This is a genomic window from Sphingomonas olei, from assembly GCF_045369765.1.
Lineage (GTDB): Bacteria > Pseudomonadota > Alphaproteobacteria > Sphingomonadales > Sphingomonadaceae > Sphingomonas > Sphingomonas panaciterrae.
The window spans coordinates 1-54,583 of the sequence record NZ_JBIQEU010000013.1; the positions used below are offsets into that span (position 1 = coordinate 1).

The window sequence follows — 54,583 nt, forward strand, 5'->3', positions numbered from 1 at the left end:
CGGCTAGCCCCGCCGCGACGCCGCGCCCGGCGCCGGCCGTCGCCGCGCCCCGGCCTGCACCCGCGCCCGCACCCGCTCCAGCCGCGAGCGGCGGGAATTGGCGTATCCAGCTCGGCGCGTTCCGCGACGAGTCCAACGCGCGCAACCTCTGGGCACAGGTCGGCAGCCGCACCGGCGGCAGCCCCAGCTACGTGAAGGCAGGCGCCGTCACGCGCTTGCAGGCGACGGGATTTGCCTCACGCAGCGCGGCGCAGGCGGCGTGCGCCAAGGCCCGCGTCAGCTGCGTCGTGGTCGCTCCCTGATGATCGCTGACGCGGCGGGGTTCAGATGATCCCGCCGCCCAGCATCAGGCGCAGCGCGAAGATCACGACCAGCACGACGTTCAGGTTGCGCCCGCCATTGGTGGACGACAAAGCGCCCACCGCGATGCCCACGATCCCGATCGGGATCACGAACCAGTTCAACCAGCCGAGCAGCGGCATGAACGCCACGATTCCCAGCAAGAGGGTGACGAGGCCGATCAGAATCGAAGCAATATTCAGCATCCGCAAGACATGGTGCCAGACGGGGTGTGTTGCAAGCATGGGACACATCATGGGCATCCTTCCTTAAGGATGCGGCGATAATCATGAGGCCGTTTTCGAGGGAGCGATGATGAAAACCAACGTCATGCTTGGGGTGGCAACAGCGTTGCTCGCACTCGCCTCCTGCGGATCTCCGCCCGCGGATCAAGCCGCGGTGGCTGATCTCGACAACAGCCTCGCGACGATGAACGACGCGGCAAGCGCAAATGACCCGGCGCTGCAAGGTGCGCTTCGCGATCCGATCATGGTCGATCCGAAGCTGGTGCAACAGGCGAACGCCAATACGGTGCGACCGCCGCTTCAGCCAGGTTCCGGCGCGCTACCGCCGGAAGGCATTGGCCAACGCGCTGACGCTCAGGTAGCCGGCGCGCTCCGCGCCGCGCCCGCACCGACCGGAACCTGCACGCAATGTGCCGCCGCCCGGCGCGCGCTGACGCTTGGGGCCTTGGCGCAGAGCCAGGGCGCCTCGGCGCAATGCGTGAACAACGTCGCCTATTCCGCGGATTGGGCCAACCGCCTTCCGCAAGGCGTGCCGCTTTATCCCGACGCCCAGATCAGCGAGGCGGCCGGCGCCGATCGCGACGGCTGCGCGCTGCGAGTCGTCAGCTTCATCAGCGCAGCGCCCGTCCAGCGCCTGCTCGACTGGTATTACACCCGCACCTCAGAGGCCGGTTTCCGATCCGAGCATCAGGCCGACAGCGGAGAGCATATCCTGGCAGGCACGAAGAAGAACGCCGCCTTCTTCCTGATCGTCAAGCCGCGCCCAAACGGCGGATCGCAGGTTGACCTGATGGCCGACGGCGGCGGCTGAGCAAGCCGACCGAACGGCACAGGGCACGCGTTCGGCGTTCCCCTTTGGGCGTTTTGGCTCTAGGGGCGCGGTAATGAACGGATTACTTCTGGTGATGGCCGGTGGGGCCGCCGGGGCGGGCCTGCGCCACCTCGTCGGGCGCGCCGCCCTGACCACCCTTGGCACAGGCTGGCCCTGGGGCACATTGATCGTCAACATCGCGGGCGGCTGCGCCATGGGCTTGCTGGCCGGAACGCTGGCGCGGCTCAGCAGCGGCGGCGAGGCTTGGCGCCTGCTGATCGGGGTGGGCGTACTCGGCGGGTTCACTACCTTCTCCGCCTTTTCACTCGAAACATTGCTGATGATCGAACGCGGCGCCTGGCTTCAGGCGTTCGCCTATATTCTTCTATCGACGATCGGTTCGATCGCGGCGCTGGCGGCCGGACTCGCCTTCACCCGGGTGGCAGCATGAACGACAGCGTCCGCCAGTTCACCGTCGCCGCCGATGACGACGGCATCCGCGTGGATCGCTGGTGCAAGCGGCATTTGCCCGACACCAGCTTCACCACTGTCGCGAAATGGGCGCGCACCGGCCAGTTACGCCTTGATGGCGCGCGCGTCGGCCCGGGCGACCGCGTGACCGCCGGCCAGGTCCTCCGCCTCCCGCCAGCGGAACCGGTGCGCACCGATGCCAAGCCAAAGCGCGAGCGTCCGCCGCTCAGCGAGGATGAGGTCGCCTTCGCGCGCGAAATGGTGATCCACCAGGATCCCGCCGCATTCGTCCTGAACAAGCCGCCGGGCCTCGCCACGCAGGGCGGAACGAAGACGACCGCCCATGTCGATGGCCTGCTCGACGCGCTTCAGTTCGATGCCGAGGGTCGGCCGAAACTGGTCCATCGCCTCGACAAGGATACGTCGGGCGCGCTGCTCGTCGCCCGCACCTCCCGCGCTGCCGCTTTCTTCTCCAAGGCGTTCTCCGGGCGGTCGGCGAAGAAGGTTTATTGGGCGCTCGTCGTCGGCGTTCCCTCGATTGACGACGGCACGATCAACCTGCCAATCGCCAAGCAGCCCGGCACCGGCGGTGAGAAGATGCACGTCGACGAGGAGAACGGCCAGCCCGCGCGCAGCCGCTATCGCGTCATCGAACGCGCCGGCAACCGCGCCTGCTGGGTCGAGCTACAGCCGTTCACCGGGCGCACGCATCAGCTGCGCGTCCACATGGCCGCGATTGGTCATCCGATTGTCGGGGACGGCAAATACGGTGGCCCGGCCGCGTTCCTGACCGGGGGCATCAGCCGCAAGATGCATCTGCACGCGCGCCGCATCCGGGTGGATCATCCCGATGGCGGGGCGATCGACGTCACCGCCGAACTGCCCACGCATTTTGCGGAAAGTCTGGCCGGCCTTGGCTTTGACGAGGCCGCTGGTGACGCGCTTCCGGCCGATACGCGGCTGCCGGTGACCCGCGAGGACCGCAAGGCGAAGGCACGCGCGCATGCCAAGCAGGTCCGCAAGGCGCGCCGGGGCGAACGCCGCGGTCGCGGCGCGCGGGGCGAGTGAATGGCACGCCGGGAGCCTGGCTCCCGGCGGCGCTCAGATGGTGAGGTTGAGCAGCGGCGCGCCCAGCGACAGGCTAACCACATGCGCTGACAGGATCAGCGATGCGCCTGCGGTGATGCCGCACATGACATAGCCGACATAGGTGAGGACCGGCGGATTGGGGCGGCGCAGCTTGGCGTTGCGCGATGCGCCCGAAAAAATGAAGCTGACCAACAAACCGTAGATAAAGACTGCCGCGCCGACCATCGTCGTTCCGTTTCCATAGGCTCAGAAAATGTGAGGCCTGCCCCCCCGGGCCCGCTCTCGCTATTGCTTCCATAGACCATAAAGCTGATACGTAACCAAGAGGTTGACTGCCAGTTGATCCCGTTGCGGAACCAACTGGTCGCGACTGGCGCCTCCACGAAGCATAGGCCATAGCGGCGACATGGCACGCGACCCCGCCCGAACACGCTGGCTGATTATTTCGCTGACCCGCATCGTCACGGCGATGGCTGCGGTGCTCGGCGTCATCCTGCTCGCAGAGGGGCCGGACACTGGCAGCAAGATACTGGGCGGCGCGATTGTGCTTGCCGCATTGTGGGCCATGGCGGTCGTACCGCGCGCGCTGGCGCGGCAATGGCGGAGCCCGAGTGAATGAAGCGTTTCTGGACTGACGTCACGATTGACGAGGAGCGGGTGGTGCGGCTGGACGGCCGCCCTGTTCGCACGCCGGGTCGAGCACCGCTCGCATTGCCAAGCACCGCCCTTGCAGAGGCAGTCGCGGACGAATGGCGCGGGGTCGGCGAGACGCTCGATCCACGGTCAATGCCGCTCACCGGGCTCACCAACGCTGCGATCGACCGTGTCGCCCCCTCCCCCCGCACCTTCGCCGCAGGCCTGGCGGCTTATGCCGAGACCGATCTGCTCTGCTATCGCGCCGAATCGCCGGTCGAACTGGTGCAGCGTGAGGCCGGAGCATGGGATCCGCTGCTGGAATGGGCGCGCGGCCGCTACGACGCGCATTTCGAGATCGTCAGTGGCCTCATGCACCAGCCACAGCCACCAGCGACTGTGACCCGGCTGGCAGAGGCTGTCGCGAGTCGCGACCCTTTCTGCCTCGCCGCGCTTCAGCCGATCGTCACGATCACGGGCACACTCGTCGGTGCTCTTGCGCTGGCCGAGGGGCAGATCGACGCCGACACCCTGTGGGCCGCCGCCACGGTCGATGAAACGTGGCAGGCCGAACAATGGGGCGTGGATGAGCAGGCGGCCGAAGCCAATGCCGCGCGCCGCCGCGATCTCGACGCGGCTGTACGCTTTCTCGCGCTACTCGAGTGAACCGCTTTTCTTGAGCAGACTGCGGATGAAGCCGATGATGCCGGTCTGGCGTGATCGCTTCAGCCGCTCGGCCGCCAGGATCATCCGGACACATTCGAAGCAATGTTCGAGGTCATCGTTGACCAGGACGTAGTCATAACCGTCCCAGTGGCTCACCTCGTTCGCGGCACGCGACATGCGCGCGTCGATCACCTCCTGGCTGTCGGTCGCGCGCTTCTGTAGCCGATCCTGAAGGATAGCCATCGACGGGGGCAGGATGAACACACGGACTACGTCGCCGCCGGCCAGCTGGTGCAGCTGCTGGGCGCCCTGCCAGTCGATGTCGAACAATATGTCCTTGCCCTCGCTCAACGTGTGAAACACGTCGGCCTTGGGCGTGCCGTAGCGATTGTCGAAGACATGCGCCCACTCGAGGAATTCATGGTTGTTCGCCATCTCGCGAAAGCGATCCAGCGTGACGAAGTGATAATCCTTGCCGTCGATCTCGCCGGGGCGCGGCGCACGCGTCGTATAGGATACGGACATCGACAGCTCCGGCTCAGCCGCCAGGAGCTTCTTGGCTATCGTCGACTTTCCTGCGCCCGAGGGTGATGACAAGACGAACAGGACGCCGCGACGGCGAAAGCCATGCGGATCGGTCGGGGAAGATGCGGCCATGCGCGCTCCTGCCGCGCGGAGGACATGAGCGTCAAGGTTCCGTCCGCGTCATTCCCGCAAAAGCCGCGCGGCTGAGCAGCTCGGCCGGTGCTCAGCCGCTCGTCACTGTGCCGGCAGATCCCATCATGGGCATCTGCCTGGCAGGATCAACGCACGGGGCGCCCGGACATGCCTTTGCCCGCCTTGCGCCGGTCGTACATCTTCTTCGCTACGTAGCCGCCACCGAGCAGCAGCCCAAGCGGGCCCGTTCGGGTCGCCATGCGTGCCGCCAGGGCGCCCACGGCCGCGCCCTTCAATCCACCGCGCCCATCCCGACGATCGATTTCCTTGCCGACGAGTGCGCCAACGATGGTGCGAAGCATGGATGTTCCTTTCTCTACTTGGCTCGCTAAGCGCTTCGGCGCGGTTCAGGTTCCCAGCATCCCCTCGGGGCGAACCACGCGGTCGAACGTTTCACCATCAACCAGCCCAAGCGCCAGACCTGCCTCACGCAGCGTCAGCCCTTCGGCATGGGCATGTTTGGCGATCTTCGCCGCATTGTCATAGCCGATCTCGGGAGCGAGCGCGGTGACCAGCATCAGCGATCGGCCGACCAGATCAGCAATCTGCCGCTCATTGGCGACCATCCCATCGACACAGCGCTCGGCAAAGCTGGTCATCCCCACTGCAAGCAGGTGGATCGATCGGAGCACGTTGGCCCCGATCAGGGGCATGAACACGTTGAGCTCGAAATGCCCCTGCATGCCCCCGACGGTCACCGCCTGATGATTACCGATCACCTGCGCTGCAACCATGGTCAGCGATTCGCACTGCGTGGGATTGACCTTGCCCGGCATGATCGAACTACCCGGCTCGTTCGCCGGCAGCGAAAGCTCGCCCAGGCCGGAGCGCGGACCGGAACCCAGCAGCCGGATGTCATTGGCGATCTTGTTGAGCGCCACCGCCAGCGTGTTGAGCGCGCCGGAAAAGAAGACCAGGCCATCCTTGGCGGCCAGCTGCTCGAACTTGTTCGGCGCCGGTTCGAACGGAAAGCCCGTGATGTCGCTGATCGCCGCGGTCATGTCGGATGCCCAGCCCTCGGGCGCGTTCAATCCCGTGCCAACCGCGGTACCGCCGATCGCGAGCTTGCGAATATCGCGGTGCAGCGCCTCCTCGATCCGCCCGCGGCAACTTGCGAGCTGCGCGGCATAGCCGGAAAATTCCTGCCCCAGTGTCAGCGGCGTCGCGTCCTGCGTATGCGTCCGCCCGATCTTGACGATGTCGCGCCATTGTTTCGCCTTGGCGTCCAGGGCAGCGTGAAGCCTGTCCAGCCCCGGGAGCAGCGCATCACGCGTCGCGAGCGCCGTCGCGACGTGCAGCGCCGTGGGAAAGCTGTCGTTGGACGATTGGCTCATGTTGACGTGATCGTTGGGGTGCACCGGCGCCTTGCCGCCGCGCTTGCCGGTCAGCACCTCGTTCGCGCGTCCGGCGATCACCTCGTTCACGTTCATGTTGGTCTGCGTACCGGAGCCGGTCTGCCAGATGACCAGCGGGAATTGCTCATCCAGGTTGCCTGACACGATCTCCTGCGCGGCATCCTCGATCGCCTTGACGACCGCTCCGTCCAGCCCATGGCGGGCGTTCACCCGAGCGGCGGCTTGTTTGACGATCGCCTGCGCGCGGACGATGCCGATTGGCATCCGCTCCATCGCCCCAAAGGGGAAGTTCTCGATCGAGCGCTGCGTCTGCGCGCCCCAGTAAGCGTCCGTTGGCACCTCGATGCTGCCAATCGAGTCGGTCTCGGTGCGCGTGTCGTTCATGCCTCAGCCTATCTGTCGTGACAGGCGGTATTTGGAGGCGAAGCAGTAAGGCGCAAGGGGACACGGCGGTCGGCCGCCGTGTCCCCTTGCGCCCATGTTCATGGTGCCGGCACGCTACCGGCCCGAAGCGAGGCTATTTCTTGCGCTTGAAGTCCACGGAGACGACGTTCGACCCGTCCTCGCTCGACGTGGATGGCGGGCCATCGTTTTCCGCCGGATCGTGCGGCTCGGGACCGTCACCGGGCCCTTCCTGCGCCTGGAAGCGCAGCTCGAAATTGACCGCCGGATCGTGGAACCCGGTGATCGCCGAATAGGGAATCATCAGCTTCGAGGGCACCTGGTTGAAACTCAGGCCGACAGAGAAGCGCTCCGCGTCGACGGTCAGGTCCCAGAAGCGGTTCTGCAGCACGATCGTCATTTCATCGGGGAAACGCTCGATCAGCCGCTGCGGGATATCGACCCCCGCCGCCTGCGTCTTGAAGGTGATGTAGAAATGATGGTCGCCCGGCAGCCCCCCGCCGGTCGCGACCGAGCCCAGCACGCGACCGACGACGGCGCGCAGGGCCTCCTGCACGATCTCGTCGTAGGGAATCAGGCTGTCAGGTGCTTGGTCGTCCATTTGCATCATCGGTAACGGCACGAACCGTTCGGTCAAGATTGCATGGCGCGTCGGCTCCGCTATGTGCGCGCTCATGCGCAGCGCGACGATCCGCCGTGACACCAGCGAAACCAAGATCGCGGTGACCGTTAACCTTGATGGCACGGGCGCGTACCGTGTGTCGACCGGAGTTGGCTTCTTCGACCATATGCTGGAGCAGCTCTCCCGCCACTCGCTGATCGACCTGGATGTCGAGACGAAGGGCGATCTGCATATCGACCAGCACCACACCGTCGAGGATACCGGGATCGCCATCGGCGAGGCGCTGGCCAAGGCGCTCGGCGATAAGCGCGGCATTCGTCGCTATGGCGATGCGCTGTCCCCGATGGACGAGACGCTGACCCGCGTCGCGCTCGACATTTCCGGGCGCCCCTGGCTCGTGTGGAAGACCGAGTTCAGCCAGAAGCGGCTTGGCGAAATGGACACCGAGATGTTCAAACACTGGTTCCACAGCTTCGCGCAGGCCGCGGGCATAACGCTGCACGTCGAGACGCTGCACGGCGAGAACAACCACCACATCGCCGAAAGCGCGTTCAAGGGCCTCGCCCGGGCGCTGCGTCAGGCGATTGAGATCGATCCGCGCAAGGCCGATTCGATCCCGTCGACCAAGGGCGTTCTGTGACGCTCGCATTGGTCGACATACAGTCGGGGAACCTGCTGTCGGTCGAAAACGCCCTGCGCGCCGCCGGCGCATCAGACGTGATCGTCACCGCCGATCCGGACGCGATTGCCCGCGCCGATCGCATCGTCCTTCCCGGCGTCGGCGCCTTCGGGGCCTGCGCGGCAAACCTGCGTGCGGTCGACGGGCTTGAGGCGGCGCTGCGCTCCCGCGTTCTCGACCAGGGCGCGCCGTTCCTTGGCATTTGCGTCGGCATGCAGCTGCTCGCGGAACAGGGCGAGGAACTCGGCCAGCATCGCGGGCTCGGCTGGCTGCCCGGCAATGTCCGGCGACTCGATCCCGCCGGTACCGATGCAAAGGTGCCGCACATGGGCTGGAACGATGTGGTGCCCACCGGCGATCACCCGCTCCTGCGGCCGGGCGAAGCCTATTTCCTGCACAGCTTCGCTTATGATGGCGACGGCGTGCTCGCACAGACCGACCATGCTGGCCCCGTCACTGCCGCGATCGGCCGCGACACGATCGTCGGCGTTCAATTTCACCCGGAGAAGAGCCAGCGCTACGGCCTCGATCTTCTTGCTCGCTTTCTGGAGTGGCGTCCTTGAGCCTCATCGTGTTTCCCGCCCTCGATCTAAAGGCGGGCCAGGTCGTTCGCCTCGCCGAGGGCGATATGGATCGTGCGACCGTTTATGGTGATGATCCCGCAGCCCAGGCGATGTTGTTCGCCGATGCGGGCGCAGGCCACCTCCATGTCGTCGATCTCGACGGGGCCTTTGCCGGTGAAAGCCGCAACGGGGAGGCCGTGCGCGCGATCGTCAGCCGCTTTCCCGGCCATGTGCAGCTCGGCGGCGGCATTCGCACGCCGGAGAGCGTGGAGGCCTGGTTCGACGCCGGCGTCGCCCGCGTCGTGATCGGTACCGCCGCGCTCGAAAATCCGCAGTTCGTTCGTGACATGGCCGCCGCCTTCCCCGGCGGCATCGTCGTCGCGGTCGACGCGCGCGACGGCATGGTCGCGACCAAGGGTTGGGCCGACGTATCCACCACCACCGCCACCGACCTCGCGCGCCAATTCGAGGATGCCGGCGTTGCGGCGCTCCTGTTCACCGACGTCGGCCGCGATGGCCTGTTGAAGGGCTGCAATGTCGAGGCGACGGTCGATCTGGCGCGGGCCGTGTCGATCCCGGTGATCGCCAGCGGCGGCGTTGCCGGCATCTCGGACATTCACGTGCTGGCGCTTCACGCCCGCGACGGGGTCGAAGGCGTCATTACCGGGCGCGCCCTATACGACGGCAGGCTTGATCTTGCCGCCGCGCTTACCGTTGCTGCGGCGGCCTGAACGATGACGGTTCGTGCCCGCGTCATTCCTTGCCTCGACGTCGCCAACGGCCGTGTCGTGAAAGGGGTCAACTTCGTCGATCTGATCGATGCCGGCGATCCGGTGGAACAGGCCCGCGCCTATGATGCGGCGGGGGCCGACGAATTGTGCTTCCTCGACATCACCGCCAGCCATGAGGGGCGCGACACGATCCTTGAAGTGGTGCGCCGCACGGCAGCGGTCTGCTTCATGCCGCTGACGGTGGGCGGCGGCGTGCGCAGCGCCGATGATGCGCGCGCGCTGCTGCTGGCCGGGGCAGACAAGGTGGCGGTCAATTCCGCCGCGGTGGCGAGGCCCGAAGTGGTCGCTGACATTGCCGAGCGATTTGGCAGCCAGTGCTGCGTCGCCAGCGTCGATGCGCGTCGAGTCGATGGCGGGTGGGAGGTATTCACCCACGGCGGCCGACGCGGAACGGGTATTGATGCCGTCGCTCATGCCTTGCGCCTGGCGGAGCTTGGCGCAGGCGAAATCCTGCTGACGTCGATGGACCGGGATGGAACCCGCGACGGCTATGACCTCGACCTGGTCCGCGCCGTTGCGGACAGGACGAGCGTGCCGGTGGTCGCCTCTGGGGGTGTCGGCACTCTCGACGATCTCGTCCGCGGGGTGACGGAGGGTCATGCCTCGGCGGTGCTTGCAGCCTCGATCTTCCACTTCGGTCAGGCGACCATCGCCGACGCTCATGCTGCCCTCGCCGCGGCGGGCGTGCCGGTACGGCGGCATTGACGCTTCGCTGCATGTCGGTGGCATAAGGGACGCCTCGTCCCTTCCGGAGCCGCTTGCGTCATGCCGCCTTCGCTGTTCACGCTGACCGCCGCCGCTCCGCCCGTCGGGGCTGCGGCGGTGTCCACGCCGCGTACCGGTCCCGAACTGTCCGATGCGGCGCTGTTCGTTGCCGCCGCCATCGCCGTCTGGCTGACCCGGCGTGCGCTGCGCAACCGTGGTCGGAAAGGTTGACCTGGATCGCCGCGCGCGGCACCTCGCGCGGCATGGCTGACGACACTCTCGACCGTCTCGAAGCAACGATCCGCGCGCGCAAGGATGCACCCGCGGTACGCTCCTATACCGCGAGCCTGTTCTTCCAGGGACGACATAAGATCGCGCAAAAGTTGGGCGAGGAAGCGGTCGAAACGGTCATCGCCGCCTGCTCCGGCGAGGATGCGGAGATCGTTCCTGAGGCGGCCGACCTGATTTTCCATCTGCTGGTGCTGCTCGCCGACGCCGGCCTCTCGCTCGACGACGTCCGACGCGAGCTCGACCGGCGTGAGGGCCAGTCGGGCCATGACGAAAAGGCTGGCCGCCCCCTCTCCTTCCGCCCTGAATAAGGCTTCGCTCATGCCCGTCGATGCAACGCTGCCCTATGACGATCAGAACATCTTCGCGCGGATCCTTCGCGGCGAGATACCGGCCCGCAAGGTGTACGAGGACGAATACGCGCTCGCGTTCCACGACATCGCGCCTTGGTCTCCGACGCACATTCTGGTGATCCCGAAGGGCGCCTACGTCAGCTGGGATGATTTCTCCGCCAGGGCCAGCGATGCGGAGATTGCCGGATTCGTCCGGGCGGTTGGCCACATCGCGCGGGAGGCTGGTTTGGTCACACCGGGCTACCGCCTCTTGGCCAATGCCGGTCCGCACAGCCATCAGGAAGTGCCCCATCTGCACGTCCATATCCTTGCTGGCCGGCCGCTAGGCCCTATGCTGGTTCAAAATGACAGCCATAAGTAGCAGAAAAGACGCAATCTTGCTTCCGAACGCCGTGAGGGATTGCGCGATGACGATCTCCCGCTAGTTTCGCGCGCTTTAATGCACATGCGGCCGCCAGTGCCGCGCTCCTGGGGGAAAAGGCCGCATGATCTTTGGCCGAGTAAAACCGCTCGACGCCATCTTGGCGACTGCCGAGAAAAAAGCGCTTCATCGCACCTTGGGCTGGTTCCAGCTCACCTTGTTCGGCATCGGTTGTGTGATCGGTACCGGTATTTTCGTTCTCACCTCCGCCGGCGCACAAAAGGCCGGCCCGGGCCTGATGCTCGCATTCGCGATCGCCGGCCTGATCTGCATTGTCGCCGCGCTTTGCTACGCGGAGATTGCAGCCATGATCCCCGTCGCGGGATCAGCATATACCTACAGCTACGCCACGATGGGCGAACTCGTCGGCTGGACCGTTGGCTGGGCCCTGATCCTCGAATATGCCGTGGCGGCCAGCGCCGTGTCCGTCGGGTGGTCGGGCTATTTCACCGGCACGATCCTCAATGAATTTCTCGGGATACACCTGCCGGCGTGGCTGTCGGGCGCACCGCTCGCACTAGGCGGTGTCGAAGGCGGCTTCATCAATCTGCCCGCCGTCGTCATCTCGCTCTTGATCACTTGGCTGCTGATGGTCGGCACCACTGAAAGCGCCCGCGTGAATGCGGTGCTGGTGGCGATCAAGGTGACGGCGCTGACCGCCTTCATCGCACTCACCATTCCTTCCGACGCGTTCGACTCCGATCGCTTCAACCCCTTCCTCCCGGCCGGCATCTTTGGTGGCTTCGGCACCGGCGTCGGTGCAGTCGGCGCCGCGGCGACGATCTTCTTTGCCTATGTGGGCTTCGACGCCGTGTCGACCGCGGCTGAGGAAACTAAGAATCCGCAGCGCAACGTCCCGATCGGTCTGGTCGGATCGCTGCTGTTCTGCACCGTCTTCTACATCCTGGTGGCTGCGGGTGCGATCGGCACCGTCGGTGGTCAGCCGATCATGGGGCCGAACGGCGTGCCGTTCCCGGCCGGCTCGGAAGAGCTTGCCCGCCAGTGCGCCACTTTCGCCGCCAACGACCTCCCGCTCGTCTGCTCGAACGAGGCGCTCGCCCATGTGCTGCGTCAGATCGGCTGGTCGGGCGTCGGCAACATGCTGGGCATCGCGGCATTCCTCGCGCTGCCGTCGGTCATCCTGATCCTGATGTTCGGCCAGACCCGCATCTTCTTCGTGATGAGCCGTGACGGCCTGCTGCCGGAGCGCCTGTCGGCAGTGCACCCGAAGTGGAAGACCCCGTATATCGTCACCGCGATCACCGGCGCAGCCGTGGCCTTTGCCGCTGCCTTCCTGCCGGTCGGCAAGCTCGCGGATATCGCCAATGCGGGTACGCTCTACGCGTTCATGATGGTGGCCATCGCGGTCATGATCCTGCGCCGTACCGAGGCGAATCGTCAGCGCAGCTTCCGCACCCCGGCGCTCTGGATCGTCGGCCCGCTGACGATCGCAGGCTGCATCTTCCTGTTCTTCAACCTGCCGCTAGACGCGATGCTGGTGCTGCCGCTCTGGGGCATCCTGGGCCTCGTGATCTACTATGGCTACGGCTACCGCGCGTCGCACCTTGGCCGCGGCCTGGTCGAAGTGCACGAGAGCGAAGCGGTGCATGAGGTCGATCCGTCGGTGCCGGGCACGCGCTAGGCACGGCGACGCACCTTAGTTACAGCAAGAGGGCCGGGGCATTGCTCCGGCCCTTTTCGCATCGGGCGCACTGGCTTGGCGGCGCGTCCCGGCTCGCCTAACCAGCCGGCATGACCGCGCTTCCCACCACCGAAACCGCCGGTGCTGCCGAGCTCGAGTATCTCGCCGGCGAGATCGCGCGCCACAACCGCCTCTACCACACCGACGATTCTCCGGAGATACCCGACGCGGACTATGATGCGCTCGTCCGCCGCAACAATGCGCTGGAGGCCGCCTTCCCGCACCTCGTCCGCGCCGATTCCCCCTCGCGGCAGATCGGTGCAGCGCCCGCGGGCCATCTCGCGAAGGTGACGCACGCACGCCCGATGACCAGCCTCGACAATGCGTTCAGCGACGAGGAGGTGGAGGAATTCGTCGCCCGGGTCCGCCGCTTCCTGCGCCTCGGTGATGACGAGGAGGTGGCGCTCACCGCAGAACCGAAGATCGACGGCCTGTCCTGCTCGCTCCGCTACGAACAGCGCCGGCTGGTCCAGGCGCTGACCCGCGGTGACGGTACCACGGGCGAGGACGTGACCGCCAATGTGCGCACCATCGCGGACATTCCCGCCAACCTCCCAGACGATGCGCCCGATATCTTCGAGGTCCGCGGCGAGGTTTATATGGCGAAGGCCGATTTCGCCGCCCTGAACCAGCGGCTGGCCGAGGAAGCGGCTGAGACGGGCAAGGAAGCACGCCAGTTCGCCAATCCGCGCAACGCCGCCGCCGGTTCGCTGCGGCAGAAGGACGCCGGTGTGACGGCGCGGCGCCCCTTGCGCTTTCTCGCGCATGGCTGGGGAGAGGCGACCGCCCTCCCCGGCACCACCCAATCGGCCGTGATCGCCGCCATTCGGCAATGGGGCTTTCCCGTCGCCGACGGCTTCACCACCGTTGCCACTACCAGCGACGCCCTCGCCCAATATAACCGCATCGAACGCGAGCGCGCCGACCTGCCCTTCGACATCGACGGCGTCGTGTACAAGGTCGATCGCCTTGACTGGCAGGAGCGTCTGGGCTTCGTCGCCCGCGCCCCTCGCTGGGCAATCGCACACAAGTTTCCGGCCGAACGCGCGCAGACGACCCTCAACGATATCGACATCCAGGTCGGCCGCACCGGCAAGCTGACGCCGGTGGCAAAGCTGGAGCCGGTGACGGTCGGCGGCGTCGTTGTCCGCAACGCCACCCTCCACAATGCGGATGAGGTCGCGCGGCTCGGCGTCCGCCCCGGCGACCGTATCGTGGTGCAACGCGCCGGAGACGTCATTCCGCAGATCGTCGAAAACCTCACCACCGATGAGGAGCGCCCCGCCTGGCACTTCCCCACCCACTGCCCCGAATGCGGCTCCGAAGCGGTGCGCGAGCCGGGCGAGGTCGACTGGCGCTGCTCCGGGGGGCTGGTCTGCCCGGCGCAGCAGGTGGAGCGCCTGCGCCACTTCGCCTCGCGCCACGCGCTCGATATCGAGGGCCTCGGCATCACCAATATCGAAAGCTTCTTCGCCGACGGCCTGATCGCCACCCCGGCCGACATCTTCCGCCTGACCGAGGAACAGCTGCTCGCGCGCGAACGCTGGGCCGCGGTTTCGGCGCGCAACCTGATCGCGGCGATCGACGCGAAGCGCCAGCCCCCGCTCGACCGCTTCCTCTTCGCGCTCGGCATTCGCCATATCGGCGAGGTGACCGCCCGCGACCTCGCGCGGCGCTGGCGCAGCTGGGCGGACTTCCGCGCCATGGTGCAGGCCGGGATCGAAAAGCGCGACACCATGCTGCAGGCCATCGGGGAGAGTGACGACAAGCTCCTCGCCCGCACCGCGAAGGAACTGGCCGCCATCGTCGACACGAAGCAGGTCGGGCCGGAGGTCGCGCTCGCGCTGATCGACTTCTTCGCCGAGGAACGCAACGACTCGGCGGTCGCGGACCTACTCGGCCAGCTGACACCCGCGGATGTGGTGCATGAGACTCGCGCCTCCGACGTGTCGGGAAAGACCGTGGTCTTCACCGGCACGCTCGAAACGATGAGCCGCGACGAGGCGAAGGCTCAGGCAGAGGCATTGGGCGCCAAGGTGTCCGGATCTGTATCCTCGAAAACGGATCTTTTGGTCGCTGGGCCGGGCGCTGGATCCAAGGCGAAGAAGGCCGCGGACCTGGGCATTAGGGTCGTCGATGAGGCAGGCTGGCAAGCCATCGTCGCAGCTGCCGGATAGCGCAAATACACCTGTCGCTTTTTTGCAACGCACCAAAATCAAAAATGGTTCCCTTTGGATTCTTCTCGCCCGCGTAACCGAACGGAAATATTGCGCGGGCACGGGCGCGGCAGCGGTTCAGGCACCGTTTGTCAGAGCACCTGCTCCAAGGGGAATTTGATTAAATGCGACATAACCTGTTTCTGGGCGTAGCTGCGGTTGCGCTCATCGCACCGGCCGGCGCGATGGCTCAGGAAACCACTTCCGCCATCCGTGGTACGGTGACGGCAGCAGGTGCGCCCGTCGCGGGCGCAACGGTTACCGCGCGGGAAACCGCGTCGGGCACGACGTCTTCGACCACCACCGATGCGAACGGCGGCTTCTCGCTGAGCGGTCTGCGTCCGGGTGGCACGTTCACCGTTGATGTCCAGTCGCCCCAGGGCGCCAAGCAGGTTACCGACATCTACACCGTCGTGGGTCAGACCTATTCGCTGCCGATCGACGTTGCGGCGGCTGACGAAGGCGACGGCGACATCGTCGTGACCGCCTCGTCGATCGCCGGCGCCGGCGTCACCTCGGACGGCCCGCAGACCGTTCTTAACGCGCGCGACATCTCGAAGGTCGCCTCGGTCAACCGCAACGTCCGCGATCTCGCCCGCCGCGACCCGTTCGCCGCGCTTGATCTCACCAACGGTCAGGGCGCCGTCAGCTTTGCCGGCGTCAACCCGCGCTTCAACCGCTTCACCATCGACGGTGTGCAGGTCGGCGACACCTTCGGCCTGAACTCGGATGCGAACCCGACCAACCGTGGCCCGGTCCCCTTCGACGCCATCGGTCAGTTCTCGGTCTCGATCGCGCCCTATGACATCCGTCAGGGCAACTTCCTCGGCGGCGTCATCGACACCACGCTGAAGTCGGGCACCAACACCTTCACCGGCACCGGCTTCTATTCGCAGTCGACCGATGGCCTGCAGGGCGACCGCATCGGTTCGAACCGCATCACCCTGCCGAAGTACAAGTCGGAAACCTACGGCGCGACGATCGCCGGTCCGCTGATCAAGGACAAGCTGTTCTTCATGGTCTCGGCGGAGCGCAACACTGATCCGCGCCCACTGTCGATCGCCACGCTGAACCAGATCCCCGGCTACAACCAGGGCGTGCTGGACGAGGTGATCAACATCGCCAACACGCAGCGCTACGGCGGCTATGCGACCGGCGATTTCGTGACGATCAACAATCAGAAGGACGAGAAGATCGTCGGTAAGATTGATTGGAACATCACCGACAATCACCGCCTCTCGCTGTCGTACATCAACGCGTACGAGGAAAGCACGGTCGCCAACGGCACCAGCGCCAACAACAACACCCCGGTCATCGGCCTGGCGTCCAACTATTATCAATCCTCGAACCTGCTGCGCGCCGGCATCGTGAAGCTGAACTCGGACTGGACCGATCAGCTGTCGACCGAAGCCCGCTTCCTCTATCGCAGCACGCGCCGCGGCCAGGATCCGCTGCTCGGCACCGGCTACCCGCAGATCCGCGTCTGCACCGACCCGACGAGCATCGTGAACGGCACCAACACCGCGTCGAGCTGCGGCGTCGGCACGCCGATCGTGGCCTTCGGCCCGGACAACAGCCGTCAGGCGAACGAGCTGTTCTTCGACACCTGGGGCGGTTCGTTCCTGACCCGCTACTCGGCCGGTTCGCACGAGCTGAAGTTCCTCGTTGAATATAACGAGAACCGCAGCCGTAACCTGTTCGTTCAGAACGCCACCGGCAGCCTGTACTTCGACTCGATTACGGATTTCCGCAACGGTCGCGCCAGCGCCTACAACCTGCAGGTCGCGCTCGACGGTGACATCAACAGCGCCGCAGCTGACTTCAAGTACGGCCAGTACACCTTCGGCTTCCAGGACGATTGGGCGATCACGGACCGCCTGACGCTGACCTACGGCGCCCGCTACGACCTGTACGGCATGCGCACCCAGGTGCCGCTGAACAGCTTCTACCTGGCGCGCTACGGCTTCCCGAACACCAAGACGTTCAAGGGAATGGACAATTTCCAGCCGCGCATCAGCGCGAACTGGCAGACGAACGACTGGCTCAGCCTGCGCGGCGGCGTGGGTGTGTTCGGTGGCGGTTCACCGGACGTGTACCTGTCGAACAGCTTCTCGACCACGGGCGTCCTGACCAACGCGCTGAACTCGTCGACCTCGGGCTTCGGCGTGATCCGTTCGAATACCGATCCGGCGGGCTGCAGCACCGGCGCAGCTTTGTGCGGCATCCTCGACAACGTCGTCGCGCCGGGCATCCCGCAGGCGGCCGTCGATTACCTGCGCAACAACACGCAGTCGCTGTCGCTCGCCCCGACCTCGTCGCTGGCGCAGGACCTGCGTCTGCCTTCGGTGCTGAAGGCGACCTTCTCGGCTGATGCGAAGGTTCGCGGCGTGAACCTGGGCGCCGACTTCCTGTACACCGACGTCCTCAGCGCTCCGTCGTTCACCGACCTGCGTGTCCGCCGCGTCGGCACGCTGCCGGATGGCCGCCCGCGCTATGCGCCGCGCACCACGCTGACCGATGGCAACAGCGACTTCCTGTTCTACAACGAGGATCGCGGTCGCAGCTTCATCTTCGTGGTTCGCGGTGACAAGCGGTTCGACTTCGGCCTGTCGGTCCACGGCAGCTACACCTGGCAGGACGTGAAGGACGTCAGCCCGGCCACCTCGTCGACCGCCAGCTCGCTGTACGGCAACGCCGCGATGATCGACCCGAACGTGCCGGCCTATGGCATCTCGAACGATCAGATTAAGTGGGCGTTCAAGTACGGTGTCGGCTTCGATCGTGCGCTGTTCGGTGACTATCGCACCGCGATCCAGCTGTTCGGCGAAACCCGCGCGGGACGTCCGTTCAGCTTCACGATGCAGGACAACAACAACGGCCGCTCGCCGGTGTTCGGAACGATCGGCAACAACGATCGCTACCTGATGTACGTGCCGACCAGCACCACCGACCCGCTCGTCAGCTACGACAGCGAAGCGACGCGTAACGGTCTGGAAGGGCTGATCAACCGCACCAGCCTGAAGGACTATCGCGGCCGCATCGCTGGCAAGAACATCGCCCGCAACCGCGCCTTCACCCGCATCGACCTCCACGTCGAGCAGGAAATCCCGACCTTCGTCGGCGGTTCGCGGATCACGCTGTTCGGCGACATCGAGAACCTGCCGAACCTGCTGAACAGCAACTGGGGCGGCCTGCGTCAGCTCGGCTTCCCGTACACCGCAGCGACGGTTCAGGTGCAGTGCCTGAACGCCACCGGTGGGGCGCTGACCGGCGCGATCGGATCGCCGTCCAACGGGGCGAACGCCTGCGCGCAGTACCGTTATTCGAACTTCCGTGAGCCGAACACGGCCAACCCGAGCATCAACAACTCGCTCTACCTGATCCGTCTCGGCGCGCGCTTCACCTTCTGATCGCGCTGACCTGAATGGGTCTTCGGGGCCGCCGCATCTTCGGGTGCGGCGGCCCTTCCTTTTTGCGCGACGGCGAATGGCGGTGTAAGGGGCGCGCAATGGCGACCTCGCTTCCTGCACCGTCCACTCCGCAAGCGCCGATCCGACCCAGCAATCTGGCGGTCCGGCCCTTCTTCGAGGACAAGGCCCGCGCCTTCTGGATCCTGCAGGCGGCCGGCTGGACCGGCTATCTCGTCCTGCGGACCGTTTCGGCCATATCCGGCGGCTTCACGATGCAAGGTGTGGTCAGCATCCTCGTGGAAACGATCGTCGGCTATTGCATCACGCTGCTGCTGTCGGTGCTGTACGGCGTCTATCGCGGCCTGCCGCGTATCACCGCGATCCTGCTGACGGTCTTCACGCTCGGCGCTGCGACCTTCATCTACGCGCTGCTCGACACTTTCTCCTTCAGCCTCATCAAGCTCTCGGCGCCCGGCGTCGACGTGAAGCTGCTGATCGGCTCGCTGTTCCTCAATTTCACCGTGCTCGCCGGTTGGTCGGCGCTCTACTTCGGGATCAATTTCTACCTTATCGTCGAGGAGCAGATCGATCAGCTCCAGCATCTGGAGACGCAGGCGTCCTCGGCGCAGCTGGCGATGCTGCGCTATCAGCTGAATCCACACTTCCTGTTCAACACGCTCAATTCAATCTCGACGCTCGTGCTGCTGAAACAGACCGAGCGGGCGAATGCGATGCTCAGCCGCCTCTCCAGCTTCCTGCGCTACACGCTCGCCAACGAGCCGACCGCGCATGTGACGCTCGCGCAGGAAATCGAGACGCTGAAGCTGTACCTCGAGATCGAGAAGATGCGCTTCGAGGATCGGCTCCGCCCGAAGTTCGAGATCGACCCCGCGGCCGAACGCGCACGCCTGCCCTCGCTCCTGCTGCAGCCGCTGGTCGAAAATGCGATCAAATATGCCGTCACGCCGAAGGAGGAAGGCGCCGAAATCCACGTCAGCGCGCGGTTGATCGGCGATCGCGTTCGGATCAGCGTATCTGACACTGGACCGGGCTTGCAGCCGACGCGGAACAAGCCAAGCCTTTCAACCGGCGTCGGGATCGCCAATATCAGGGAGCGACTGGCACAATCTTTCGGAACGGATCACCGGTTCGAGGTCCGCGCGATGCCGACGGGGGGGTTCGGCGTGGAGATCGAGATACCGTTCCAGCTTGAATAACGGGGAAGAGTTAAGGGGGCAGTGACGTACGATGACCGCCGGCGCCGATCGTCAGGGCTGGTGGCATCCGCTTGGAGAATGACTGTACCATGACCATCCGCACCATTCTCGTCGACGACGAGCCGCTCGCGATCCAGGGCCTAGAGCTCCGGCTGCAGGCGCACGCCGACGTCGAGATCGTCGCCAAGTGCCAGAACGGGCGCGAAGCGATCAGCGCGATCAAGACCCACAAGCCCGACCTCGTCTTTCTCGATATCCAGATGCCCGGCTTTGACGGCTTCTCCGTCGTCCAGGGCCTGATGGAGGTTGAACCTCCGCTCTTCGTGTTCGTCACCGCTTATTCGGATCACGCCCTGCGCGCGTTCGAGGCGCAGGCCGTCGACTATCTGATGAAGCCGGTGGAGGAATCGCGGCTCGCCGACACGCTCGATCGCGTGCGGCAGCGCCTGGCGGAAAAATCGAGCATCAACGAGGCGGAAAAGCTGAAGGAGGCGCTCGCCGAGCACGCGCCCGAGGCCGCGGCCGAGATCGTGGACGGCGGCGAAGGTCCCAATGCAAGCCGCTTCGAAAAGCTCATCAACGTCAAGGACCGCGGCCAGATCTTCCGCGTCGATGTCGACACGATCGAAATCGTCGAGGCCGCGGGCGACTATATGTGCATCAAGACGGCGGACAACACGCTTATCCTGCGCGAAACCATGAAGGACCTGGAAAAGCGCCTGGATCCGCGCCGCTTCCAGCGGGTCCACCGCTCGACGATCGTCAACCTCGATCAGGTGCGCCAGGTGAAGCCGCACACCAATGGCGAATGCTTCCTCGTGCTCGATTCGGGCGCGCAGGTGAAGGTGAGCCGCAGCTACCGCGACGTCGTCGCCCGCTTCGTCCACTGAGACGTTCGCACCGATGACCTGCCGGCTGGCGCATGCGCGCCGGCCGGTACCGACGTGCATTACGCAAGCGCAGCAAATCTGCTACGGCGCGCCAATGCTTACGATCAATGGTATCACGGTGCGCCTAGGTGGGCGCGCAATCCTCGACGGCGCCTCCGCCTCGCTGCCGCCCGGCAGCCGCGTTGGCCTGATCGGGCGCAACGGTGCCGGCAAGTCGACGATGGTGAAGGTGATCGCCGGCCAGATCGAGCCCGACGGCGGCTCGATCGACAAGCCGCGGGGCGCCCGCATCGGCTATATCGCGCAGGAAGCACCCGCCGGGGACGCCACGCCGTTCGAGACGGTGCTCGCCGCTGATACGGAGCGCGCGACGCTCATGGAGCAGAGCGAAACCGAAACCGATCCCGAAAAGCTCGGCGACATCTATGAGCGGCTGATCGCGATCGACGCGTACACCGCACCCGCCCGCGCCTCGCAGATCCTCCTCGGCCTCGGCTTCGACGAGGAAGCGCAGAACCAGCCGCTCGACAGCTTCTCCGGTGGGTGGAAGATGCGCGTCGCGCTCGCCGCCCTGCTGTTCTCGCAGCCCGACCTGCTGCTGCTCGACGAACCGTCGAACCACCTTGATCTCGAAGCAGTGATGTGGCTGGAGGATTTCCTACGCTCCTACAAGGCGACGATCGTCGTCGTCAGCCACGAGCGTGATTTCCTCAACAATGTCGTCGATCACATCCTGCACCTGCAGGGTGGAAAGACGACCCTGTACGCCGGCGGCTATGATTCGTTCGAGCGCCAGCGGGCCGAGCGTATGGCGCAGATCGCGGCGGCAAAGGCGAACCAGGATGTCCAGCGAGCCAAGCTGCAGGACTATATCGCCCGCAATTCCGCGCGCGCCTCGACCGCGAAGCAGGCGCAGAGCCGCGCCAAGATGCTGGCCAAGATGCAGCCGATCGCCGAACTCGCCAATGATCCGACGCTGTCGTTCGGCTTCCCCGATCCCGAACCGTTGCGGCCACCGCTGGTCACGCTCGATTATGCCAGCGTCGGCTATGGCGACACACCGATCCTTCGCCGGCTGAACCTGCGCATGGATCCGGACGATCGCATCGCGCTGCTTGGCCGCAACGGCAACGGCAAGACCACCTTCGCCCGTCTGATCGCGGCGCAGCTCGCCCCGATGGAGGGCAGCATGACGGCGAGCAACCGGATGCGGGTTGGCTATTTCACCCAATATCAGGTGGAGGAGCTCGACTCCGACGACACCCCCCTCGCCCATATGACGCGGGTGATGAAGGGCGCGACGCCGGCCGCGGTGCGCGCGCAGCTTGGTCGCTTCGGCTTCTCGGGCGATCGCGCGACGGCAACCGTCGGCAAGATGTCAGGCGGCGAGAAGGCGCGGTTGGCGCTCGCACTGATCACGCGTGAGGCGCCGCACCTGCTGATCCTCGACGAACCGACCAACCACCTCGATGTCGACGCACGCGAGGCGCTGGTACAGGCGCTCAATGACTATAAGGGCGCCGTGCTGATCGTCAGTCACGATCGTCACATGGTGGAGCTTACCGCCGATCGGCTGGTGCTGGTCGACGGCGGCACTGCGCGCGAATTCGACGGCAGCCTCGACGATTACACCGCCTTCATCCTCGCCAAGGAGCCAAAGTCCGAAGGGAAGGCAAAGGGCAAGGATGATCGCAAGGCGTTTGCGGAGAAGCGCGAAAACGACAAGGCCTGGCGCAAGTCCGCAAAGGAGGCCGAAGCCGAGATCGCCAGGCTGGCGTCCGAACGTGACGCGATCGACCATGCCATGGCCAATCCGGCATCGGCACCGAAGGAATTGTACGGCTTCAACACCGGCCAGTTGCTGAAGCGCCGCGCGCAGGTGGTGGAGCGGCTTGAGGCGGCCGAGGCGCGTTGGCTGGAAGCGACCGAGGCGCTCGAAGCCGCCTGACGCACCACGCATGGAAGTCCCGCGCGGTGACGCGCGAGGACCGGGGACGCGTGCGCAGCCTGGTGGCTAGCGGCCTTTGACCAAGGTGATCTGGACCACGTCGATGCCACCGCCTCGAAAGCCACCCTCGCAATACATCAGGTAATAGCGCCACAGATTGACGAAGCGCCCGTCGAACCGCGGCGGCAGCCGTCCGTCAGCGACGGCCTTGTCGAAGTTCAGGCGCCATTGCAGCAGCGTCTCGGCATAATCCAGACCAAAGGCATGGCGATCCTGCCACGTCAGCCCCTCTGCCTCTGCGAGGGCGCGAAACTGTGGTTCGTGGATCAACATCCCGCCCGGGAACACATAGGCCTGGATGAAATCGACATTGGCGCGATAGCCGGACCAGATATCATCGGCAATCTTGATGAACTGGATCGCGGCGCGTCCGCCCGGCTTCAGGGCGCGGGCGATCGCCTTTACGTAATCCGCCCAATACCGCTCGCCCACCGCCTCCACCATCTCGATCGACGCGACGGCATCGTACATCCCACGCACGTCGCGATAATCGGTCAGCGACACCGCCACCGGCAGGCCTGAGGTGCGGGCAACCACATGGCGTTGCTGCTCCGACGCCAGCGTGATCGCGCGAACGCCGATCCCGCGCTTCCCCGCCGCTTCTGCCAGCGCGCCCCAGCCGCACCCGATTTCCAGCAACGTGCCGTCCGGCGGCACGTTTACGCGATCCAGGACCGCATCAATTTTGCGCTGCTGTGCCGCCTCCAGCGTGTCGCCTTGTGCGAAGATCGCGCTCGAATAGGTCAGGGTCGGATCAAGCCATGCCTCGTAGAAATCATTGCCGAGGTCGTAATGCGCGGCCACGTTGCGCCGCGCATTGCGCCGTCCGTTGTGGCGCATGGCATGGATGAGGCGCGCCCCCAGCCGCGCGCCGGGCTTTGCGCGACCAAGCTCCCCCAGCGTCGCACGGTTGCGCATGAACAGGTCAAAGATCGGGACGGGATCCGGGCTGGTCCAGTCGCCATCGACCCAGGCTTCATACCAGCCGATTGACCCGCCGATGATCAGGCGCCGAAGCGCGCGCCAGCGAACGATCGTGACATGCGCCACCGGGCCGTCGCGCCGCCCCCCGAGCAGCCGGCGCACGCCATCGGGCAACACGCCTTCGATTGCCCCCTCTTCCAGCCCCTCGTCAATCCGGTCGAGGATACGGTGGAATACCGGCGCAATGCTGCGGGCCCACCGATTGTCCGCCGCCGGCTCTGTCACCTGTCTCAGCATCGTCGCTGCTCATGCACCGGCGCGTGCAGCGACGAAAGCAGGAATTACCGCACCTGCCGTCCCGCCGCGAGCGCACGTTCGCGCGCTTCGCGATGCTCGATGATCTTGCGCGGATAGTTCGCCGGCAAGCAGCCGCTCTCCTCCGGATCGTGGATCGCGGCATCGGGCACATCGCGCAACTCGGGCACCCATTCGCGGATATAGTCGGCTGCGTCGAACTTGGCCGATTGCGACAGCGGCGCCATGATCCGGCCGAACATATTGGCATCGATCCCGGTGCCAGCGACCCATTGCCAGTTCACGCTGTTGTTGCCGTAATCCGCATCGACCAGCGTGTCCCAGAACCACCGCTCCCCCTCGCGCCAGTCGATCAGCAGATGCTTCACCAGGAAGCTCGCCGTGATCATCCGCACACGATTGTGCATCCACCCCGTGGCCCACAATTGCCGCATCCCGGCATCGACGATCGGATATCCGGTGCGCCCCTCCTGCCACGCCTTGAGCTCGCTGGGCGCATGCCGCCATTTCAAACGGTCGAAACGCGATCGCCCGTTCTTCTCTGCATAATCCGGCAGCGCGAGGATCAGCCCCGCGGTGAAATCACGCCACGCCAGCTCACGCCGGAAGGATTCAACCCCCTTCCCCCGTCCCTTCAGGGCCTGCCAGACCTGCCGCGGCGAGATCTCACCATGATGAAGATGCGGCGACAGCCGCGACGTTCCTTCAACGGACGGCAGATTACGGGCGTCGTCATAATCAGCCACCGCGTCAGCAAAGTCTTCGATCGCCGCTGCCGCCCCCGCCTCGCCCGGGGTCCAATCCTCGAACCCGGTCGCCCAATTCGGCTTGGTGGGCAGCAGGTTCCAATCATCTAGGGTATCGCTTTTCGGCCAACGCCCCGGCGCGCTCATGTGCTTCGGCGCGGCAGTTGGCGCTTCCGGCGGCAACATGGCCAACAGCGCTCGGTAGAAGGCCGAAAACATCCGGAACTGGCCGCCGCTACCCGTGCGTACACTCTCCGGCGGCCGAAGATGATTCCCCTCATGAAGGCACAATCGGTCGCCCAGAGCCTCCTCGGCTTGGCGCCACCATGGCTCATAATGCCGGATGGCGTGGATCGTCTCGGCGCCGCAATCGTCCGCAATGTCCGTCAGAACCGCAGCGGCAGGTCCGCGCCGCAGGATCAACCGGCTGCCAAGATCGCGCAGCGAGCGATCCAGCGCTTGCAGGCTGTAGTGCAGCCACCACCGCTGCGCGCCACCGAGCCACCAGTCGCCCGGCGTTTTGTCATCAAGGACATAGACCGGAATGACGTCCCCTTCCGCCACTGCGGCGACAAGCGCGGGTTGATCGTGAAGGCGAAGGTCCTGGCGAAACCAGACGAGGGCAGGCATCGCGCGACTACGCAGATCGCGTGCAGGCGGTTCCCCCGCGCCAGCCCCGCTCAAAGGCTTGGCCCAAGCGTAGGATCACATCCACATGCCGCCGCGCGATCGCCATAACGTCGTCGCCATATCCGCCCCCCACTGTGCTCGCGAGCGGCAAGCCGTGTTCCAGTGCCATTTCCGCCACCAGCATATCGCGTGCCGCCAGCCCTCCGTCCGTCACCGCGAGCCGGCCGAGCCGATCACCCGCGTAAGGATCGACACCACCTTGATAGAGGATGAGGTCAGGTTCAAACCGCGCGATCAGCGAGGGCAATGTGCTTCGGATCGCATCGAGGTACGCGTCATCGCTTGTCCCATCAGGCAGCGGGACATCCATGGTCGAGCAGGCCTTGCGCGCCGGAAAGTTCTTCTCGGCATGAACCGAGTAAGTCGCGACACCGGGAAAACCTGCCGTCAGCGCCGCCGTCCCGTCTCCCTGATGAACGTCCAGATCCACCACCAGAACCCGGCGGCCTTCCGCGGCCAGCTGCACAGCTGCGATCGCAAGGTCATTCAAGACGCAAAAGCCTGCCCCGGTCTCCGCAAGAGCATGATGACTGCCCCCCGCGGTATTGGCGGCAAAACCATGCTTCAAAGCAATCTGCGCGGCGAGGTAGGTCCCGCCCGACACAAGCTGCGAGCGGCGCGCGACGTTCGCTGTCACGGGGAAGCCAATCCGCCGCTCCTTCTCGCGAGGAACCGCGGCGGCGATTACCTCAGCCACATACGCCGCGTCGTGCACCGCCTCCAGCCAGCGGCGCGGCGCCGCGTTCGGACTATGCCAGACGATCGAGTTCCCAGCCGCAAGCAGAAGATCGCGGATCGCGCCGTTCTTGCCCCACCGGTACGTACTCCTGACGGGCGCCTCGGTGACATAATCGGAGTGATGGACGACGGCGATCATCTGCGCCAAGATAGGTAGCAAAAGCGAACTTTAGGAGAGAGATCGTATGACCGACACGCTTATTCGCGCGGACGATACCGACGCTGCCGCCAATGCCGGCAAACCTTACGTGCGCCCCGACGTGCGCGGATTTCTCGATTATCTCAACAGCGTCGAAGGCCCCAAGACCCATGAGGGAACCGCAGAGGCGGCGCGCGCCATGTACCTCGGCATGAAAGATGTCGCCGATTTGCCCGTCGGGGAGTTGGCGACGATCAAGGACCTGACCATCCCTGGCCCCGCGGGCGACATCCCCGCGCGCCTGTTCGACGTTCGGGAGTCTCGCGAGCCGGGCCCGGTGGTAGTCTTCTTTCACGGCGGTGGCTTCGTCATCGGCAATATCGATACGCACGCTAGCTTTACCGCTGAAATGTCGCGTCAGCTCGATCTCCCGGTGGTGTCGATCGACTATCGTCTAGCCCCGGAGCATCGTTTCCCGGCCGCGCCAGCGGATTGTGAAGCCGCCGCGCGCTGGGTCGCCAGCAATCCGCCCGAACTGGGGCGGACCGCGACGAGCCTAGTCCTCTCGGGCGACAGCGCAGGGGGAACGCTGACCATCACCACTGCCATGGGTCTGCGCGACGAGCCTGCGCCCGTCCCCGTGATTGTCCAGGCGCCGATGTATCCGGCGGCCGACATGAACAAGGTGTACCCCTCGTTCGATGATTATGCCGAGGGCTTCTTGCTCACGCGCGATACGATGATCTGGTTCGCCGAACATTATCAGGCAGATTTCACCCATTTCCAGGGTTCGCCGATGGTGGGCAGCCTCACGGGCCTACCCCCCGCCGTCATCATCACCGCCAGCCTCGATCCGATCCGCGACCAAGGGCGCGCCTATGCCGCAGCATTGGTACTGGCCGGCGTTCCCGTCACCTTCCGAGAGGCGGTGGGCAACGTTCACGGCTTCATCACGTTGCGCCAGGCGATTCCGTCCAGCAGCGGCGACGTTGCGGGCTACCTCGCCGCGGTCAAGGACGCGGTTGTCGAGGCGGAGGGCCAAAGGGTGATGGCTCAGGCTGCGGGCTGAGGCCCCCAGCGCAAAAAAGGGGCAGGCTTTGGCGGCCTGCCCCCTTCGAGATCATTGCTGATCGGCTTGATCAGTAACGATAGTGATCCGGCTTGAACGGACCGTCGACCGATACGCCGATGTAGCTCGCCTGCTTCTCGCTCAGCTTGGACAGCTTCACGCCCAGCTTCTCCAGGTGAAGCGCCGCGACCTTTTCGTCGAGGTGCTTGGGCAGGACATACACTTCGTTCTTGTAGTTCTCGCCCTTCGTCCACAGCTCGATCTGCGCCAGTGTCTGGTTCGTGAACGATGCGCTCATCACGAACGACGGGTGGCCGGTGGCACAGCCGAGGTTCACGAGGCGGCCCTTGGCGAGCACGATGATCTGCTTGCCGTCGGGGAACTTCACCAGATCCGTGCCCGGCTTCACTTCGGTCCACTCGTAATTGTCGAGCGCCGCGATCTGGATCTCGCTGTCGAAGTGGCCGATGTTGCAGACGATCGACATGGGCTTCATCGCCTTCATGTGATCGGCAGTGATCACGTCGGCGTTGCCGGTCGCGGTGACGAAGATGTCGGCGCGCTTCACCGCCTCGTCCATCGTCACAACTTCGAAGCCTTCCATCGCCGCCTGCAGCGCGCAGATCGGATCGATCTCGGTTACCAGCACGCGGGCGCCGCCGTTGCGCAGCGACTGGGCCGAGCCCTTGCCGACGTCACCGAAGCCAGCGACGCAGGCGACCTTGCCGGCGAGCATCACGTCGGTGGCGCGGCGGATCGCGTCGACCAGCGATTCCTTGCAGCCGTAAAGGTTGTCGAACTTCGACTTGGTGACCGAGTCGTTGACGTTGATCGCGGGGAACGGCAGCTCGCCCTTCTTGGCGATCTCGTACAGGCGGTGAACGCCAGTGGTGGTCTCTTCCGAGACGCCCTTCAGGTTCTTGACTGTCTCGGTGAGATAGCCCGGCTTCTTGGCGATGAACGCCTTCAGCGCGCGCTGGAATTCGACTTCCTCGGCGTTCTCCGGCTCGCCGAAGCTTTCGCCGCGCTCGAGCTTCGCGCCCCACAGCGCGAACATGGTGGCATCGCCGCCGTCGTCGAGGATGATGTTGGCGGTCTGGCCGTTGCCGTCATCCCAGTCGAAGATCGAGCCGACATAGTCCCAATAGTCGGCCAGGCTCTCGCCCTTCACCGCGAACACCGGGATGCCGGCGGCAGCGATCGCCGCGGCGGCATGGTCCTGGGTCGAGAAGATGTTGCACGTCGCCCAGCGCACGTCAGCGCCGAGCGCCGTCAGCGTCTCGATCAACACGGCGGTCTGGATCGTCATGTGCAGCGAACCGGTGATGCGCGCGCCCTTCAGCGGCTGCGACGCGCCATATTCCTCGCGCAGCGCCATCAGGCCGGGCATCTCGGTTTCTGCGATGTTGATCTCCGCACGTCCGAAATCAGCAAGGCTGATGTCCTTGATGACGTAATCGGTAGCGGTGGGGCGATCGAGAACGGTGGCCACTACGGGTCTCCAGAAATTGTGACGCCGGCCAAGGTACGATTCACCGGCCGGCATGTACCCGCACATAATCGTGAGCGCGTAGCAATACAAATATAAAGATATCTTTATATGTGAATTGCGCTCTCGAACCTTCATTACGGGTGCGCATCGGGCGGTTCGCTATGCGCTTCCATGCCGTGCATCCTCCGGGCAAGAAGCATCGTTGTACGCCCACGATCCGCTGAATGAGGTTGATGATGGACAGTTTGCTCTCGCTGTTTACCGACCCTGCCGCCTGGGCAGCACTAATCGCGCTGGTGGTGATGGAGGTCGTGCTCGGCATCGACAATCTCATCTTCATCTCGATCCTTTCCAACAAGTTGCCAGAGGAACAGCGCACGCGCGCACGCCGGCTGGGTATCGGCCTCGCGCTTGCCATGCGGCTGGTCCTGCTCTCGATGATTGCATGGCTGGTGGGGCTGACGGCGGTCGTCTTCGACCTCGGCATTCGCGGGCCACTGAATGACTATGGTCAACCAAGTTTCGAAACGGCGTTCTCTTGGCGCGATATCATTCTTGTCGTCGGGGGCCTGTTCCTGATCTGGAAGGCCACCAAGGAGATCCACCACAATGTCGATCCGAGCCCCAGCGACGACCTGCTCGACAAGAAGCAGGCAGCAACGATGAATTTTGGCGCGGCGATCATTCAGATCATCCTGCTCGACATGGTCTTCTCGATCGACTCGATCCTGACGGCAGTCGGGATGACGGACAACCTGGCCGTGATGGTGATCGCGGTCTTGGTAGCAGTCGGCGCGATGGTTCTGGCGGCGGATCCGCTCGCCAATTTCATCGACCGCAATCCCACCGTTGTGATGCTGGCGCTCGGCTTTCTGCTGATGATCGGTGCCGTCCTGATTGCGGACGGCTTTGGCGTTCATGTCCCCAAGGGGTACATTTATGCCGCGATGGGCTTCTCCGTACTCGTCGAGGCGCTCAACATCCTCTCGCGCCGCGCGCAGAAGCGCAAGGCAGCGGCGGCAGGGAACGAGGCATAAACCAACGCGCCTGAGGGCCGGTCAAAATACCTTCAGGCGTGGCCGCTTTCCGTGCCAAGCAGTCGCGGATCGATGCCGGCAGCGTTGAATCCCCGGGTCCAGCGCTGCGCGGTTTCCGTCTCGAACAGCATTCCCGCGTCGTCGGAGACGTTCAGCCAACCGTGCCGCGTCATCTCGGCATCAAGTTGACCGGCAGACCATCCGGCATAGCCCAGAGCCACGAGCCACTGGGTCGGCCCTTTCCCCTCCGCAATGGCGCGTAGAGCATCTAGCGTTCCGGACAGGGCCCATTTGCCGGCGACATCAATCGTGTCCTGCCCGCTCCAGTCGCGCGAGTGCAGCACAAAGCCGCGCCGCGTCTCGACAGGGCCGCCGAAATGGATCGGCGCATTGGGCGTATCGCCTGGCGCGATGTTCACCTGTTCCAGAACATCATGCAGCCCCAGTCCAGCAATCTGCGCGCCGACGCCAATCCCGATCGCACCCTTTTCATCATGCGCGCACACCGCGATCACTGCTTGATCAAAGCGGGGGTCGCCAATTCCGGGCATGGCGAGCAGGAACTGCCCAGTGAGAAAGGTCGTGGTCTCCATGGCTTACTTCTACGCCGAGCGGCGGCAAATCGTCACGCTTGAAAAGCCATTCCACCCCTGCGACGTAGTCACGCACACCTTCAGCGCTGCACGGAGCAACAGAAAATGACAATCAACGTCGGCGACAAGCTGCCCAAGACCACCCTCGTGAAGGCGACGGATACGGGCCCTGAGGCGGTCGATTCGCAGGATTACTTTGCTGGCCGCCGCGTGGCGCTGTTTGCCGTTCCGGGTGCATTTACCCCGACCTGCTCAGCGAAGCACCTTCCGGGCTTCGTGGAGAAGGCGGAGGCCCTGAAGGCCAAGGGTATTGATGAAATCGTCTGCACGTCCGTGAACGACCCGTTCGTTCTTGGCGCATGGTCGAAGTCAGCGGATGCAACCGACGTCACCATGCTGGCGGATGGCAATGGCGACTTCGCCGAAGCGCTGGGTCTCACCATGGACGGCTCGAAATTCGGTATGGGCAAGCGCAGCCAGCGTTATTCCATGATCGTTAACGACGGGGTCGTGGAGCAGCTCAACGTAGAGGCGCCCGGCGAGTTCAAGGTGAGTTCGGCGGAGCACCTGCTGGGCAACCTCTGAGATTACAATGCGTTGGTTGTGGAGTTGATGAGGAGTATCGCACCATGACCAACGCAACCCAGAACAAGGCTACGTCGGCTCACGAAGCGAGCCTGGCAGAGCGCGCGCGCCAGGCCGCGTCCGGTGCGCAAGCCAAGGTGAGCGCAGCCACGTCCGCAACCACGGGGGCCGTCAAGGATCACCCCTATGCCACGGCGGGGATCGTGGCCGGTGTCGCAGCAGCGATCGGGGGCGCAGCCTACGCTGCCAGCCGTCGCAACGCCGAGCAGGGTCACGGCAGCACGAAACACTGATGCGCAGGGTCGCTCCGGGTAAACACCCGGGGCCACCCATCGCGCTGGCAGACTACCCAGTCTTGCCAGTGTCACCATCGCGGCGTAACGATCCGCGATGACTGCTCAAGACATCGTTGCCGAACTCGATCGGCTCTATACCCGCGCTGTCGCACGCTTGCAGGCAGCGCTGGATCTCTACCTTACCGAAGGAACACCGCCGCCGCCCGAGGCACGCCGCGACGGCTCGTTCGCTTATCCCGAGATCCGCCTCACCTTTGCCGGCGGTGGTGACCATCGGCCGGCGCCGTTGCGCTCCTTCGGTCGGCTTGTCACGCCGGGCGAGTACCGGATTTCAGTCACGAAGCCCGCGCTGTTCGAGGATTATCTCGTCGAGCAACTGACCCTGTTGATGGAAGATTATGAAGTCTCCGTCCAAGCAGTGGCGGGCGCCACGGAAATCCCGTTCCCCTATGTTCTCGACGCCGGCCACGCGCTGAGCCTGGACGAGGTTTCGGCCGCCGAACTCGCACGCCATTTCCCCGCGACTGAGCTCGCCCATATTGGCGACGAGATCGCGGACGGTCTGTGGGCCTCTATCGATGGCACCCGTCCCCTCGCGCTGTTTGACGGGCTCCGCACCGACTTCAGTCTCGCGCGGCTGCGCCACTATACCGGCACGTCGCCGGAGCATGTGCAGCGCTACGTGCTGTTCACCAACTATCACCGGTACGTCGACGAATTCGTTCGCTGGGGCGCGAGCCAGGTGACCGGCGACAGCCGCTTTACGGCACTCGCTGGTCCAGGTGGCGTCATGTTCCACCCCGGCGATGATCCGGCGGTACTCGACGACAGCGCATGGCGGCGGCTGCAGATGCCAGCCTATCATCTGATGGCGCCGGATCGATCGGGCATCACATTGGTCAACATCGGCGTTGGACCTTCCAATGCGAAGACGATCACGGATCACCTGGCCGTCACCCGTCCTGATGCCTGGATGATGATTGGCCATTGCGGCGGGCTGCGCCCATCGCAGCGGATCGGCGATTACGTGCTGGCACACGCCTACCTGCGTGACGATCACGTGTTGGATGACATGTTGCCGCCTGAAATCCCGGTACCAGCGATTGCGGAAGTTCAGCAGGCATTGGCGCGCGCGGCCGAGACCGTGTCTGGCCAGTCCGGTGAGGAACTGAAGCGGCGGCTGCGGACCGGTACGATCGTCACCACCGATGATCGCAACTGGGAGCTGCGATACAGTCGCTCTGCGCTCCGCTTTTCGCTAAGCCGCGCAGTGGGGATCGACATGGAATCCGCCACGATCGCCGCTCAGGGCTTCCGCTTCCGCGTGCCCTACGGCACGTTACTATGCGTATCCGACAAGCCGCTTCATGGCGAGTTGAAGCTGCCGGGCCAAGCCAACCGGTTCTACGAGCGCGCGATCTCCGAACATATGCGGATCGGGATCGAAACCTGCGAGGAGCTGTGGCGTGAAGGCCAGAAGCTACACAGCCGTAAGCTGCGGGCGTTCAACGAGCCGCCGTTCCGCTGACAAACCGTGCGAGCGGTGCGGCACCAGTGCTGCACTGCTCGCAACGAAACGATTTATCTCCCCGCTGCGTTACCGGCCTGACTGCATGCGAAAAGGGGAGCAGACCATGGCCGACAACGAAGACACCCCAACACCAAGCGCACCCAAGCCGCCTGCGCGGCGCGCGCCGCGCAAGAGAACCGCAGCCAAACCGGCTGACGCAACCCCGGCGAGCAAGCCGGCAGCCAAGCCGAAGCGGAAGCCGGCGAGCTCAGCGGCTCAGGCGAGCGGATCAACCAGCTCCGTGAAGAAGCCGGCCGCACCGCCGAAGCCGCGATCATCAAAGCGCGCGACGCCGCCCCCGAAACGCCCGGCCAAGCCAAAAAGCGCGAGCGCATCGTCGACTGCCAAGACGCCGATGTGGAAAAACAAGGCAGCCATCGCCGGTGGCCTGGCCGCGGTTGGCGCCGCTGCGACGGCGGCATTGCTTTCCTTGCGCGGATCGACGCCCCGGACGGACGATGGCAACGCCGATCCGGCGTCAAGCAAGGGCAAGAAGAACAGCAAGGCTTCCGAGCAAGCCCAGAAGCCGGCCGAGCCGTCAGGTCACGCGCACATGCCTGATGGCGCCGACGCGTCGGCATCGTTCAAGGCGGGGATCGCCGACGAGAACGTCATTCCCGATTGAACTGGACGCGCGCGGGGGCCTCTTCCCCGGCACCTGAAGCTGCCGGACGGGTCAGAAACTGACCCGTCCGGCCGCGCGTTTAGCAGCGCTTACCAGCCGCTGGGCTTGCCCTTGTTCTGCTCATCGAGCCACTTCTTGAGCGGCGCGAAATAGGCCATCATCGACTTGCCCGACATTTCCCTCGTGCCGGTGAAGGCCTGAAGCGCGTCGGGCCACGGCTTCGACTGTCCCATCTTCATCATCGCGTCGAGGCGCGATCCGACTTGCTTGTCGCCGTAGAACGAGCAGCGATGCAGCGGCCCCTTCCACCCCGCCTGCTTGCAGGCCGCCTCGTAGAACTGGAACTGCAGGATACGGGCGAGGAAGTAGCGGGTGTAGGGCACGCCCGCCGCGACGTGATATTTCGCCCCGGCGTCGAATTTGCTTTCGTCGCGTGGGACTGGGGGAACAATGCCTTGATATTGTAGGCGAAGCTTGTCCCATCCTGCCTGGAGCTGCCCCGGCGCGATTTCGCCTGAGAACACCTGCCAGCGCCATTTGTCGATCAGCAGGCCGAACGGGAGAAAGGCGATCTTGTCCATCGCCTGCCGAAGCAGCAGGCCAATGTCCTTGTCCGCGGCCGGCACGCGTGCCGGATCGAGGAGGTTGATCTTTACCAGATAGTCCGGGGTGATCGACAATGCGACGAAATCACCGATCGCCTCGTGAAAACCGTCGTTCGCACCGTTCTTGTAGAGGAACGGCTGCTTGTTATACGCCCGCTGATAGTAATTGTGGCCAAGCTCATGATGGATCGTGATGAAATCATCCGAATTCACCTTGGTGCACATCTTGATACGCAGATCATCGACGTTGTCGACATCCCAGGCGCTCGCGTGACAGATCACCTCGCGGTCGAGCGGTTTGACGATCTGCGAGCGGGCCCAAAACGTTTCCGGCAATGGCGCAAAGCCGAGCGAGGAGTAAAAGCCCTCGCCCGTCCTGACCATCTTCACCGGATCATATTGCTTGGCTTTCAGCAGATCGCCGATGTCATAGCCAAGGTCGCCGGTTCCCGGAGGTGCAACGACATCATAGATATTGCCCCACTCCTGCCCCCACATATTGCCGAGAAGATCCGCGCGGATCGGACCCGTCTTTGACTGGACCGCGTCCCCGTACTTCTCGTTCAGTTTCCACCGCACATAGGTGTGCAGCGCCTTGTACAGCGGCTCCACCTCGGCCCAGAGCTTGTCGGTCATCGCCGCAAACTGGTCCGGCGGCATATCATAGCCGGACCGCCACAATGCGCCGGCATCCTTGAAGCCAAGGCCGGTCGCGCCCTCGTTGGTCAGCTTCGTCGCGGCGAGATAATCTGCGCGCATGGGCGCGCCGACATTGTCATGCCAGCTGACCCACATCTCCTTCAGCTTGGCGGGATCACGCTCCTCGCCCATCGCCGCTTCGATATCAGACCCGTTGATCGGCTTTCCGTTCAGGGTGCCGCGCCCCTTGCCGTAGCTGGACCCCATGCGCGTGAAGAGCGTCGAGAGTTCCTCTGCCGCTCCCGGCCGAGTGGGCGCCGGCAGGGTGATGCCGCCGATGATAAGATCCAGCTTGCGGCGCGTGTTGGCGGACAAGCCGGGCAGCGAGCGGTAGCGCGCGGCCTCGTTCGCCACCTGTACGGCACGTTCGGTGTAGCGGCCGCCGGCGGCCGCCGCGAGCGCGTCCGTATCCTCGGTGATGTAGGTCGCGTTGACCCAGGAAATGCGGGCCACATCGACGCTGAGCTTGGCAAACTCTTCTTCCACGGCCGCGACAAAGGCGTCGGCCTGCGCCACGGTAGGCGCGGCGGCTGGGGCAGAGGCAGACGCTGCCTGCTCGGCGACGGCGGGAAGCGCGGCAAGCGCCACTGCCAGCGCCATCAGCGAAGAAAATCGACGGATCATAGATTCCTCAGATATTTAGGCTATGCGGCAACACTGAAAGCTGGCCTCCGAAGGGTCAAGGCTGGAGAAATTCGGCCATTGCCTGACCAAGCTCGGCCTTGGTGACGCAGCTCATATGATTGCCGGGGATCTCCACCAGCCGGGCGTTCGGCAACAGTGCTGCGAGCGCTGCGGCAGAGCCATTGTCGTCGTCATCCACGCCGTTGACGACCAGCGTCGGCTGAGAAAACTGCGCCACGCTTTCACGCGGAGTGGAGACGAAGGTGTCGATCACCCGAAGCAGGGCGACGGGATCGCCGCCGGTCGTTTTCAGGAACGCCTCCGCGAGCCACGCCGGGCTTCCCCGTTCGTGCTGCCCAAGGTTGGAGAGGATGTGACGGAAATGATCGGCACGCCGCTCAGCATTGGTCAGCCCCTCCAGCCCCATGCCGGAGAAGATCACGCGACCGGGCGTGGCACCGGTCGCCAGCATCCGTGCCGTGGTGCGCGCCCCCAGTGAATAGCCGCCCAGGTCATAGTCGGTGAGCCCCAGGTGCGCGATCAGCGCGTGGCCGTCGCGCGCCAGCGCATCAGGCGGATAGTTGACGGGATCGTGCGGCTTGTCGCTGTCACCGTGCGCCCGCAGGTCCGGCATGATGACCTGAAAGCCCTTCGCTGCGACCGCCTCTGCATGGCCGTAGCGGATCCAATTGGTGTTCGCATCGGAGAAATAGCCGTGGATCAGGACGATCGGACGCCCCTCCCCCATGGTGTGCCATGCCAGCCGCGTTCCGTCGAAGCTGTTGAAATACTGCGTCTCAGTCGGGAGTTTTGCCACAAGCGTCCATCCAGCGTTTGATCACGCCCTCATTCTGCTCACTGCGCATGCGTGGCAAGTCGCGCGTGTCGATCCATGCCTCGTGCATGCTTTCGACGGCATAATGGTGCACCGGGCGGAAGCGCGCCGGATCGTCGAAGCTGCCGACAGTGACATCGACGTTCTCGACATCGCGCAGAAAGGCGAAGCCGAGCGGCGTGCCGCAGGCGGCGCAAAAGGGGCGACGTGCAATGGGGGAGGATTGGTACCAGTCGGGTTCGGTGAGCCATTGCAGCGATGATGCGGGGATGTTCTTGAAGGCAATCGAGACGCCGCCGGTGGCGCGCTGGCACATGCGGCAATGGCAAAGATAGGCGTCATCATCCTCGATCACTGCAACGTAGCGGACACGGCCGCACTGGCATCCGCCCTCCATCCTTGATCCCGCGCCGCCCACCGTCATGACCCCTTGCCCGTGATGCTTTCGCCTCTCCCAACGCGAGCGGGGGACTTTGGTGGCACGCTGGGGATGTTGGTGGCTTCCAATTCATAAGCCTGCTTATTATGTGCAGGGGTATGACCGAGACATTCGGATTTCTGTTGAGCGATACGTCCCGCCTACTGCGAAAGCGGTTCGACGAGCGCGCCCGCCAGCACGGCGCCACCCGCGCGCAGTGGAAGGCGTTGCTCGGCATCAGCCGGCACGAGGGGATCAATCAGGGCGGGCTCGCCGAGCTACTGGAGGTGGAGCCTATTACCCTCTGCCGCCTGGTGGATCGGATGGAAGAGGCCGGATTGGTCGAGCGCCGGCGGGATCCGAAGGATCGGCGCGCCTGGCGCTTGTACCTGACTCCGAGAGCGCGCCCCGTTCTCGAGGAGCTTCACGCCACCGCCGACGAGCTGATGGCGCAGGCGCTACGCGGCATATCCGGGGAGCAGACGGACATGATGATCGACCTTCTCCACCGCATTCGCGACAATCTGGACCCGGCCGACACGCGGGAGGCGAGCAATGGCTGATGCGGATCCAAGCCGCGGCCCGGCTGCGGGTGAACCGGCAGCAGATCGGATGACGATCGAGCCCGCCGGGTCTGCGCCATCGTCCAGTCCACGTCATCGCGGCTGGCTGCGTCCGGTGCTGATGTTCGGCGTGCCGCTGCTGATCGCAGCCGTGGGCGCATTTTTCTATTTCACCTCCGGCCGCTATATCGCGACCGACAACGCTTATGTCCGGCAGGACATGATCTCGGTCAGCCCGGACGTGTCGGGTCGGATCGTTGCCGTCAATGTGCGCGAGAACCAACGCGTCAAGGCTGGCGACGTCCTGTTCCGTATCGATCCCGAGCCCTATCGCATTGCGTTGGCGCAGGCCGACGCCGACCTGGCCACGGCGCGGGTTTCCGTCGCGACCATGGCCACCGATACCGGGAGCGCCGCCGCGGACATCCAGAGCGCGCGCGCCGAGCTGACGCTGGCCGAGGCGACCTATCGCCGTCAGGCAGAATTGATGAAGCGCGGCTTCACCACGACGGCCAGCCTCGACGCGGCGACCCAGGCGGTCGAGGCCGCCAGGGCGAAGATTGCCACAGGAGAGGCCGCGGCCGCGCGCGCTCGCCAGCAGATCGGATCGGGGGGCGGCGCAGGTCAGCCGGCGGCGATCCAGGTGGCCCTCGCCAAGCGCGCGCAGGCTGCCATGAACCTTGAGCGTACCGTGGTCCGGGCGCGCACCGATGGCGTGGTCAGCCAGACGAACCGGCTGCAGGTCGGCAACATCACGCCGTCCGGCGTGCCGGCCTTAAGCCTGGTGGTCAGCGACCGTCCCTGGGTGGAGGCGAACTTCAAGGAAACCGACCTCAATCACATGAGGGTGGGACAGGCGGCCGAGATGGAGTTCGATGCCTATCCGGGAATGAAAGTTCACGGCCGCGTGGAATCGATCGGCGCTGGCACGGGAAGTGAATTCTCCGTCCTCCCGGCGCAGAATGCCAACGGCAATTGGGTCAAGGTGACGCAACGAGTGCCCGTGCGCATCGCCATTGATGGAACCCCGCCGCGCGCGATGATCGCCGGCCTGTCGGCCGACGTCACGATCGACACCGGGGCACGCTGACGTGGCCTCCAGCGCCGCTGCCCCCCGTTCGACAGCGTCGGGCGGGCATGGTGCCCAGCCGCAGGCTGAGGGCAAGCCGCTGCTGGAGACCCGTAACCGCGGACTGCTGACCATCGGCATCATGGGGGCGATGATCATGCAGATCCTCGACACCACGATCGCCAACGTCGCCCTTCCGCACATGATGACGAGCCTGGGGGCGACGGTGGACACCGTCACCTGGGTGCTGACGAGCTATATCGTCGCCACGGCGATCGCCCTGCCCGCCACCGGCTGGCTGTCCGACCGGTTGGGCAGCCGCAACCTTTTCCTCATCGCCACCGGCGGCTTCATCATTGCGTCCATGCTGTGCGGCATCGCCACCAGCCTGGAGGAAATGGTGATCTTCCGTGTCTTTCAGGGCATCTTCGCGGCCTTCATCAATCCGCTGTCGCAAACGTCGATGCTGGACATCAACGCACCCGAAAACGCTGCCAAGGCGATGAGCGTGTGGGGCATGGGCGTGATGGTCGGCCCGATCATGGGGCCGGTGCTCGGCGGCTGGCTGACTGAAAGCTACAACTGGCGCTGGGTCTTCTACGTCAACGTGCCGGTGGGCGCCGCCACCTTCGCGATCCTGTGGTTCCTGCTGCCGAGCAGGCCCAAGGCAAGGCGATCGTTCGACTATGCGGGCTTCGTCTATCTGGGCGTTGCGGTCGCCGCGTTCCAGCTGATGCTTGACCGGGGGCAGAGCGAGGACTGGTTCGACAGCTGGGAAGTCATCATCGAAGGATTGGCAGCGCTGGCGTTCACCTGGCTTGCCGTCTTCCACTTTGCGACGGCGAAGAAGCCGCTGTTCGATCGCGCGCTGTTCCGAAACCGCAATCTCGTCACCGGGCTGTTGTTCATGCTGGTCGTCGGCATATCGACCATGGCGCCGATGGCGCTGTTACCACCGATGCTGCAGAACCTGTTCGGCTATCCGGTGATCGACACCGGCATGATGATGGCGCCGCGTGGGGTTGGCGTGCTTTTCACCATGTGGCTGGCCGGGCGGCTGATGGGCAAGGTCGATACTCGTATCGTCATCATGGTGGGGCTGATCATCTTCGGCATCTCGCTACGGCAGATGGCGGGTTACTCGCTGGAGCAGGATTACTGGCCGGTGATCACCGCCGGGTTCGTCCAGGGGCTGGGCATGGGACTGGTGTTCATGCCGCTCAACGCCATGGCCTTTGCCACGCTGGACGGGCGGTATCGCACCGACGGGTCAAGCCTGCTCAACCTGTTCCGCTCGATCGGCCAGTCGGCCGGCATTTCGATGGTGACCGTGCTGCTGGCGCGGAACACGCAGACCAGCCATGCCGATCTGGCGCAGCATGTGACCGGCACGGTGGTGTCCGGCTTCGACCTCAACATGCTGCGTGGGTTGGGAACCGTATCGGACGCGGCCATGTCGATGCTCGATGGCATGGTGAACAAGCAGGCGGCGATGATCGCCTATATCGACGATTTCTACCTGATGAGCTGGATTTCGTTCGCCGCCGTTCCGCTGGTCCTGCTGCTACAGAAGCCCCGCGGCAAAATGGAAGTCGTGCATAGCGAATGATGCAGATGGGTTGAATCGCGAGCGGCGGTTCTTCGGAAACTGAAACCTTTCCTTTCGCCCGCTGTGCTTGATCGACCGCGGTCGGCGGGCCACATGGATGGCATGCTGATCGAAACCGAACCCACGCCCAATCCGGCAACGCTGAAGTTCCTGCCGGGCCGCACCGTCATGGACGCCGGTACACGGGATTTCGCCACGCCCGATGAGGCAGAGGCATCTCCGCTGGCCAAGGCGCTGTTCGACCTTGGCGATGTGACCGGCGTGTTCTTCGGACGCGATTTCATCTCGGTCACGATTGCGCCGGGCGCCGCATGGCATGAGGTGAAGCCGGACGTCCTGTCGATCCTGATGGATCACTTCACCGCGCAGATGCCATTATTCCGCACCGGCGGTACCGCCGGGTTCAGCGTGCCGGCGGAGGAGGAAAGCTTCTCGGATGACCCCGCCGATGCCGAGATCGTCGCGCAGATCAAGGAGCTGATCGAGACCCGCGTGCGCCCAGCGGTGGCCAATGACGGCGGTGACATCGTGTATCGCGGGTTCGACCAGGGCAAGGTATACCTGCGCATGCAGGGCGCCTGCTCGGGTTGCCCCTCCTCGACCGCGACGCTGAAGAACGGCATCGAACAGCTGCTGCGTTATTACGTGCCCGAAGTGACCGAGGTTCGCGCAATCTGATCGTGAGGGGCGCTGCTGTCGCCGGCATCGCCCAGCCTTGTCACGCCCGACCTCGCCCACGCCGCACGTCGTACCGGGCGTCGGTCTGCCCCTTTTTCTGATGGAGAATCCGTTTGGCCACCCCGCTCGATGACGTCGCGCTCGATCAGTTGTTCCGCACCGCCCGGACCTACAACGGCTATACCGACGAGCCGGTACGCGAGGAGGAGCTGCGTGCGATCTGGGACCTGATGAAGATGGGACCGACCAGCGCCAATCAGCTGCCTGCCCGCCTAATCTGGTGCACAACGCCGGAGTCGAAGGAGAAGCTAGCGTCCTTCGCGAGCAGCACCAACGCCGACAAGATCCGCCAGGCGCCTGTGACGGTCATCATCGGCATGGACGTGAATTTCCATGAGCACCTGCCCGACCTCTTCCCGCATACCGATGCCAAGAGCTGGTTCGACGGCAACACTGAACTGCGCGAGGCTTCCGCGTTCCGCAATTCCTCGCTTCAGGGCGGCTATTTCATCCTCGCCGCTCGGGCGCTTGGCCTCGACACCGGTCCGATGAGTGGCTTTGACGCTGCGGAAGTCGACAAGGCGTTCTTTGCCGATCAGCCGGGCGTTCGAACCAACTTCATCTCGACCCTCGGCCACGGCGATCCGGCCACCATCTTCGAACGCAGCCCACGCCCGGACTTCGAGAGGTTCAACCGCATCGCCTGATAATCGTGTCGGCAGAGGCCCGGTCTGATTAGGGGTTGAGCCACGGTGCGGCTTTGGCAAAGGGATGTGATGCAGCGTACCCTTGTCATCGATACCGCCACCGCCGCCTGCTCTGTTGCCCTGCTGGAGGGCGATCAGGTGATCGCCGCAGGCCATGATGTGGTCGGGCGCGGTCACGCCGAACGGCTGGTGCCGATGATTGCGGCTCTCCCGGACGGCGGCCGCGCTGACGAGATCCTGGTCGATGTCGGGCCGGGCAGCTTCACCGGCATCCGGGTGGGCATCGCCGCCGCGCGCGGCCTGGCGCTGGGCTGGGGCGTGCCGGTTCGCGGCTATTCTTCCACCGCGCTGCTGGCGGCGGCGGCGATCGCCGATGGCGTGAAAGCCCCGCTTGCGGTCGTGCTTGAAGGGGGCCACGGTGAGGTGTTCATGCAAGGCTTCACCGCCCTTCCGCTGCAACCCAGTGATCCGCTCGTGTCCCTGCGGCCCGACGCTGCCATCCGCGCGCTGGGAGACCGGCCGGCGGTCGGCAGCGGCGTTCGCTGGCTGTTGCCGATCGATCCCGGCTTGCAGGCCCACGATGCCCTGCCGGACGCCTCGCGCGCGCATCTGCTGCCCGCGTCGCTCGCCGACTTGCCGCCACGCCCGCTGTACGGCCGCGCGCCCGACGCGAAGCTGCCGGCGTGAGCACCCGTATGCACATGATCGAGCTGACCCGCGGCTCGCCCGGCGACATCGCAGCGGTCGAGCAGGTGATGGCCGACGCGTTCGATGCAAGGTTCGGTGAGGCATGGACCCGCGCCCAATGCCTGGGCATCCTCGGCATGCCGGGAGTCTGGCTGACCCTAGCCAAGATCGACGGCGAGATCGCCGGCTTTGCCTTGACGCGCGCGATCGTCGACGAGGCCGAGCTGCTGCTGATCGCCACCTCGCCCCGCTTTCGTCGCAAGGGTGTGGGGGCAGCGCTGTTGCGCAGCGTGATCGCCGATGCACGCGCGCGAGGTGCGGTTCGCCTGCATCTCGAAGTGCGCGCCGGCAATCCGGCCACTCACCTTTATAGCAGCCACGGCTTCGCCAAGGTGGGGGAACGCCGCGCCTATTACCGGGGCCGCGGCGGCGAAGCCTTCGACGCGCACAGCTATGCGGTCGCGCTAACCTAGGCTTGTTGCGAGTCGATAACGCTTTCGACCTGCGCCCTCAGCGACTACATGGATGCCATGCCACGCAAGATTGATCTCGAAGCCCTCTGTCAGGAAAAAGGCCTGCGCATCACCGAGCAGCGTCGGGTTATCGCCCGCGTCTTGTCAGAAGCCGACGATCACCCCGACGTGGAAAAGGTATATGAACGCGCCTCGGCGATCGATCCGGGCATCTCCATCGCGACGGTGTACCGCACGGTGCGCCTGTTCGAGGAAGCGGGCATCCTTGATCGCCATGATTTCGGCGACGGACGTGCCCGCTACGAGCCCTCGCCCGAAGCTCATCACGACCATCTGATCGACGTCGAGACGGGCAAGGTGATCGAGTTCGTCGATCCCGAGCTGGAATTGCTGCAGAAGCAGATTGCGGAGCGACTGGGCTTTCGCCTCGTCGATCATCGGATGGAGCTGTACGGCGTCAGCCTGAACCGCAAGGACTGACCTTCAACGGCCTTCTGCAGGCCGCTACCCCTATTCGGCCATGAAGAACGAGCTCGCGCTGAGCGTGAGCCCGGGCGGGTATGCCCAGGCTCACGCTCAGCACGCCGCGCATCAGGATGGCTGGAACACGCCGCAGGCGATGCGGGCGCCGCTATTGCCTGACGGGTCGGTCTTCAGATCGTCCGCATCGGCATGGACCACGAAGGCAGCACCATCGGTGTCGAGCAGCCCGGCCATCGTCGCGCCGGGGATCGTCGCGGCCACCGTGCCGCGGCCGGCCGAATCGATAATCAGATTGGGAACGTCGCCCTGATGGGGGCCCTGCGGGTTCATCGTCCCGTGCTTCGCGCCCGTCGGGTTCCAGTGGCCGCCAGCCGTTTCGAAGCCGGGAGCATCACAACGACCGGTCGTGTGGACATGGGCGCCGTGTGTTCCCGCCGGCATGCCCTTTGCGTCGACCGTGAAGCGCAGGCCGCCCGTGACTTCGCTGGCGGTGACGCGGCCGACATCGGCGCCGGCCGCAGTGCGCAGCATCGCAACCGCCGTCGCGCCGCCCGCGGTCGGCATGCCGGTTTCCAGCTTACCCTCATCACATGCAGCCAGTGCCAGGACGCATGCGCCCAGTCCGGCGATCGTGAAGCTCTTCATCATGTTCTCCCGTTTCGAGGACGAAACGAGGACTGGAACAGCCGGTTCCATGACGCAATCACGATCAAGGCTGCTGCGCTCCCTCGCGACCGGGGTGGCGATCAGCTCCGGCCCCGGGCGATCAGTGTGACGAGGCGACGGCATTGCACGCGCTGCCGCAGGATGGCCGCGACGAGGACGACGTTCAGGATGGTCAGTTCCACGAGGAAGAACCACATCGGACTCCCGGCGATCATGCTGAGGCCAAGGATGATCGTCCGCGGGTTGGCGCCGAGCACCCCCGGCAGGAACAGGAAAGATGGCCCAACCTCGCGCGCCAGCCTCGCGATCCGCTGCCGCTCGGCCGGATCGACTTCAGCGCCGGCGACAATCGCGTTCACCTTGGCCGTGGCGCCGGTCAACACGTGCGAAACCCCTAGATACGCCTTGCCGAGCGCGCCGCCGACGCCGGTCGGCGCGCTGCGATTGTGCTGGAGCCATGGCACGCCATAGGCCCACCATTGGTAGCTGCGCCGCGAACTCTCCGCGAAGACCGACTGGATGATGCGCGATCCGCCCGCCCCGACCGCAAGTACCCATGCGAATGCCCCGAGCGTATCATCGAGCAGCGCGCCGAGCAGAAGGTAAAGGACGACGTGGCCGCCGTAATCGCACAATCCGTCGACCACCTCGCCGCTCGGGCTCGCACGTCCGGTCAGCCGCGCGAGATCACCGTCGGCACCGTCCACGACATGCCACAACAGGTGGAGAGCGAACCCAGCCGCGATCGCTGCCGGCGTGCCGATCCGCGCGTAGAGGATGCCCGTTGCGACCACCATCATCGCCCCGAACACCGAAACCATGTTGGGCGTGATCGGAGTCGCGGCCAACGCTCGCGCCAGCCGCCGCGCCGCGGGATGATAAAGCGTCCTGTTGAGAAACCCTTGCAACTCGCGTGGCTTTCCGGTCACGCTTGGCTGCAGTTCGATCGTTGCCACTTTTCGTGTCCCCTTGCCGGCCCTCTACCACCGGCATGGTTTGCTTGACAGGCGTCGCGTATCTGTCACCACGCTGCCATTCATTTGTCACGTCGGGAACTGTTTCCCGGCGCTTCGGGGTTCAAGAGAATGGCGACGATCAAGGTGGCGGTTATCGGTGTCGGCAACTGCGCATCCAGCCTGGTTCAGGGCAAGTATCATTATGCTGCCAGCAACACGGCCCATGGCCTGATCCACGAGGAAATTGGCGGCTACCGCGTTTCCGACCTGGAATTCGTGGCGGCGTTCGACGTTGATTCCCGCAAGGTGGGGCTCGATCTCGGCCAAGCCATCTTTGCCAAGCCGAACTGCACCAAGGTGTTCCATGCCGATGTGCCGGCCACCGGCACGATCGTGAAGATGGGCGCGAAGCTGGACGGCGTCGCGCCGCACATGCTGACCGCGGCAAACGATCGAGGCTTCGAGGTGGATGAAACCCGCGACGCCACCAAGGCCGAGATCGTTCAGACGATCAAGGATTCCGGCGCCGAGATCCTCGTCAACTTCCTGCCCGTCGGCAGCCAGGACGCGACCGAATTCTACATGGAATGCGCGCTTGAGGCAGGCGTGGGCGTGGTGAACTGCATGCCCGTGTTCATCGCGAGCCGCCCAGAGTGGGAAAAGAAGTTCGCCGACGCCGGCCTGCCGATCATCGGGGACGACGTGAAGGCGCAGGTGGGTGCGACCATCGTCCACCGCGTTCTGTCCAACCTGTTCAAGCAGCGCGGCGTGACGATCGATCACACCTATCAGCTGAACACGGGCGGCAACACCGACTTCATGAACATGCTCGATCGCAATCGCCTGTCGAGCAAGAAGGAGTCGAAGACCGAGGCGGTTCAGGCCGTGCTGAGCGAGCGCCTCGCGGATGAGAACATCCACGTCGGCCCGTCGGACTACATCCCCTGGCTGCACGACAACAAGCTGTGCTTCCTGCGCCTCGAGGGCAACCTGTTCGGCGACGTGCCGATGAACCTGGAGCTTCGTCTCTCGGTCGAAGACAGCCCGAATTCGGCTGCTGTGGTGGTGGACGCGATCCGCTGCGTGAAGGTTGGCCTCGATCGCGGCATTGCCGGCGCGCTCACCGGTCCGTCGGCGTTCTTCTGCAAGCACCCGCCGGAGCAGTTCACCGACGACGTCGCAGCGCAGATGACCGACGATTTCATCCAGGCCGAATCGCCGCTCGCTGCCGAGTAAGTGAAAGCGCTGATCGTCGCAGCCGGCTTTGGCAGCCGGCTGCGCGCCGTTTCTCCCTCCAAGCCGCTGACCGAAGTCGCGGGCGTTCCGATGATCGCTCGCGTCATCGACGCAGCACGTGCTGGCGGCGCGACGGAGTTCGTGGTGGTCACTGGCCATGAAGGCGAACGCCTGAGCGGGTTCCTCGCCCGCCTTGACCCGGCCATCACCTGCGTCGCGACGCCGGATTGGGCACAGCCCAACGGCCATTCCGTCCTGACCGGCGCCGCGGTAATTGGGCCGGAGCGCCATCTGCTGATGATGGCGGATCATCTGTTCGACCCGGAGATCGTACGATCCGCCATCGCGGCCGTGCCAGCAGCGCTGACTCTTGCGGTTGATCGCAACCTCGACAATCCGCTTGTCGACCTGGACGATGTTACGCGCGTGCGGACGCAAGGCGACCGGATCGTCGCGATTGGCAAGCATTTGGACGGTTACGACGCGTTCGATTGCGGCATCTTCTGTGTCGACGGCCGGTTCCACGACGCGCTCCGGGCCGCAATTGCGGAGGGCCGCGCCGGCTCGATCTCCGATGGCGTAACGGCACTGGCGCAGACCGGCGATGCACGGGTCGTTGATGTCAGCAATCGCTGGTGGCTCGACGTGGATGATCCGCGCGCGCTGGCACAGGCAGAGGCTCATTGGGCGAGCGCGCTGAGCGCCTGATAACATCTCGCAAGAGAAACCAGCCGGCGCATGGCTGGTTGTCGCCACTCCACGGGAGAAGCGGCAATGACACAGGCGCAAATCTATCGCGAGTTGAAGGCGGATCACGACAAGCAGCGCGAGATGCTGAAGCAGCTCGGCGAGCTTCAGGGTGCCTCCGGAGAGCGCCAATCGCTGTTCGAGAGCTTCCGGCTGGAATTGCAGAGCCACGCCGCGGCGGAGGAGGAAGCGCTATATTCGGTCATGCTTGCCGACCCTGAGCTGCGTGACGATGCGCGCCATTCGGTCGCCGAGCACAAGGAAGTTGATGATCTGCTCGGCGAGATGATGGCGATCGAGTTCGGCTCCGAGGAATGGGAGCAGAAGTTTGACCATATGCGCCACCGCTACGAGCATCATATCGACGAGGAAGAGGAGGACATGTTCCCCGCCGCTGAAGCCGAGCTGGACGATGAGGTGGAGGCGAAGATCGCGGCGACCTATGAGGAGCGCAAGCCCAAGGAACTGGAGATTGCGCGTGAGAACCCGCCGGGCGGTGATGAGCGCGACTGAGGCGCTGCCGCACCATGCGGATCGTCACTCTGTCGGCACCCGACGACTTTGATGGATGGCGCGAGGCGGCACGTGGCTTGATGAGCCAAAGCGTGCCGCCGGATGATGTCGTGTGGCAGGTCGGCGGTGAGACGACCGATCTGTTCGCCGCAGCGAGGGCGCCCACGCCCGCTGAGGCCGCGCCGGGCGCACCAGCGGCGAGCGCCTTCAAGGTACCCCGCTCGTTCATCGACCTTGGCCGCAGTGCCATCCTTCACCGCGATCCCGAGCGGTTCGCCATGCTCTACACCTTGCTCGACCGGCTGCGGCGAAGGCCCGGGGTGATGGAAGATCATGCCGACCCGCTGCTGCGCCGGTTGGAAGGTCTGGCGAAACAGGTTCGGCGAGACATCCACAAGATGCGCGCCTTCCTGCGCTTCCGCGAAGTGGCAGATGCAGATGGTGGGGATGCCGAGCAGGGGCGCTATGTGGCCTGGTTCGAGCCGGAGCACCATATCGTCCGCGCCAACGCCGCCTTCTTCGTCAACCGCTTCGGCAGCATGCGCTGGTCGATCCTGACGCCGGAGGTGTCGCTACATTGGGACGGAAGCGCACTGCAGGAGGGACCGGGCGCGACGAAAGCGGATGCGCCGCAGGGCGATCCGGTTGAGGAGGTCTGGAAGACCTATTATGCCTCCATCTTCAACCCCGCGCGGGTGAAGGTGGGCGCGATGCTCAAGGAGATGCCGCGCAAATACTGGAAGAACATGCCGGAGACCGCTCTGGTGCCCGACCTGCTCGCCACGGCGCAGAAACGGGAGAGTGGCATGATCGAAAAGGCGAGGACGATGCCGGGCAACAACAGCGAGGCGGCGTGGCAGGCGCTTCGGGAGGAAGCTCTCAGTTGCACCCGCTGCCACCTGTACAAGCACGCGACACAAACGGTGTTCGGCGAGGGCCCTCTCCACGCCAGCATCATGTTCGTGGGCGAACAACCGGGCGATCAGGAGGATCTGGCGGGTCACCCGTTCGTCGGCCCCGCGGGTCATTTGTTCGATCGTGCGCTGGCCGAGGCCAGGATCGATCGCGCGCAAACCTATGTCACCAATGCGGTGAAGCATTTCAAGTTCGAACCCCGTGGCAAGAGGCGGATCCACGCAAAGCCCGACGCGGGTGAGATCGAGGCGTGCCGATGGTGGATCGAACAGGAACAGGCGCTGCTGCGTCCCAAAGTGACAGTTGCGCTGGGTGCGACGGCCGCACGCTCGCTGTTCGGGAAGGTGATGACGATCAGCCGCGAGCGGGGACGGCCGCTTCGCCTGCCGGGTGATGGCGGTGACGCCTGGATCACGGTCCATCCCAGTTACCTGCTGCGACTGCCCGACGAGGCCGCGCGATCCAGCGAATACGCGCGGTTCGTGGAAGATTTGCGCCGGATCGGCGAAATCGCCGCCTGAAGCGCGCGGCAGCAGCCGACTGTCGTGCCGTCGCCTCGGCACCACACGCATCTCGATTGACCGGCCTGTCGCCTTCCCCCACAGGCGCCGCATGTTCGAGAAGATACTTGCTGCCCTCGCCATCTTCACGGTCGGCGTGATCCGTGCCGGTGGCTATTGGGGAATCGTGCTGCTGATGGCGATCGAAAGCGCCTGTATTCCGCTACCCTCGGAGATCATCATGCCCTTCGCCGGCTATCTGGTCTCGACGGGCGAGATGAACATCTATCTGGCGGCAACCGCGGGCGCCTTCGGGTGCAATGTCGGGTCAGTGGTCGCTTATGAGATCGGGCGGCGCGGCGGGCGGCCCTTGGCAGAAAAGTGGGGCAAATATGTTCTGGTCGGCCCGGGCGAACTCGACATGGCGGACCGGTTCTTCAATCGCTGGGGCGCAGCGGCGATTCTGATTGGCCGGATGCTGCCGATCATCCGGACCTTCATCGCCTTCCCGGCCGGGGTAGCACGCATGAAGCTGATTCCCTTCCACGTCTACACGTTCATCGGCTCCTGGCCGTTCTGCTACCTGCTGGCGTGGATCGGCGCTCAGCTGGGCCAGTCATGGAACAACGATCCGCGGCTCAAGGCCTTTTTCCATCAGGCGGACCTGGCGATCGGGCTGACGCTCGTCGCGGCCGGCGGGTTCTACCTCTGGCACAAGCTGCACGGCCTTAAGAAGAAGCACTGAAGCTATCGGGAGGGGCATGACGCAGCGCCGGATGCGCCACCGTCCTTCCGGGACCAGCCTAGCGCAAGCCCAACAATTTGTGGGTTTGCAGCGACAATCGCCACCGAGGACGTTCCATGACCTTCGCCATCGCAGCAGCCTGGTTGGTGACGGCATTGGGATCATCGAGCGGCTGCAGGAGGAAGTGACGGAATCCCCACTTCTCCATCGCCTCCAGGTCCGTGCCGGGCTGCGGCCATACCACCTTCAGTTCGTCGCCACTACGCTGTACGGTTTCACTGCCGGCCTTGGGGCTGATGCAGACCCAATCGATCCCCGGATGAACGGGGAGCGTGCCGTTACTCTCGATTGCCAGGAAGAAGCCGGCGGCGTGCAGCGCGTCGACCAGCGCATCGTCCACCTGCAGCATCGGCTCGCCGCCGGTCAGGACCACGAAGCGGTCCTGCTCGCCGCCGTCCCACATGGCCACCACCGCAGCGACTAGCGCATCGGCATCAGCGAAACGGCCACCGCCCAGCCCGTCCATGCCGACGAAATCGGTGTCACAGAATTTGCAGATTGCGGTGGCGCGATCCTCTTCCCGGCCGCTCCACAGGTTGCAGCCGGCGAACCGGACGAATACCGCCCGGCGACCAGCCTGAACGCCCTCGCCCTGGAGCGTCAGGAACATTTCCTTGACGGCATAACTCATCGTCAGGGCGCCGGCGGTGTCGTCGCGTAAGCAGTCGGATCAACGATCCCCGCGTCCTGGAACCCCTTGTGCCGCAGGCGGCAGCTGTCGCACAGCCCGCAATGCAGACCGCCGGGCGCCGGATCGTAGCAGGACCAGCTCAGCCCCAGGTCCAGACCCAGTCTATCGCCTTCACGCACGATATCCGCCTTTGTCATATGCTGCAGCGGTGCCTGAATCCGGAAGGCATGACCCTCCACCCCCGCCTTGGTGGCGAGTTCTGCAAGGTTCTCGAAACCGGCGATGAACTCGGGGCGGCAGTCGGGATAGCCGGAATAATCGAGCGCGTTCACACCAATGTAGAGCGCGCGGGCGCCCACCGTCTCCGCCCATGCCAAAGCGAGGCTGAGGAAAACGGTATTGCGGGCCGGCACGTAGGTGATCGGTATCCCCTCCCCGACCCCATCCTTCGGTACGTCGATATCGGCAGTCAGCGCCGAGCCACCGAATGCGGAAAGATCGATCGGGAGCACCACGTGCCGAACCGCGCCAAGCTGACGTGCGATTTGCCGCGCCGCGGCGAGCTCCACCTGGTGGCGCTGGTTGTAATCGATCGATAGCGCATAGAGGCGATATCCGGCCTCCCGCGCCAAGGCAGCAGAAATCATCGAGTCCAGGCCGCCCGATACAAGGACGACGGCAGATGGTTGATCGTTGGTCATGATCGCGCGGCGGCTAGGCTCATCAGTGGCATGATGCAAGGAATGAGGCCGAAGAAAACGGCCGTCCGCACAGGCGAACGGCCAGGAAGTCCCGGCTAGAGGACTGAACTAGGGAGAGAAGTGCTCGGCTAGAAGCACGTCGTCAGCTTAAGGATCGATCGTTAAGATCGTGCTAACGAATGCCCGGCACCTGCCCGTCGGATCAGCCGGCAAGCTCCTCAACGGGAACGGGAAACACAGTCGAGCAAAAGGCGCAATCGACCCCGATCACCCCGTTCTCATCCGCCATGGCGAGACGTTCGTCGTGGGGGAACTTCGCCAACACGCCGCGGATGTGCTCCAGGGTGCACCGGCAGCCGCGCGAGAGGGCGGTATCCGCAAGGACGCGAACCTCATCCTCCTCGTTGAACAGGCGCCACAGCAGCGTTTCGAGCGGTAGCGACGTATTAGCCAGCTCATCCGCGCCCATGGTGGCACCCAGCGCCGCCACATGCTCCCATTCAGGATGATCGAGCTTGGTATGGAGACGCGCGCGACCTTCTTCGCCCTCGGGAAGATGCTGAAGCAGCAGGCCGCCGGCGACGCAGCGCCCGTCCTGCTTGGCAAAGCCGACGCGGACCTGCGTGGGGATCTGCTCGGACTGAGCGAAATAACTCTGCACGGCATCGGCGAGGCGATCGCCATCGAGCGGAACGATGCCCTGGTAGCGCTCCTTGGTGGTCGCCAGATCGAAGGTGATCGCGAGATAGGCCTGACCGAACAAATCCACGAGCGCCGGATCTTTCGGGGCGGCCGCCAACAGGTCGGCATCGAACTGCACGTAACCGCGAATTTCGCCGCCCCGATAATCGCAGACGAGCAAGCGAACGACGCCCGTCTCGCTCTGGGTCTGGAGCGTCAGCTGACCGTTGGCGTCCTTCAATGTCGCGCCGACCAAGGCGGTGACGGTCAGCGCCTCCGCGAGGAGCGACTCGATGACCGGCGGATAGGCGTGGGCGGCGAGGATTTCGTCGAGCACCGGGCCGAGGCGCACCATCCGGCCGCGGGCATTCTGGCCCGGGATGGTGAAGCCAATCGCGCGGTCAAAATCAGGTTTGACGGTCTGCATGCTGTTCATTCAAGCCTTGCCCGCTGCAACTCCGCCCACGCAAGCGTGAGCGCCCTAGCCAATCCGGGGAGAACGGGGATGGCAGCCTAGATGGTGCGGGAGAAGATCGGGATCAACCGATCTGGCCCAAGCACCAGCGCAGAATGGATTTTTGCGCGTGCAGCCGGTTTTCCGCCTCTGCCCAGATCAGCGATTGCGGACCATCGATGACGTCGGGCGTCACCTCTTCCCCGCGGTGCGCGGGGAGGCAGTGGAGGAACTTCGCATCGGGCTTGGCGGCCGCCATCAGCGCGGCATCGACCTGGAACGGCATCATGGCCGCGAGCTTGGTGTCGGCATGCGCCTGGCCCATCGAGATCCAGGTGTCGGTGACGACGATATCGGCGCCTTCGACGGCCTCGCGCGCATTACCGACGACCTTTGCGCGGCCCTTGCCGAGCGCGAGGTCTTCTTCCGTGGGCTGGTAGCCCTGTGGGCAGGCAGCGACGACATCGAACTGCATCAGCCCAGCCGCCTCGACGATGGATGCCAGGACGTTGTTGCCGTCGCCGAGCCACGCGACTTTCAGGCCGGGGAGCGACTTGCCCTGTTCGATGATGGTGAGGAGGTCGGCCGCGATCTGACACGGATGCGACGCGTCGGTGAGGCCGTTGATGACCGGGACGCTGGCGTAATGCGCCATTTCCTCGACCTTGGCGTGATCGTCGGTGCGGATCATGATCGCGTCGACATAGCCCGACAGGACGCGGGCGGTGTCGGCCACCGTCTCGCCGCGGCCGAGCTGCATCTGGCCCGCCTCCATCACGATCGACTGGCCGCCGAGCTGGCGCACCGCCATGTCGAAGGAGACACGGGTGCGGGTGGAATTCTTCTCGAAGATCATCGCCAGGACGTGACCGGCGAGCGGGGCGTCGGCGTCCACGCGGCCCTTGGTCCAGCCGGCGCGGGCCTTCTTGCGATCGAGCGCGTCCGCGAGAATGGCGGCGAGGCCATCGGCACCGGCGTCCGACAGGTTCAAGAAATGGCGGGTCACTTCAACTCCTCCAATGGCCTCAGGCGCATTATGGGTGGCCGCTATCCGGCGAAAATCGGCCTCGATCCAAACAGGCGCGGCCAGATCCGTCCGAACGGCTCCGGCGCATGGCACCGGAGCCTTTTCCGTCAATCGTCGCTGGCGGGAACGTAGACGCGCGCCGCTTCGCTCAGCTTCTCGATACACTCGGCGATGTGGCTTTCGTCGATCACCAGCGGCGGCAGGACGCGCACGACATTCTCGCCGGCGGAGACCAGCAGCAGGCCGTGGTTGTCGCGGGCGAACTCGACGAAGCGGCGGCTGTCGCTCTTGAGCTTCAGGCCGAGCATCAGGCCGTGGCCGCGCACGCTGTCGAACAGGTGATCGTGGTTGGGGATCATCTGTTCGAGGCCCGAGCGCAGCCGCTCACCCATCTGGGTCACGCGATCGAGGAAGCCGTCCTCCAGGATCACGTCGAGCACTGCCTCGCCCGCGGCCATCGCGAGCGGGTTGCCGCCATAGGTGGAGCCGTGGGTGCCGATCACCATGCCCTTGGCCGCTTCCTCGGTAGCGAGGCAGGCGCCGAGCGGGAAACCGCCACCGATGCCCTTGGCCGATGCCATGATGTCGGGCGTGATGCCGTAGAGTTCGTGCGCGAACAGCTTGCCGGTGCGGCCATAGCCCGCCTGCACTTCATCGAGCACCAGCAGCAGGCCGTGTTCGTCGCACGCCTTGCGCAGGCCCTTGAGGAACTCGGGCGTCGCCGCGCGGATGCCGCCTTCGCCCTGGATCGGTTCGACCAGGAAGCCGGCAGTGTTTTCATCGATCAGCGCCAGCGCGCCTTCGAGATCGTTGAACTCGGCATATTTGAAGCCCGGCAGCAGCGGCTCGAACCCGTCACGCATCTTGGCCTGGTTGGTGGCCGAGATGGTGCCCATGGTGCGGCCGTGGAACGCCATCGAGAAGGTGATGAGGTCGTGGCGCTGCGGATTGCCATTGGCGAAGTGATAGCGGCGCGCGGTCTTGATCGCACATTCCACCGCCTCGGCGCCCGAATTGGTGAAGAACACCGTGTCGGCGAAGGTGTTGTCGACCAGACGCTGCGCGAACTGTTCACCCTGCGGGCTGCCGTAGAGGTTGCTGACGTGCATCAGCGTGGCGGCCTGATCGGCAATCGCCTTCACCAGTTTCGGATGGCCATGGCCGAGCGCGTTCACCGCGATGCCGCTGGCGAAATCCAGGAAACGGCGGCCATCCTCGCTGATCAGATGGCACCCCTCGCCTCGCACTGGCCGCACCCCGCAGCGGGGATAAACGGGCATCAGGGCGGTGATCGACACGGGGCGTCTCCTTGAAAGAGTAAGGGCGGCCCAACAGGGACCGCCCTGACGCCCTGATACGGATTCGGTGCCGGGGGCGTCAACACCGTGAAAGGCGTGACGCCATAACCGGCGGATCAGCCCTTCGCCGCGTCCAGCGCCTGCGCCAGATCGGCGAGGATATCGTCGACATGTTCGAGCCCGATCGAGAGGCGGACGTAGCCAGCGGACACGCCGGTCGCGAACTGTTCCTCCTCCGACAATTGCGAATGGGTGGTGGAGGCGGGATGGATCGCGAGGCTGCGCGCGTCGCCGATGTTGGCGACATGGTAGAACAATTGCAGCGCATCGATGAAGCGGCGGCCGCCGTCGCGACCGCTGGCAAGCTCGATCCCGATCAGGCCGCCCAGACCCCCGGTCAGGTAGCGATCGGCGCGCGCGCGCTGCTTCCCCTCCTGAACCGAGGGGTGGATGATGCGGGTGACGTCCGGGCGGCCCTTCAGGAAATCGACCACCTTCAGCGCATTGTCGCAGTGGCGCGGCATGCGCAGCGGCAGCGTTTCCAAGCCCTGCAGGATCTGGAAGGCGTTGAACGGCGAGAGCGCGGCGCCG

General features: G+C 64.8%; 60 protein-coding genes (1 of these 60 cut by a window edge). 38 read left to right on the forward strand and 22 right to left on the reverse strand.

The window, feature by feature from the left end; translation table 11 throughout:
• Positions 1-302 (forward strand): SPOR domain-containing protein (locus tag ACH0BU_RS13175; protein ID WP_500264161.1); only part of this gene is annotated, 302 nt, incomplete at its 5' end.
• A 21-nt stretch (positions 303-323) separates the two neighbouring features.
• Here ACH0BU_RS13175 and ACH0BU_RS13180 read toward each other — a convergent pair.
• Positions 324-545 (reverse strand): hypothetical protein, encoded by a 222-nt coding sequence (locus ACH0BU_RS13180; RefSeq protein WP_296218006.1) that lies wholly within the window; start codon positions 543-545, stop codon positions 324-326.
• Between the two features lie 109 nt (positions 546-654).
• Here ACH0BU_RS13180 and ACH0BU_RS13185 point away from each other — a divergent pair, with 109 nt between their 5' ends.
• The 3 genes from ACH0BU_RS13185 (at position 655) to ACH0BU_RS13195 (ending at position 2,934) form a co-directional block, all read left to right on the forward strand.
• Positions 655-1,395 carry a hypothetical protein gene (locus ACH0BU_RS13185; protein ID WP_296218005.1) on the forward strand — a complete coding sequence of 247 codons (741 nt, stop codon included), beginning with the start codon at positions 655-657 and terminating at the stop codon, positions 1,393-1,395.
• 73 nt (positions 1,396-1,468) lie between these two features.
• On the forward strand, positions 1,469-1,846 hold the full coding sequence (gene crcB, locus ACH0BU_RS13190) for a fluoride efflux transporter CrcB (RefSeq protein ID WP_296218003.1): 378 nt from the start codon (positions 1,469-1,471) through the stop codon (positions 1,844-1,846).
• Positions 1,843-2,934, forward strand: a complete 1,092-nt coding sequence (locus tag ACH0BU_RS13195) for an RluA family pseudouridine synthase (RefSeq protein ID WP_296218001.1) — start codon at positions 1,843-1,845, stop codon at positions 2,932-2,934. The genes crcB and ACH0BU_RS13195 overlap by 4 nt, the downstream gene beginning before the upstream one ends.
• A gap of 33 nt (positions 2,935-2,967) precedes the next feature.
• Here ACH0BU_RS13195 and ACH0BU_RS13200 read toward each other — a convergent pair whose 3' ends face one another.
• The gene (locus ACH0BU_RS13200; RefSeq protein WP_046410830.1) at positions 2,968-3,180 is read right to left on the reverse strand and encodes a hypothetical protein; all 213 of its coding nucleotides are present in this window, start codon (positions 3,178-3,180) and stop codon (positions 2,968-2,970) included.
• 181 nt (positions 3,181-3,361) lie between these two features.
• Between ACH0BU_RS13200 and ACH0BU_RS13205 the strand changes: the two genes are divergently transcribed.
• Both ACH0BU_RS13205 and ACH0BU_RS13210 read left to right on the forward strand, forming a co-directional pair.
• The gene (locus ACH0BU_RS13205; protein ID WP_125945063.1) at positions 3,362-3,574 is read left to right on the forward strand and encodes a hypothetical protein; all 213 of its coding nucleotides are present in this window, start codon (positions 3,362-3,364) and stop codon (positions 3,572-3,574) included.
• A complete protein-coding gene (locus ACH0BU_RS13210; RefSeq protein WP_500264162.1) occupies positions 3,571-4,254 on the forward strand; it encodes an ATP12 family chaperone protein in 684 nt (227 codons plus the stop codon). The genes ACH0BU_RS13205 and ACH0BU_RS13210 overlap by 4 nt, the downstream gene beginning before the upstream one ends.
• Here the strand turns inward: ACH0BU_RS13210 and gmk are convergent.
• The 4 genes from gmk to ACH0BU_RS13230 form a co-directional block, all read right to left on the reverse strand.
• Positions 4,243-4,911 (reverse strand): guanylate kinase, encoded by a 669-nt coding sequence (gene gmk / locus ACH0BU_RS13215; protein WP_046410833.1) that lies wholly within the window; start codon positions 4,909-4,911, stop codon positions 4,243-4,245. The two genes, ACH0BU_RS13210 and gmk, sit on opposite strands and share 12 nt — an antisense overlap.
• A gap of 146 nt (positions 4,912-5,057) precedes the next feature.
• Positions 5,058-5,273: a hypothetical protein gene (locus ACH0BU_RS13220; protein ID WP_125945065.1), complete on the reverse strand. Its 216-nt coding sequence runs from the start codon at positions 5,271-5,273 to the stop codon at positions 5,058-5,060.
• Positions 5,274-5,318: 45 nt separating this feature from the next.
• Positions 5,319-6,710: a class II fumarate hydratase gene (gene fumC, locus ACH0BU_RS13225; RefSeq protein ID WP_296217994.1), complete on the reverse strand. Its 1,392-nt coding sequence runs from the start codon at positions 6,708-6,710 to the stop codon at positions 5,319-5,321.
• A gap of 133 nt (positions 6,711-6,843) precedes the next feature.
• Positions 6,844-7,329, reverse strand: a complete 486-nt coding sequence (locus tag ACH0BU_RS13230) for an SspB family protein (protein WP_296217992.1) — start codon at positions 7,327-7,329, stop codon at positions 6,844-6,846.
• A gap of 73 nt (positions 7,330-7,402) precedes the next feature.
• On the opposite strand from ACH0BU_RS13230, the gene hisB reads away from it, so the two are divergent.
• The 13 genes from hisB to ACH0BU_RS13295 all read left to right on the forward strand — a co-directional run bounded on the left by hisB (position 7,403) and on the right by ACH0BU_RS13295 (position 22,533).
• Positions 7,403-7,990 (forward strand): imidazoleglycerol-phosphate dehydratase HisB, encoded by a 588-nt coding sequence (hisB, locus tag ACH0BU_RS13235; RefSeq protein WP_046410836.1) that lies wholly within the window; start codon positions 7,403-7,405, stop codon positions 7,988-7,990.
• Entirely contained in the window at positions 7,987-8,592 is a 606-nt protein-coding gene (gene hisH, locus ACH0BU_RS13240; protein ID WP_046410838.1) for an imidazole glycerol phosphate synthase subunit HisH, read from the forward strand. The genes hisB and hisH overlap by 4 nt, the downstream gene beginning before the upstream one ends.
• A complete protein-coding gene (gene hisA / locus ACH0BU_RS13245) occupies positions 8,589-9,323 on the forward strand; it encodes a 1-(5-phosphoribosyl)-5-[(5-phosphoribosylamino)methylideneamino]imidazole-4-carboxamide isomerase (RefSeq protein WP_314470360.1) in 735 nt (244 codons plus the stop codon). The genes hisH and hisA overlap by 4 nt, the downstream gene beginning before the upstream one ends.
• A 3-nt stretch (positions 9,324-9,326) precedes the next feature.
• Positions 9,327-10,088, forward strand: a complete 762-nt coding sequence (hisF, locus tag ACH0BU_RS13250) for an imidazole glycerol phosphate synthase subunit HisF (protein WP_296217987.1) — start codon at positions 9,327-9,329, stop codon at positions 10,086-10,088.
• 60 nt (positions 10,089-10,148) lie between these two features.
• The gene (locus tag ACH0BU_RS13255; RefSeq protein WP_156167277.1) at positions 10,149-10,319 is read left to right on the forward strand and encodes a hypothetical protein; all 171 of its coding nucleotides are present in this window, start codon (positions 10,149-10,151) and stop codon (positions 10,317-10,319) included.
• A gap of 32 nt (positions 10,320-10,351) precedes the next feature.
• A complete protein-coding gene (locus tag ACH0BU_RS13260) occupies positions 10,352-10,687 on the forward strand; it encodes a phosphoribosyl-ATP diphosphatase (protein WP_500264163.1) in 336 nt (111 codons plus the stop codon).
• A 10-nt stretch (positions 10,688-10,697) separates the two neighbouring features.
• Positions 10,698-11,090 carry a histidine triad nucleotide-binding protein gene (locus ACH0BU_RS13265; RefSeq protein WP_046410843.1) on the forward strand — a complete coding sequence of 131 codons (393 nt, stop codon included), beginning with the start codon at positions 10,698-10,700 and terminating at the stop codon, positions 11,088-11,090.
• A gap of 124 nt (positions 11,091-11,214) precedes the next feature.
• The gene (locus ACH0BU_RS13270; RefSeq protein ID WP_046410844.1) at positions 11,215-12,792 is read left to right on the forward strand and encodes an amino acid permease; all 1,578 of its coding nucleotides are present in this window, start codon (positions 11,215-11,217) and stop codon (positions 12,790-12,792) included.
• 110 nt (positions 12,793-12,902) lie between these two features.
• Positions 12,903-15,029 carry an NAD-dependent DNA ligase LigA gene (gene ligA, locus ACH0BU_RS13275; protein ID WP_500264164.1) on the forward strand — a complete coding sequence of 709 codons (2,127 nt, stop codon included), beginning with the start codon at positions 12,903-12,905 and terminating at the stop codon, positions 15,027-15,029.
• A 164-nt stretch (positions 15,030-15,193) separates the two neighbouring features.
• A complete protein-coding gene (locus ACH0BU_RS13280; RefSeq protein ID WP_296217981.1) occupies positions 15,194-18,478 on the forward strand; it encodes a TonB-dependent receptor in 3,285 nt (1,094 codons plus the stop codon).
• Positions 18,479-18,576: 98 nt separating this feature from the next.
• Positions 18,577-19,695 (forward strand): sensor histidine kinase, encoded by a 1,119-nt coding sequence (locus tag ACH0BU_RS13285; RefSeq protein WP_046410849.1) that lies wholly within the window; start codon positions 18,577-18,579, stop codon positions 19,693-19,695.
• A gap of 89 nt (positions 19,696-19,784) precedes the next feature.
• On the forward strand, positions 19,785-20,585 hold the full coding sequence (locus ACH0BU_RS13290; RefSeq protein ID WP_046410851.1) for a LytR/AlgR family response regulator transcription factor: 801 nt from the start codon (positions 19,785-19,787) through the stop codon (positions 20,583-20,585).
• Positions 20,586-20,679: 94 nt separating this feature from the next.
• Positions 20,680-22,533, forward strand: coding sequence for an ABC-F family ATP-binding cassette domain-containing protein (locus tag ACH0BU_RS13295; protein ID WP_046411798.1), 1,854 nt, complete (start codon positions 20,680-20,682; stop codon positions 22,531-22,533).
• Positions 22,534-22,599: 66 nt separating this feature from the next.
• On the opposite strand, the gene ACH0BU_RS13300 is transcribed toward ACH0BU_RS13295, so the two are convergent.
• The 3 genes from ACH0BU_RS13300 to ACH0BU_RS13310 are packed head-to-tail and all read right to left on the reverse strand — an operon-like array spanning position 22,600 to position 26,145.
• Positions 22,600-23,814, reverse strand: coding sequence for an SAM-dependent methyltransferase (locus ACH0BU_RS13300; RefSeq protein WP_296217972.1), 1,215 nt, complete (start codon positions 23,812-23,814; stop codon positions 22,600-22,602).
• A 44-nt stretch (positions 23,815-23,858) separates the two neighbouring features.
• Complete coding sequence (locus tag ACH0BU_RS13305; RefSeq protein ID WP_296217970.1) at positions 23,859-25,208, reverse strand: cryptochrome/photolyase family protein; 1,350 nt, start codon at positions 25,206-25,208, stop codon at positions 23,859-23,861.
• 7 nt (positions 25,209-25,215) lie between these two features.
• Complete coding sequence (locus tag ACH0BU_RS13310; RefSeq protein WP_296218030.1) at positions 25,216-26,145, reverse strand: histone deacetylase family protein; 930 nt, start codon at positions 26,143-26,145, stop codon at positions 25,216-25,218.
• Between the two features lie 46 nt (positions 26,146-26,191).
• Between ACH0BU_RS13310 and ACH0BU_RS13315 the strand changes: the two genes are divergently transcribed.
• On the forward strand, positions 26,192-27,214 hold the full coding sequence (locus tag ACH0BU_RS13315; protein ID WP_296217968.1) for an alpha/beta hydrolase: 1,023 nt from the start codon (positions 26,192-26,194) through the stop codon (positions 27,212-27,214).
• 70 nt (positions 27,215-27,284) lie between these two features.
• Here ACH0BU_RS13315 and ahcY read toward each other — a convergent pair whose 3' ends face one another.
• The gene (ahcY, locus tag ACH0BU_RS13320) at positions 27,285-28,706 is read right to left on the reverse strand and encodes an adenosylhomocysteinase (protein ID WP_125945720.1); all 1,422 of its coding nucleotides are present in this window, start codon (positions 28,704-28,706) and stop codon (positions 27,285-27,287) included.
• A 236-nt stretch (positions 28,707-28,942) separates the two neighbouring features.
• Between ahcY and ACH0BU_RS13325 the strand changes: the two genes are divergently transcribed.
• On the forward strand, positions 28,943-29,743 hold the full coding sequence (locus ACH0BU_RS13325; protein WP_136451551.1) for a TerC family protein: 801 nt from the start codon (positions 28,943-28,945) through the stop codon (positions 29,741-29,743).
• Between the two features lie 32 nt (positions 29,744-29,775).
• Here the strand turns inward: ACH0BU_RS13325 and ACH0BU_RS13330 are convergent, their stop codons facing one another.
• Positions 29,776-30,336, reverse strand: coding sequence for a YqgE/AlgH family protein (locus ACH0BU_RS13330; protein WP_145119280.1), 561 nt, complete (start codon positions 30,334-30,336; stop codon positions 29,776-29,778).
• A 105-nt stretch (positions 30,337-30,441) separates the two neighbouring features.
• Here ACH0BU_RS13330 and ACH0BU_RS13335 point away from each other — a divergent pair, with 105 nt between their 5' ends.
• The 4 genes from ACH0BU_RS13335 (at position 30,442) to ACH0BU_RS13350 (ending at position 33,412) form a co-directional block, all read left to right on the forward strand.
• Complete coding sequence (locus tag ACH0BU_RS13335) at positions 30,442-30,921, forward strand: peroxiredoxin (protein ID WP_314470343.1); 480 nt, start codon at positions 30,442-30,444, stop codon at positions 30,919-30,921.
• A 44-nt stretch (positions 30,922-30,965) separates the two neighbouring features.
• Entirely contained in the window at positions 30,966-31,214 is a 249-nt protein-coding gene (locus ACH0BU_RS13340) for a hypothetical protein (RefSeq protein WP_046410861.1), read from the forward strand.
• Between the two features lie 97 nt (positions 31,215-31,311).
• Positions 31,312-32,745 carry an AMP nucleosidase gene (locus ACH0BU_RS13345; RefSeq protein WP_296217958.1) on the forward strand — a complete coding sequence of 478 codons (1,434 nt, stop codon included), beginning with the start codon at positions 31,312-31,314 and terminating at the stop codon, positions 32,743-32,745.
• 106 nt (positions 32,746-32,851) lie between these two features.
• Positions 32,852-33,412, forward strand: coding sequence for a hypothetical protein (locus ACH0BU_RS13350; RefSeq protein WP_082103254.1), 561 nt, complete (start codon positions 32,852-32,854; stop codon positions 33,410-33,412).
• Positions 33,413-33,501: 89 nt separating this feature from the next.
• Here the strand turns inward: ACH0BU_RS13350 and ACH0BU_RS13355 are convergent, their stop codons facing one another.
• The 3 genes from ACH0BU_RS13355 to ACH0BU_RS13365 are packed head-to-tail and all read right to left on the reverse strand — an operon-like array spanning position 33,502 to position 36,572.
• Positions 33,502-35,340 carry a M2 family metallopeptidase gene (locus tag ACH0BU_RS13355; RefSeq protein WP_296217954.1) on the reverse strand — a complete coding sequence of 613 codons (1,839 nt, stop codon included), beginning with the start codon at positions 35,338-35,340 and terminating at the stop codon, positions 33,502-33,504.
• A 55-nt stretch (positions 35,341-35,395) separates the two neighbouring features.
• Positions 35,396-36,157, reverse strand: coding sequence for an alpha/beta fold hydrolase (locus ACH0BU_RS13360; RefSeq protein WP_125945726.1), 762 nt, complete (start codon positions 36,155-36,157; stop codon positions 35,396-35,398).
• Entirely contained in the window at positions 36,138-36,572 is a 435-nt protein-coding gene (locus ACH0BU_RS13365; RefSeq protein WP_145120298.1) for a GFA family protein, read from the reverse strand. Before ACH0BU_RS13365 ends, ACH0BU_RS13360 begins: the two co-directional genes overlap by 20 nt.
• A gap of 164 nt (positions 36,573-36,736) precedes the next feature.
• On the opposite strand from ACH0BU_RS13365, the gene ACH0BU_RS13370 reads away from it, so the two are divergent.
• The 8 genes from ACH0BU_RS13370 (at position 36,737) to ACH0BU_RS13405 (ending at position 42,859) form a co-directional block, all read left to right on the forward strand.
• Positions 36,737-37,156: a MarR family winged helix-turn-helix transcriptional regulator gene (locus ACH0BU_RS13370; protein WP_350026261.1), complete on the forward strand. Its 420-nt coding sequence runs from the start codon at positions 36,737-36,739 to the stop codon at positions 37,154-37,156.
• 49 nt (positions 37,157-37,205) lie between these two features.
• Positions 37,206-38,246, forward strand: a complete 1,041-nt coding sequence (locus ACH0BU_RS13375; RefSeq protein WP_296217946.1) for an HlyD family secretion protein — start codon at positions 37,206-37,208, stop codon at positions 38,244-38,246.
• Position 38,247: 1 nt separating this feature from the next.
• Positions 38,248-39,834 (forward strand): DHA2 family efflux MFS transporter permease subunit, encoded by a 1,587-nt coding sequence (locus tag ACH0BU_RS13380; RefSeq protein WP_046410873.1) that lies wholly within the window; start codon positions 38,248-38,250, stop codon positions 39,832-39,834.
• Positions 39,835-39,936: 102 nt separating this feature from the next.
• Positions 39,937-40,512, forward strand: coding sequence for a NifU family protein (locus ACH0BU_RS13385; RefSeq protein WP_296217944.1), 576 nt, complete (start codon positions 39,937-39,939; stop codon positions 40,510-40,512).
• 113 nt (positions 40,513-40,625) lie between these two features.
• Positions 40,626-41,219 carry a malonic semialdehyde reductase gene (locus tag ACH0BU_RS13390; RefSeq protein WP_046410874.1) on the forward strand — a complete coding sequence of 198 codons (594 nt, stop codon included), beginning with the start codon at positions 40,626-40,628 and terminating at the stop codon, positions 41,217-41,219.
• Between the two features lie 69 nt (positions 41,220-41,288).
• The gene (gene tsaB / locus ACH0BU_RS13395; protein WP_314470333.1) at positions 41,289-41,906 is read left to right on the forward strand and encodes a tRNA (adenosine(37)-N6)-threonylcarbamoyltransferase complex dimerization subunit type 1 TsaB; all 618 of its coding nucleotides are present in this window, start codon (positions 41,289-41,291) and stop codon (positions 41,904-41,906) included.
• An 8-nt stretch (positions 41,907-41,914) separates the two neighbouring features.
• Positions 41,915-42,379 (forward strand): ribosomal protein S18-alanine N-acetyltransferase, encoded by a 465-nt coding sequence (gene rimI, locus ACH0BU_RS13400; protein ID WP_296218028.1) that lies wholly within the window; start codon positions 41,915-41,917, stop codon positions 42,377-42,379.
• A 57-nt stretch (positions 42,380-42,436) separates the two neighbouring features.
• Entirely contained in the window at positions 42,437-42,859 is a 423-nt protein-coding gene (locus tag ACH0BU_RS13405; RefSeq protein WP_046411805.1) for a Fur family transcriptional regulator, read from the forward strand.
• 111 nt (positions 42,860-42,970) lie between these two features.
• On the opposite strand, the gene ACH0BU_RS13410 is transcribed toward ACH0BU_RS13405, so the two are convergent.
• The gene (locus ACH0BU_RS13410; protein ID WP_046411807.1) at positions 42,971-43,507 is read right to left on the reverse strand and encodes a superoxide dismutase family protein; all 537 of its coding nucleotides are present in this window, start codon (positions 43,505-43,507) and stop codon (positions 42,971-42,973) included.
• Positions 43,508-43,608: 101 nt separating this feature from the next.
• Positions 43,609-44,484, reverse strand: a complete 876-nt coding sequence (locus ACH0BU_RS13415) for a CDP-alcohol phosphatidyltransferase family protein (protein WP_241212624.1) — start codon at positions 44,482-44,484, stop codon at positions 43,609-43,611.
• Between the two features lie 129 nt (positions 44,485-44,613).
• Between ACH0BU_RS13415 and ACH0BU_RS13420 the strand changes: the two genes are divergently transcribed.
• The 5 genes from ACH0BU_RS13420 to ACH0BU_RS13440 all read left to right on the forward strand — a co-directional run bounded on the left by ACH0BU_RS13420 (position 44,614) and on the right by ACH0BU_RS13440 (position 49,140).
• A complete protein-coding gene (locus tag ACH0BU_RS13420; RefSeq protein ID WP_125945732.1) occupies positions 44,614-45,720 on the forward strand; it encodes an inositol-3-phosphate synthase in 1,107 nt (368 codons plus the stop codon).
• Positions 45,721-46,428, forward strand: coding sequence for a phosphocholine cytidylyltransferase family protein (locus ACH0BU_RS13425; RefSeq protein ID WP_125945733.1), 708 nt, complete (start codon positions 45,721-45,723; stop codon positions 46,426-46,428). It begins immediately after the preceding gene.
• A 66-nt stretch (positions 46,429-46,494) separates the two neighbouring features.
• Positions 46,495-46,980, forward strand: a complete 486-nt coding sequence (locus ACH0BU_RS13430; RefSeq protein WP_046410885.1) for a hemerythrin domain-containing protein — start codon at positions 46,495-46,497, stop codon at positions 46,978-46,980.
• Positions 46,981-46,994: 14 nt separating this feature from the next.
• Positions 46,995-48,416: a UdgX family uracil-DNA binding protein gene (locus ACH0BU_RS13435; protein WP_296217933.1), complete on the forward strand. Its 1,422-nt coding sequence runs from the start codon at positions 46,995-46,997 to the stop codon at positions 48,414-48,416.
• Positions 48,417-48,507: 91 nt separating this feature from the next.
• Positions 48,508-49,140, forward strand: coding sequence for a DedA family protein (locus ACH0BU_RS13440; RefSeq protein WP_046410888.1), 633 nt, complete (start codon positions 48,508-48,510; stop codon positions 49,138-49,140).
• Between the two features lie 58 nt (positions 49,141-49,198).
• On the opposite strand, the gene queE is transcribed toward ACH0BU_RS13440, so the two are convergent.
• From queE to ACH0BU_RS13470, 6 genes are all read right to left on the reverse strand, one after another.
• Entirely contained in the window at positions 49,199-49,831 is a 633-nt protein-coding gene (gene queE / locus ACH0BU_RS13445) for a 7-carboxy-7-deazaguanine synthase (protein ID WP_296217930.1), read from the reverse strand.
• Positions 49,832-49,833: 2 nt separating this feature from the next.
• Entirely contained in the window at positions 49,834-50,532 is a 699-nt protein-coding gene (gene queC, locus ACH0BU_RS13450; protein WP_125945736.1) for a 7-cyano-7-deazaguanine synthase QueC, read from the reverse strand.
• 202 nt (positions 50,533-50,734) lie between these two features.
• Entirely contained in the window at positions 50,735-51,640 is a 906-nt protein-coding gene (gene hslO / locus ACH0BU_RS13455) for an Hsp33 family molecular chaperone HslO (protein ID WP_145120306.1), read from the reverse strand.
• Positions 51,641-51,752: 112 nt separating this feature from the next.
• Complete coding sequence (gene argF, locus ACH0BU_RS13460; protein ID WP_296217925.1) at positions 51,753-52,673, reverse strand: ornithine carbamoyltransferase; 921 nt, start codon at positions 52,671-52,673, stop codon at positions 51,753-51,755.
• A 128-nt stretch (positions 52,674-52,801) separates the two neighbouring features.
• Positions 52,802-53,992 (reverse strand): aspartate aminotransferase family protein, encoded by a 1,191-nt coding sequence (locus ACH0BU_RS13465; protein WP_125945738.1) that lies wholly within the window; start codon positions 53,990-53,992, stop codon positions 52,802-52,804.
• A 116-nt stretch (positions 53,993-54,108) separates the two neighbouring features.
• Positions 54,109-54,583 carry the end of an O-acetylhomoserine aminocarboxypropyltransferase/cysteine synthase family protein gene (locus ACH0BU_RS13470; protein ID WP_500264165.1) on the reverse strand. 824 nt of this gene lie beyond the right edge of the window, so only the last 475 of its 1,299 coding nucleotides appear in the window; its start codon lies off the right edge, out of view; it ends in the stop codon at positions 54,109-54,111.

Bases quoted from the DNA above. Each gene is read 5' to 3' on its own strand.
- ACH0BU_RS13180 (WP_296218006.1), bottom strand. From the start codon at position 545: ATGCTGAATATTGCTTCGATTCTGATCGGCCTCGTCACCCTCTTGCTG.
- ACH0BU_RS13185 (WP_296218005.1), top strand. From the start codon at position 655: ATGAAAACCAACGTCATGCTTGGGGTGGCAACAGCGTTGCTCGCACTC.
- crcB (WP_296218003.1), top strand. From the start codon at position 1,469: ATGAACGGATTACTTCTGGTGATGGCCGGTGGGGCCGCCGGGGCGGGC.
- ACH0BU_RS13195 (WP_296218001.1), top strand. From the start codon at position 1,843: ATGAACGACAGCGTCCGCCAGTTCACCGTCGCCGCCGATGACGACGGC.
- ACH0BU_RS13200 (WP_046410830.1), bottom strand. From the start codon at position 3,180: ATGGTCGGCGCGGCAGTCTTTATCTACGGTTTGTTGGTCAGCTTCATT.
- ACH0BU_RS13205 (WP_125945063.1), top strand. From the start codon at position 3,362: ATGGCACGCGACCCCGCCCGAACACGCTGGCTGATTATTTCGCTGACC.
- ACH0BU_RS13210 (WP_500264162.1), top strand. From the start codon at position 3,571: ATGAAGCGTTTCTGGACTGACGTCACGATTGACGAGGAGCGGGTGGTG.
- gmk (WP_046410833.1), bottom strand. From the start codon at position 4,911: ATGGCCGCATCTTCCCCGACCGATCCGCATGGCTTTCGCCGTCGCGGC.
- ACH0BU_RS13220 (WP_125945065.1), bottom strand. From the start codon at position 5,273: ATGCTTCGCACCATCGTTGGCGCACTCGTCGGCAAGGAAATCGATCGT.
- fumC (WP_296217994.1), bottom strand. From the start codon at position 6,710: ATGAACGACACGCGCACCGAGACCGACTCGATTGGCAGCATCGAGGTG.
- ACH0BU_RS13230 (WP_296217992.1), bottom strand. From the start codon at position 7,329: ATGGACGACCAAGCACCTGACAGCCTGATTCCCTACGACGAGATCGTG.
- hisB (WP_046410836.1), top strand. From the start codon at position 7,403: ATGCGCAGCGCGACGATCCGCCGTGACACCAGCGAAACCAAGATCGCG.
- hisF (WP_296217987.1), top strand. From the start codon at position 9,327: ATGACGGTTCGTGCCCGCGTCATTCCTTGCCTCGACGTCGCCAACGGC.
- ACH0BU_RS13255 (WP_156167277.1), top strand. From the start codon at position 10,149: ATGCCGCCTTCGCTGTTCACGCTGACCGCCGCCGCTCCGCCCGTCGGG.
- ACH0BU_RS13260 (WP_500264163.1), top strand. From the start codon at position 10,352: ATGGCTGACGACACTCTCGACCGTCTCGAAGCAACGATCCGCGCGCGC.
- ACH0BU_RS13265 (WP_046410843.1), top strand. From the start codon at position 10,698: ATGCCCGTCGATGCAACGCTGCCCTATGACGATCAGAACATCTTCGCG.
- ACH0BU_RS13270 (WP_046410844.1), top strand. From the start codon at position 11,215: ATGATCTTTGGCCGAGTAAAACCGCTCGACGCCATCTTGGCGACTGCC.
- ligA (WP_500264164.1), top strand. From the start codon at position 12,903: ATGACCGCGCTTCCCACCACCGAAACCGCCGGTGCTGCCGAGCTCGAG.
- ACH0BU_RS13280 (WP_296217981.1), top strand. From the start codon at position 15,194: ATGCGACATAACCTGTTTCTGGGCGTAGCTGCGGTTGCGCTCATCGCA.
- ACH0BU_RS13285 (WP_046410849.1), top strand. From the start codon at position 18,577: ATGGCGACCTCGCTTCCTGCACCGTCCACTCCGCAAGCGCCGATCCGA.
- ACH0BU_RS13290 (WP_046410851.1), top strand. From the start codon at position 19,785: ATGACCATCCGCACCATTCTCGTCGACGACGAGCCGCTCGCGATCCAG.
- ACH0BU_RS13295 (WP_046411798.1), top strand. From the start codon at position 20,680: ATGCTTACGATCAATGGTATCACGGTGCGCCTAGGTGGGCGCGCAATC.
- ACH0BU_RS13300 (WP_296217972.1), bottom strand. From the start codon at position 23,814: ATGCTGAGACAGGTGACAGAGCCGGCGGCGGACAATCGGTGGGCCCGC.
- ACH0BU_RS13305 (WP_296217970.1), bottom strand. From the start codon at position 25,208: ATGCCTGCCCTCGTCTGGTTTCGCCAGGACCTTCGCCTTCACGATCAA.
- ACH0BU_RS13310 (WP_296218030.1), bottom strand. From the start codon at position 26,145: ATGATCGCCGTCGTCCATCACTCCGATTATGTCACCGAGGCGCCCGTC.
- ACH0BU_RS13315 (WP_296217968.1), top strand. From the start codon at position 26,192: ATGACCGACACGCTTATTCGCGCGGACGATACCGACGCTGCCGCCAAT.
- ACH0BU_RS13325 (WP_136451551.1), top strand. From the start codon at position 28,943: ATGGACAGTTTGCTCTCGCTGTTTACCGACCCTGCCGCCTGGGCAGCA.
- ACH0BU_RS13330 (WP_145119280.1), bottom strand. From the start codon at position 30,336: ATGGAGACCACGACCTTTCTCACTGGGCAGTTCCTGCTCGCCATGCCC.
- ACH0BU_RS13335 (WP_314470343.1), top strand. From the start codon at position 30,442: ATGACAATCAACGTCGGCGACAAGCTGCCCAAGACCACCCTCGTGAAG.
- ACH0BU_RS13340 (WP_046410861.1), top strand. From the start codon at position 30,966: ATGACCAACGCAACCCAGAACAAGGCTACGTCGGCTCACGAAGCGAGC.
- ACH0BU_RS13345 (WP_296217958.1), top strand. From the start codon at position 31,312: ATGACTGCTCAAGACATCGTTGCCGAACTCGATCGGCTCTATACCCGC.
- ACH0BU_RS13350 (WP_082103254.1), top strand. From the start codon at position 32,852: ATGGCCGACAACGAAGACACCCCAACACCAAGCGCACCCAAGCCGCCT.
- ACH0BU_RS13355 (WP_296217954.1), bottom strand. From the start codon at position 35,340: ATGATCCGTCGATTTTCTTCGCTGATGGCGCTGGCAGTGGCGCTTGCC.
- ACH0BU_RS13365 (WP_145120298.1), bottom strand. From the start codon at position 36,572: ATGGAGGGCGGATGCCAGTGCGGCCGTGTCCGCTACGTTGCAGTGATC.
- ACH0BU_RS13375 (WP_296217946.1), top strand. From the start codon at position 37,206: ATGACGATCGAGCCCGCCGGGTCTGCGCCATCGTCCAGTCCACGTCAT.
- ACH0BU_RS13385 (WP_296217944.1), top strand. From the start codon at position 39,937: ATGCTGATCGAAACCGAACCCACGCCCAATCCGGCAACGCTGAAGTTC.
- tsaB (WP_314470333.1), top strand. From the start codon at position 41,289: ATGCAGCGTACCCTTGTCATCGATACCGCCACCGCCGCCTGCTCTGTT.
- rimI (WP_296218028.1), top strand. From the start codon at position 41,915: ATGCACATGATCGAGCTGACCCGCGGCTCGCCCGGCGACATCGCAGCG.
- ACH0BU_RS13405 (WP_046411805.1), top strand. From the start codon at position 42,437: ATGCCACGCAAGATTGATCTCGAAGCCCTCTGTCAGGAAAAAGGCCTG.
- ACH0BU_RS13410 (WP_046411807.1), bottom strand. From the start codon at position 43,507: ATGAAGAGCTTCACGATCGCCGGACTGGGCGCATGCGTCCTGGCACTG.
- ACH0BU_RS13420 (WP_125945732.1), top strand. From the start codon at position 44,614: ATGGCGACGATCAAGGTGGCGGTTATCGGTGTCGGCAACTGCGCATCC.
- ACH0BU_RS13430 (WP_046410885.1), top strand. From the start codon at position 46,495: ATGACACAGGCGCAAATCTATCGCGAGTTGAAGGCGGATCACGACAAG.
- ACH0BU_RS13435 (WP_296217933.1), top strand. From the start codon at position 46,995: ATGCGGATCGTCACTCTGTCGGCACCCGACGACTTTGATGGATGGCGC.
- ACH0BU_RS13440 (WP_046410888.1), top strand. From the start codon at position 48,508: ATGTTCGAGAAGATACTTGCTGCCCTCGCCATCTTCACGGTCGGCGTG.
- queE (WP_296217930.1), bottom strand. From the start codon at position 49,831: ATGAGTTATGCCGTCAAGGAAATGTTCCTGACGCTCCAGGGCGAGGGC.
- queC (WP_125945736.1), bottom strand. From the start codon at position 50,532: ATGACCAACGATCAACCATCTGCCGTCGTCCTTGTATCGGGCGGCCTG.
- hslO (WP_145120306.1), bottom strand. From the start codon at position 51,640: ATGCAGACCGTCAAACCTGATTTTGACCGCGCGATTGGCTTCACCATC.